The sequence below is a fragment of the Kitasatospora sp. NPDC036755 genome, from assembly GCF_040636595.1.
In the GTDB taxonomy this organism is placed as follows: Bacteria; Actinomycetota; Actinomycetes; order Streptomycetales; family Streptomycetaceae; genus Kitasatospora.
This window is the reverse complement of sequence record NZ_JBEZUT010000018.1, coordinates 1-49,297: the sequence shown is the minus strand read 5'-3', so window position 1 is coordinate 49,297 and position 49,297 is coordinate 1. Positions and strand designations below refer to the sequence as shown.

Sequence of the window (49,297 nt, the reverse complement as noted above, 5' to 3'; positions counted from 1 at the left end):
GGGGACCAGCGGACAGGCACTGCGGCGAACCACGCAGCCGCAGGACACTCGGCGGACGGCACGACGGACGGAACCACCACCGACGGCGGCGGGGCCCCGGGCCTCGGGGTGGCCCGGACCGCACCGGGCCTCACCGGGTCGCGCGACGATCCGGACCGCACCGGGCCGCACCACAGCGTTGCCGCCCTGCCGCGGCGGCTCAGCGCTCCATCACCCACACCAGCTGCCGTCCGGTCTCGCCCGGGGCGCGGACGGCGACGTCGGCGATCCGGTCCAGCCGGTACCCGAGCTTGCGCGGGACGGCAGCACTGGCCCCGTTCGCCCGGTCGCAGCGGATCTCCACCCGGGCGATCCCGGGCAGCGCCAGCGCGGCCTCGGTCAGCGCCCCGGCCGCGGCGGTGGCGATGCCGCGGCCGACGTGCCCGGCGGCGACCCAGTACCCGATCTCCAGCGCGCCCGGCCCGATCCGCCCGTGCAGGCCGAAGGCGCCGATCACGCCGCCGGGTTCGGCGTCCAGGCCGGCCAGGTAGATGAAGTCGGTGCCGGCCTCCCAGGCGGCCGCGCCGGCTCTGGTCAGCTCCGCGGTCTGGGCCCGGGAGGGGGCCTCGGCCGCCCACTCCATCCAGGGTCGCAGGTGGTCCAGGTTGGCGTGGACGGCCTGGTTCAGCGCCGCCGTGTGGGTGCTGCGGCGCCGGCGCAGCCAGAGGCCGCCGGGCAGCCGCAGCCGTTCCGGCGGCCGACCGGCGGTCACCTCCGTCACGGGGGCCGCGGCGGTCTCCGGCCCCCGTGACGCGGCTGCTTCCGGTACCCGGCCGACGGTCGCTTCCGGCACCGGGGACGCGGCCGCTTCCGCCGCCCGGGCGGCGGTCGCCCCCGCGGCCGGGGGCAGGCCGCAGGAGCGTGGCTGTGCTTGGCTCATGACGGCGATTATGTCCTTGGCCGGGACCTGTCACCATCGGTTATCCCCCCGGTGGCGGGCGCGCCCGGCCGCACCCCGGCGCGTCAGAGCCGGACCATCACCTCGTCGAGCTCCTTGCGCCGCAGATCCGGCACGCGCGCCCCCTCGGCCGGGTAGCCGACCGGGATCACGTACGCCGCCCGCTCCTCCGCCGGGCGGTCGCACACCTCGTTGAGGAACTTCATCGGGCTCGGGGTGTGGGTGAGCGTGGCCAGGCCGGCCTGGTGCAGCGTGGACAGCAGCAGTCCGACCGCGATCCCCACCGACTCCTTGGTGTAGTACGGGCGCGGCGACTCGGGGCCCTTGTGCACCTCGAACACCACGATCACGGCCGGCGCGTCCTCCAGGAACGGCTTGCGCCAGTCGGTGCCGATCGGGGCGAGCGCGGCCAGCCACTCCTCCGAGGCCCGGTGGTCGTAGAACTCGCGCTCCTCGGCCTCGGCCGCCTCGCGCAGCCGCCGCTTGCGCTCCGGATCGGTGATCACCACGAACCGCCAGGGCTGCACGTGCGCGCCGCTGGGCGCGGTGCTCGCGGTCCGGACCGCCCATTCGACCACCCCGTCCGGGATCGGGCGGGTGGAGTAGTCGCGGACGGTCCGGCGCTGGGCCATCACGTCGTGGAAGGACCTGCTGCGGGCCTCGGCCTCGTGGGCGGGCACCGTCATGGGGATGAGCGGGACGGTCGGGTGGGACGTCCCCGCCACGGCGCTGTCTGTGCTGTCAACCATGGCGGACAGCACAGCACATGACGGCCCCTCCGGGAAGAGGTCCAGACCGATAGGTAGAGACCAATCCGGAAAGACCGCCACCTCCGGAAAGACCGCCGCCTCCGGAAAGGCCGCCCCTTCCGGAAGGCCGCCGCTTCCGGAAGGCGCCCGGTGCTACAGCTCGTGCACCCGACCGTCCCGGACCTCGATCCGCCGGTTCACCGACACCGTGTCCAGCATCCGCCGGTCGTGGGTCACCAGCAGCAGGGTGCCGGTGTACGAGCCGAGCGCGGACTCCAGCTGCTCGATCGCGGGCAGGTCCAGGTGGTTGGTGGGCTCGTCCAGCACCAGCAGGTTGACCCCGCGGGCCTGCAGCAGCGCCAGCGCGGCCCGGGTGCGCTCGCCGGGGGAGAGGGTGCCGGCCGGACGCAGCACGTGCACCGCCTTGAGGCCGAACTTGGCCAGCAGGGTGCGCACGTCCTCCGGCGAGAGCTCCGGCACCGCGGCCGAGAAGGCCTCCAGCAGCGGCTCCCCGCCCAGGAACAGGCCGCGCGCCTGGTCGACCTCGCCGACCACCACGCCGGAGCCCAGCGAGGCGCTGCCGCCGTCGAGTTCGAGCCGGCCGAGCAGGGCGGCCAGCAGCGTGGACTTGCCCGCGCCGTTGGCGCCGGTGATGGCGACCCGGTCCGCCCAGTCGATCTGCAGGTCCACCGGCCCGAAGGCGAAGTCGCCGCGCCGGGCGACGGCCGCGCGCAGGGTGGCGACCACCGAGCCGGAACGCGGCGCGGTGGCGATCTCCATCCGCAGCTCCCACTCCTTGCGGGGCTCCTCGACCACGTCCAGCCGCTCGATCATCCGCTGGGTCTGCCGAGCCTTGGAGGCCTGCTTCTCGGTGGACTCCGCGCGGGTGGCGCGGGCCTTCTTGTCGTTGTCGCCGCCCTTGCGGCGGGCGTTGCGGACGCCGTGCTCCATCCAGTTGCGCTGCATCTGCGCCCGGGACTCCAGCGAGGCCTTGGTGTCTGCGTACTCCTCGTACTCCTCGCGGGCGTGCCGGCGGGCCACCGCCCGCTCCTCCAGGTACGCCTCGTAACCGCCGCCGTACAGGTTGACCTGCTGCTGGTGCAGGTCCAGCTCCAGCACCTTGGTCACGGTGCGGGCCAGGAACTCGCGGTCGTGGCTGATCAGCACGGTGCCGGCGCGCAGGCCCTTGACGAAGGCCTCCAGCCGCTCCAGGCCGTCCAGGTCGAGGTCGTTGGTGGGCTCGTCCAGCAGGAACACGTCGTAGCGGGAGAGCAACAGCGAGGCCAGGCCCGCGCGGGCGGCCTGGCCGCCGGAGAGCGCGGTCATCGGCAGGTCGAGGGAGACCTTCAGCCCGAGCGAGTCGGCGACCTCCTCGGCGCGCTCCTCCAGGTCGGCGCCGCCGAGGTCCAGCCAGCGGTCCAGGCTCGCCGCGTACGCGTCGTCGGCGCCCGGCCGGCCCTCCACCAGGCCCTCGGTGGCCTCGTCCAGCGCGGTCTGCGCGGCCGCCACGCCGGTGCGGCGGGCCAGGAAGTCGCGCACCGACTCGCCCTCGCGCCGCTCGGGCTCCTGCGGCAGGTGGCCGATGTTGGCGCTCGCCGGGCTCAGCCGCAGCGAGCCGCCCTCGGGGGCGTCCAGTCCGGCCAGCAGCCGCAGCAGGGTCGACTTGCCGGCGCCGTTCACGCCGACCAGGCCGATCACGTCGCCGGGGGCGATGACCAGGTCCAGGCCGGAGAAGAGGGTGCGTTCGCCGTGGCCGGCGCTGAGGTCCTTGACTACGAGTGTCGCGCTCATGATGGGGCCGATTGTAGGAGGATCCGGGCGCGCAGCAGAAAAAGGCGGGGGCCGCGGCCGGCTCGGCCACGACCCCCGGATCACCGGGCCCTGATCACCAGGCGCTGATCACTTGGCCCGGATCACTTGGCCCGGATCACCAGGCCTTGATCACTTGGCCTTCTTCGAGAAGTACTCGAACATGTGCTGGGCCACGTCCTCCAGGTACGGCCCGGCCTCGTAGGTGTTCGCGCCGTTGCCGATGGAGGTGTCGCTGACCAGGGCGGGCTTGCCGTCCTTGGTCGCGTACCAGCCGCCGCCGCTGCTGCCGCCGGTCATGTTGCAGCCGATCAGCAGCATCGCCGGGCGGCTCGGGTCGCCGGTCTTCGTGGACGGCTTGCCGCCGTCGCAGTGCTCCAGCTCGACGCCGTCGAAGGGCTTGCCCTCCGGGAAGCCGTAGTTGCTGACGGCACCGACCTGGTCACGCGGGGCGTTGAACCAGAGCGGGACGGACCCGCCGACGGTCTCCTCCAGCGACTTGCCGCCCGGGTTCGGGTTGGCGACCTTGACGATGCCGAAGTCGTACTGGCTCCACGGGCCGCCCTTCTCCGGGTCGGCCTCGGCGGCCCACTGCGGCGAGACCATGCCGGAGGTGGCGGTCCACTCGCCGTACGGCTCGGCGTCCTCCAGTTTGGCCTGCTTGTTGCCGTTGCTCAGCACGCCGTTGCTGTTGAAGGCCGGGGCGAAGGTGGTGTCGGTGTAGTACTTGTTGCCCTTGCCGCCGTGCAGGCAGTGGCTGGCGGTCCACACCAGGTTGCTCTTGCCCGGGTTGGCAGGGTCGGAGACGACGGTGCCGGAGCACACGTAGTCCTCGTTGCCGTCCTTGAAGAAGATCTTGCCGTTGACGTGCATGTTCTTCGGGAACGGGTGCGCCACCGGCTTGGCCGGGACCATCGCGGGCAGCTGGTCCGCGCCGCCGCCGGGCTGGGCCGCGGTGGGCTTGGCGCTCGGCGCGGCGCTGGTGGGCGCGCTGGTGGCCGGCGCGGCGCCGGTGGGCTGTGCGGGCGGCTGGGTCGCGTCGGGCGCGGGCTGCGGCAGCGGCTTCGGCTTGGCCTCCAGCAGCTTCTGCAGCGTCCAGTAGCCCTTGACCGCCGGAGTGATGACGTTGGCCTGGGCCCACTTGTCCCAGTCCTCCAGCTTCCAGGTCTTCAGCTCGTCGAGCGTCGGAAGCTTGATCGGAGCCGCGCCCGGCGTACCGGAGGCGCCGGCCGTGGTGCCGGGAGCCGCGGTCACGGCCGGGTCGGCGTTGTCGGGCCCGCACGCGGTGGCGACCACCATGGTCAGCGCGGCGACGGAGGCGCCCAGGACGGCACGGCCCGGCCGGGATATCGGTGACATGAGTTCAAATCCCCCTGTTGACTACCGCCACGCGGCCCGTCCCCGGGTGCGGCCCCACTCGGCCGCAGGCATGGCAGGGGAGGAGTCTGCCATGCGGTCGGGGAACTCCCGAATTCCGTGCGGGGCCCGGGTGGGGCCGTCACCGGATCGGCACGCGACGGGCACCGGGCCTCCGCCCGGTAAATCGGTTGCACCCCTGTTTCGGGCTGCCTACCGTGGTCCGAGTCATCAGCCAGACAAGGAGAAGGCCGTTGCTCTACTGAGGTCCCGGGACACCGCCCCCGCCGCGCAGGCCCTGCTGCCGTCGCGCGGTGCGCGAGTGTGCGACCTCAGTCACGGCCCGTGGCGCCCCTCTGCGTGACGCCACCCCTTCCTCCTAGGCCGTCCCCGGTTCCGCACCCGCGGTGTCTCCCCGTGTTGCTCACCACCCCTTCGGCAACCACCCCGGGAGGCCTGTATGGCACACCAACCCACCACCACCGCCGTCCTCTGCACCGAGCTCTCGTTCGAGTGGCCCGACGGCAAGCCCGTCCTGGACGGCTTCCAGCTCGCCGTCGGCACCGGCCGCACCGGCCTGATCGGGCTCAACGGCGCGGGCAAGTCCACGCTCCTGCGGCTGATCGCGGGCGAGCTCACGCCCACCGCCGGCACCGTCCGGATCGACGGCGAACTCGGCTACCTGCCACAGGGCTTGACACTCGACACCACCCTCCGGGTGGACGAGGCGCTCGGCATCCGCGCCGCCCGCGAGGCCCTGCACGCCATCGAGTCCGGCGACACCGACCAGCGCCACTTCGACGCGATCGGCGACGACTGGGACGTCGAGGAGCGCGCCCGCGCCACCCTCGACCGGCTCGGCCTGCGCCGCCTCGGCCTCGACCGCACCACCGGCGAACTCTCCGGCGGCGAGGCGGTGCTGCTGCGGCTGGCCGCCCTGCTGATGGCCCGCCCCGACGTCCTGCTGCTCGACGAACCCACCAACAACCTCGACCGGGCCGCCCGCGAGCGGCTCTACGAGACGGTGGCAGGCTGGACGGGCGTCCTGCTGGTCGTCAGCCACGACCGCGAGCTGCTCCGGCACGTCGACCAGATCGCCGACCTCCGGGACGGCGAAGTCACCTGGTACGGCGGCAACTTCGAGGACTACGAACGCACCCTCGCGGCCCAGCAGGAGACGGCCGAGCGAATGCTGCGCAACGCCGAGGCCGACGTCCAGCGCCAGAAGCGGGACCTGGCCGAGGCCCGGGTCCGGCTGGACCGCAGCGCCGCGTACGGCAAGAAGCGCTCCGTCACCCGCAACGACCCGCACATCTTCGCGGGGATGCTCAAACGCAAGGGCCAGGAGACGGCCGGCCGTCTCCAGGGCATGCACACCGAGCGCCTGGAGGAGGCGAAGGCACGGCTCAGCGCGGCCGAGGAGGCGGTGCGCGACGACGCCGAGATCCGGATCGACCTGCCGCGCACCGCCGTGCCGGCCGGCCGCACCGTGCTCACCCTGGACAAGGTCCGGCTGCCCCACGGCACCACCGCCGACCTCGACCTGCGTGGGCCCGAGCGGATCGCCCTGGTCGGCCGCAACGGCGCCGGCAAGACCACCCTGCTGCGCACCATCGCGGGCGAACTGGCCCCGCTGGGAGGAGAGGTCATCACCCCGGTGCCGCTGCGGCACCTCCCGCAGCGGCTCGACCTGCTGGACGACGAGCGCTCCGTCGTGGAGAACGTCAAGCTGTTCGCCCCCGCCGCCGGGGACAACGCGGTCCGCGCCCGGCTCGCCCGCTTCCTGTTCCGCGGCGCCCGGGCCGACCAGCCCGCCGCCACCCTCTCCGGTGGCGAGCGGTTCCGGGCCACGCTGGCCGCCCTGCTGCTGGCCGACCCGCCGCCGCAGCTGCTGCTGCTCGACGAGCCGACCAACAACCTGGACCTCGCCAGCGTCCGCCAGCTTACCCAGGCACTGGCCGCCTACCGGGGCGCGCTGATCGTGGCCAGCCACGACCTGCCGTTCCTGCGCGGCCTGGGCCTCACCCGGTGGCTGGAGCTGGACGGTGACCTGCGGGCGGTGGAGCCGATGTGACGCCTACCGCTGCTGATCCTCGGCACTCTGGTCGCCCTGGTCGCCCTGGGTGTCCTGGGTGTCCTGATCACCTTGGCCGTCCTGGCCGTCCTGGCCGTCCCGGCCGCCCCGGGCGTCCTCGGTGAGCATCCGGCGGGCCGTGCTCAGGGCCGAGTCCCTGAGCGCGGCCAGCTCGTCGGGGGTGAACACCGAGGTGTGGACGTTCGGCGGGATGCCCGGTCCGTCGAAGGTGCCGCCGTCGCGCCTGAGGTACTTCTCGTTCGGCAGGACGACCAGGAAGTCCGGCGAGAGCGTCTTGACCAGGATGTCGGAGAAGACGCCCTGGGTGTTCTCGCCGACCCGGAGCACCCTGGGGGAGCGGCCCATCATGGCCTGGGTGAACGTCTCCGCCGCGCTGGCGGAGATCGAGGAGGTGAGCAACGCCACCGGGCCGTTGAACCGCGCGCCCGCCGAGGGCCGCACGGTCACCGGGTCGGGCCGGGTGAACTTCGTCGGGTCGGCCGGGTCGTTGCGCGCCACCTTCCGGTAGGCGACGTAGGGGCGGTCGGTCAGCCGGGCGGCGACGTGCAGCGCGAGCGCGTCCGAGCCGCCGCCGTTCAGCCGCACGTCGACGACCAGGCCGGTGGGCCGCCGGGGCCCGGCCAGCGCGGCGTCCAGCACCCGGTCCAGTTCGTCGACCTGGCTCTGGAAGTCGCCGTCGGTGAGGTCGTTGAAGCTGCTCACCCGGAGGTAGCCGAGGCCGCCGGGGAGCCGCCCCGCGCCGAGCCGGCCGCCGGCGAAGAGCTGCTCCGGGCCGGTGAGCTGGGCCTCCGAGGCCTGTCGGGCCCGCGCGATCAGCTCCTTGGTCGGAGTCGTCGACCCGGGCCGTTGCCCCTCGAAGACGTCCTCGAGCCGCCCGTCGACGACCCGGACCAGCCCGGTGTGCGCGTCGCCGAGCGGGCGGAGCATGTCCACGAGGACGGTCTGCAACTGGTCGGCGGTCGTCGTCGGGGTGATCGTGGGCCGCTTCTCGTCGCGGACGGCGTGCCAGTCGATGCCCTTGGCCGCGAAGAAGGGGTAGTGCTCCTCGAAGTTCTCCCAGAACCGGTCGAAGACCGCGAGCGGGTCGTTCGGCGCCGGCTGGGCGCACGACGGCGGAAGGGCGTTCAGCCGGGTGACCGTCTTGCTGCCGACCCCGCCCTCCTCGCGTTCGACGGCCCGGTCGCGGCCCTTGGGGGTGAGCGTCAGGCCGAGGTTCTCCACGGCGTAGCGCGTGGTGCCGTCCGGGCCGGGCGCCCCGCTCTGCGTCCCCGTGATCCACCCCGGTACGCAGCTGTGCGCCGTCACGTCGTACGTGGTGAGCCGGCCCCCGGAGACGGCGATCACCATGCCGTAGCCCTCCGTCCGCCAGATCCCCTCCAGTGGGTTCGCCCGTCCCCCCGCGGCGGCGGCCGCTCCCTCGGCCGCGGCCGCCCCCGGCGCCGCCAGCCCCACCGCCGTGGCGAGCGCGACGGCCGCGGCCGCCGCCCTGCCCGTGTTCCTGCGTGTCATCTCCGGCCTCCGCCGAATCCCCGGTCTCCCCCGCGGAACCCCTCCGCCACCGCTCCCTGCCGACGCTACGACCGGTCCCGCCCCGGCGCGTCAGCCCAGGCGGCGCACCCGGTTCCTCCCCCGGGCCGACCCGCGTCCTCCTCGGGGGCCATGCGAGCCGGGGTGGAACGGCCCCCGGCGGTCTCGACAAACACCGCTTTGACTGCGGGTGGGAATCCGCCGTCCGCGTCCCCAACTTCCCCTGGCTCCAGTACCATCGGCGGCATGCCTGCGCTCAACATCGAGTACACGGAGCACGAACTCGCGGCGATCCGTGAGGCCGCCGCGGCCGACGGCAAGACCGTGAAGGCGTACGTCCACGACCTGAGCGTGCGGGAGCAGCAGCGAAGGGTCTTCGTGGACCACGCGGTGGCGTTCTGGAAGGCGCACCGGGCCGAGTTCGACGCCGCGTTCCCCGAGGACGCCCCCGCCGCGTGAAGGACGGGGGAGCGGCACCGCTCCACGTCGACCTGCGCTGGCTGCTCGACGTCCAGGAGCTGGCCTCCCCGGAGGACCTCGGCGTGCGGGACTACTCGGCGCTCCAGGCCGCCGTCGCCCGCCACCGGGTGAACACCGCCCAGCTCGGCCACGACGCGGACCCGGCCTGGTGCGCGGCCACCCTGATGCACACCATCGTGCTGCTGCGCCCGCTGCCGGTGCGCAACAACCTCTACGCCTGCGTGACGACGGCCGCGTACATGCACGCGGCCGGTGAGGGGATCGATCCGCCCTACGGGGCGCTGGTGGAACTGGCCCGCGACATGACGGAGGCCCGGGCGGACGTGTACGCGGCGGCCGACCGGATCCGCGCCTGGCGGATCTGAGGCCGGCCGCCGCGAGTCGTCCGCCGCGGGCCGTGTACTGCGGGGCCCTGTACTGGGGGCCCTGTCCTGCGGGGCCCTGTACTGCGGGGCCGTGTGGTGCGGGGCCGGCCGCCGGCAGTCGTGCCTGCCGGGCGGTCGTGCCGCCGATTCGTCGCTACCGCGTCACGCCTGCCGCGCCGGTCGCAGCCTGTCGGCGATCCGCGTCCCGAGCCGGTCCAGTCCGACGACGAGTGCCGCGAGCACCACGAACTCGACGGTCAGCAGGGCGATCTGGCCCCAGACGTAGCCGTAGCCCTTGGTGGTCGGGTCGAAGAAGAAGTAGGGGTAGGGCATCGGGTAGTCGTCGAACAGGGCGTTGCGGGTGAGCACGATCGCCGCGTAGCCGAGCGGGAAGGCCAGCCAGAGCGGTACGTCCTTCCAGGCCGCGGCGTTGCGCGACTTGAGCACCAGCCAGTCGACGATCACCATCACCGGCGTCACGTAGTGCAGGAAGAACGACGACCAGTGCGCCAGCTTGTCCGGCCCGCTGACCAGCCCGGGCAGCGGGTTGGCACCGTGCTCGAGCAGGATGTGCGAGACCAGCCCGGTGATCAGGATGTACAGCGTGGCGGCGCCGCGCAGCCGGGGCGCGGGCGCGTCCACGGTGTCGCGCTTGAGCATCCAGTACACGGCGCCGACGAAGTAGCCGAACACGATCACGTTGCTCTGCACGGTGAAGTAGACCAGCGGCGCGGTCCCGAGGATCAGGCCGAGGCCCGCCGAGAGCACGATGCCCATGCGCCACCAGAGCGCGGGTCGGGTCCGGACTGTCATGCGGCCACCAGTTCGTTCCAGGCGATACCGGGAGGTATCGGGCGTTGAAGGGGAAACCCGCACTCTACTCGCTGGGGGCCGGTCGGACGGAATCCGTGTGCGCTGCCCCGGGCCGACGGTGGCGGTGCCTGCGCGTGGTCGGTGGCGGTGCCTGCGGCCCGTCGGTGGTGGCGCCCGCGGGGAGCTGTGCCGGTGTCAGCCTGGCAGGACGAAGCCCGACTCGTAGGCCGCGATGACCGCCTGGGTGCGGTCCCGCGCGCCCAACTTGGCCAGCACGCTGCCGACATGCGTCTTCACCGTCTCCTGGCTGACCACCAGCTGCCGGGCGATCTCGCCGTTGTTGAGTCCGGTCGCCATCAGCCGCAGCACCTGCCCCTCCCGCTCGGTCAGCCGCCCGATCGGCCCGCGGTCCGCCTCGGACTCCCGCCGCCGGTCCGCGCCGTGGCGCAGCGCCAGGTCGCGGACGGCCGCCGGGAACAGCAGCGAGTCGCCGCGCGCCACCAGCCGCACCGCCTGCACCATCTCCTCCGCCCGGGCCCGCTTCAGCAGGAACCCGGCGGCGCCCGCGCGCAGCGCGTCGTAGACGTGGTCGTCGTGCTCGAAGGTGGTGACCACCAGGATGCGCGGCGGCGGGGTCATGCCGTTGACCAGTTGCTCGGTGGCCCGGATGCCGTCGATGCCGGGCATCCGGACATCCATCAGCACCACGTCCGGGCGCAGTTCGCGCACCAGCGGGACGACCTCGGCGCCGTCGGCGGCCTCGCCGACCACGGTGAGGTCCGGTTCGCTGTCGATCACCACCCGCAGGCCCAGGCGGACCAGCCGTTCGTCGTCCGCGACCACCACCCGGATGCCGTCGCCGCCCCCGGTCCCGCCCCCGGTTCCGCCCCTGGTCCCGCTCTGTTCCACGCCCTGCTCCACGCTGTGCTCCACGCCCTGCTCCCCGCTTCGGCCCGTGCCCCGGTTCGTGCCCTCGTCCCGGGCTAGGCCCGCGTTCCGCCCCGTGCCCTGGTTCACGTCGTTCCTCCCGTCACCGGCAGCCAGACGGCCAGCCGCCACGTCGTTCCGTCCTCGCCCGGCCCCGCCGTGCTGCCGCCGCGCAGGGCCGCCACCCGCTCCCCGATCCCGCGCAGCCCGCGCCCGCCGCCGGGGCGGCTCGGCCGGGCGGCCCCGAGCGGGTTGGTCAGTTCGATCTCCAGTCGGCCGTCGGCCAGCCCGACCCGGAGCCCGGCCCGCGCGGGCCCGGCGTGGCGCAGCACATTGGTCAGCCCCTCCTGCACGATCCGGTACGCCTCCCGGGAGACCGCCGGGGGCAGGCCGGACAGCCCGGGCGCCAGCTCGGCATCCACCGCCACCCCGGCGCGCCCGAGCTGGCGCAGCAGGTCGTCCAGTCCGGAGAGGGTCGGTCCGGCCGGTCCCGCGGCCCCCGGGTCCTCCTCACGCAACAGCCCGAGCACGGCGTCGAGTTCGGCGACGGCCGACCGGGCGGTCTCCTCGATCGCGGCCAGCGCCTCGGCGGCGAAGTCCGGGTCCTTGCGCAGCACCCTGGCGGCGGCCGAAGCCTGGATGCCGACGGCGCTGAGCGCGTGCCCGACCGAGTCGTGCAACTCGCGGGCCAGCCGGTTGCGCTGGGCGAGCACGGTGGCCCGGCGCTCGGCGGCCGCCACCCGCTCCTCCGGGGTCGGGCCGAGCAGGGCGGGCGCCCAGCGGGCGAGCAGCGCGCCGCAGACCGCGTTGGTGCCCAGGATTAGCAGCAGCACGCCGAGGCCGAGGAGCGGGCCGGTGGCCAGCCAGCCGGGAAAGTGCCGCTGCCACATCCGGACGAACTCCTCGGTCCCGGAGAAGCCGCAGAGCAGCACCACCGCGAACGGGGTGCCGGCCAGGGTCATCCCGGCGACGACCCCGCCGAACAGCAGGTGCAGCACGTGCCAGAGCGCGGTGCGCCGGCGGGCCGCCCAGGAGCGGGCCGGCCCGGTGGCCAGGTCCTCCGGCCGGGCCGCCGAGCACAGCGCCCGCGCGGCCGAGCCCTCCAGCCCCCGCACCACCGGTACCAGCGCGGTGACGGCGGCCATCGGCAGCGAGACGAACAACGACAGGACGTACAGCAGCAGTTGGCGAGCGGGTGGCTGGTTCGGGTTGAGCGCCCCGAACAGCACCACCGACAGCATCCAGTACGGCATCAGCAGCGCGCCGCCCAGCACCAGGTGCACCCAGCGCAGCCGGGCCCGCCGCCCGACCACCGCCCCCGCCGCACGCCGCGACCGGCCGCCCGTCCGGGCCCGGTCGTTCACCCCCGTGATCACCCGCGCGACTCTACGGCAGCGGCGCCACGGCGGGCGCCCCACTCGGTCAGCGCCACCGCCCCGACCACCAGCACCAGCACCGCCGCCACCACCTGGGCGGCCTCCACCAGGGGCATCAGCCCGGGCACGGCCGTCCGCGGGTCGGTCACCCGGGTCGCCGTCGCCCCGAGGGCCACCAACTGCCAGCCACCCCAGCCGAACAGCGAGCCCGCCGCCGTCCAGGCCACCAGCAGCGGCCGGATCAGCCGGCGCTCCGGCCGGACCCGGAAGACGAGGAGGAGCAGCGCCGCCACCGCGGCCACCGCCATCACCGCGGCCACCCCGTCCATCACCGCCATGCCCCGGTTGCGCTCCTCCACCATGGCCTGCGGCAGTCCGGCGGTGCCGCCGAGCGCCCAGTGGGCCCGGGCCACCGCGACGCCCGCGGCGAGCAGCGCGGCGACGCAGGCGAGGGCGCGCTGCACCGTCAGCGTGGGGGAGCCGGGCAGGTCGCCGATCCGCTCCCGCAGCAGCCCGGCCCAGCGCCGGCGGGCGTACAGGGCGAAGGCGGTGAGCAGCGCGACGCCTTGAACGGCGAAGCCGCCGTACACGACGAGGAAGACCCAGTCGCCGGGGCCCTTGTCGTCCGGGCCGCCGTCCTCCGGCCCGAGCAGCAGCAGGCTTCCCAGGTACAGCGGCAGCGCGACCAGGATCGTGCCCAGCAGCCCGGTCGCCACCCACATCGGGAACGCCACCAGCCCGGCCGGCGCCCGCCGCCCCCACGGCCGGACGAACGCCAGCGCCAGCGCCACGGCGATCGCGTCCATGCCGACGGTCAGCAGGTTCAGCAGCCACAGCCGGTCCATCTCGCCGGCCTCCGCTCCCACCGGGTGCCCGGTCAGCCAGAGCAGTTTCAGCGTCAGGTACGGCCCGGTCGCCGCGACCGCCGTCCACGCCGCCCCGGTCCGCACCGCGTGCTCGTTGATCCTCATGCCCCCACGGTGCCGCCGGACCCCGCCCCGGGGCCTCCGCCCGCGGTGCGATCCCCCTCCCCCCGGCGGGGGATCTCCGGCCTCAGGCGGGTGTGGCTGCGGGGGTGGTGGCCGACGCGCCGGTCATGGCCATCCGGTGGATCAGCCGGTTCTCCTCGTCCGTGCGGCCGTCCGGGTCGGCGACCAGCCCGAGCCGCCCGGCGAGCCGCCGCGAGGGCAGGTTGTCGGCGTGGATCAGGGCGATCACCGGGACTCCGGGGTAGCGCGGCAGCGCCTCCGCCATCGCCGCCATCGCCGCCTCCGCCGCGTACCCGCGGCCCCAGGCGGACGGCCGGAACCGGTAGTAGAGGTTGAACACCCGCTCCCCGTCCAGGGTGTGCAGGTAGAGCCCGGCGAACCCGATGACCGTCCCCGGATCCTCCCGGGTGGCCACCGTGCAGTACCCCACGCCGTCCCGCACCCAGTCGGCGACGAACCCGTCCAGCATCTCCCGGCTCGCCGCCCGGTCCCGCTGCGGCCCGTACGGGTTGTACCGGTTGGTCTCCGGGTCCCCGTGGATCGCGAACACCGCCTCCACGTCTTCCTCTCGCGGCCGCGACAGCACGAGGCGCTCGGAGACGGCGACGGTCGTGCGGGAGGTGTGGTCGGTGGTGGTCATGGCGCGCCCCCGTGTCCTGAGTAATAGGTCCATCGCAAGATAGGCCATTACTCGCATGGCTGCCCGCCCATTTCCGACCACCCCCGGCCCTACAGGATCGGCTCGCAGCCGATCGCCTCGCCCCCGGCGGTGAGGAACTGCTTCCAGGCCTCGTCGCCGGTCGGGAACAGGCGCCCGAGTTGCCTGACGGTGCCGATCCGGAAGTAGGTGGGTCGACCGTGACAGGTCACCACGATCTCGTCCCGGGGCAGGGAACCCACCCAGCGGGCCCGGCCGAACGCCGGCGAGGTGTCCCTCTCGGCGGCGGGCGGCCGGAGCCGTGACTCGGTGGCGATGACCAGGACGGAGGTGTTCTCGTCCCTGCCCTCCGGCGTGATCGCGCAACTCCACAGCGGATCGGACCCGGCCGACACGACCTCCTTGTACCGCTTGCCCGGCGAGCGGCCGACGGTGACCCCCGGCAGCCCGCAGGCGGCGTCGGTGTCGAGCTCGCGCTCCCCGCCGGCCGGGGCCAGCTCGTGCGGCGCGGGCAGCGGAGCCCTGCCGCAGCCGCGCTGGTCCGCGACGCGGTTGGCCGTCGACACGGCGAGCCGGGCGAGACCCAGGGCATCGGGCGTGGGGCCGTCCGCACGGACCTCGACCCGCAGCCCGTCGGGGCAGTCCGCCGGGAGCAGCGCCCACGCCGACGACCCGTGGACGGCACCGACCGCGCCACCGTTCGCCGAGGCGGTGAACGGCCGCGCACCGGGGTCGACCGGAAAGTGGAAGACGTCCTTGCTCTCGGTGGCGTACACCGAGACGCTCCGGTCGTCGCCGAAGATCCCGCCGTTCACCGTGGCCCTGCACATCGCCGTACCGCGGCTCGCGCTCCCCTCGTACGACGCCGCGCTGACCTTGCCCGACCCGAGCGCGCCGTTCAGCGCGGCCGCGCTCACCATCTCGCCGCACACGCTGTCCGGCCCGAACCTGTTGGTCATGTCGTCCGCCAGCAGCGCCCACCCGCCGATCCCCAGCCCGACCGCCGCCACCCCCGCGACCACGGCCCGCACACGCCGGGTACCGGGCCGGTGATTGTCCTTGATCTCCACGGTGTCCTGTTCGCTGCTCGCTGATCGGTCGGATGGGGGCGCCCCTGCGGGGAGGTCAGAGGATCGGCTCGCAGCCGATCGCCGTGCCGCCGGCGGTGAGGAACTGCTTCCATGTCTCGGCGGTGCCGGGAAACGCTCCTTGGACGGTGATGTCGGAGTCCATCCGGAAGTAGGTCGGCTTGCCCTGGCAGGTAGCCATCACCTCCCGGTCCGTCGCGGGGGAACCTGCCCAACGCGCCCGGCCGAACGCCGGCGAGGCGTCCTTCTCGGACACCGGGCCGCGAACCCGCGGCTCGGTTCCGATGGAGAAGGTATGGGCGACGCGGTCCTGATCCGTGGTGATCCGGCAGACCCACAACGGGTCGAACGCGGAGTTCACAACCTCCTTGTAGCCCTTGCCCACGGCGGTCCCGGACGCGGCGAACCCGGGCAGGCCGCAGACCGATGCGGGGTTCAGCTCGTGGGCCTGCCCGGCCTGTGACAACGCGTGCGGAGCGGGAACCGATGACGTTCCGCAGCCCCTGTCCGCTGCCAGGCCGTTCGCCGCGGCCACGGCGAGCCGGGCGAGTTTCTCGGCGTCGGGGCCGTCGTGGCCGTCCGCGCCGACCTCGACCCGCAGCCCGTTGCCGCACCCCTCGGGAAGAAGCGCCCATGCCCGGCCGTCACGGGCTGCCCCGGACGCGCCGCCGTTCGCCGAGGCCGCGAACAGCCGGTCCTCCGAGTCGGCCAGGTAAGGGCCAAGGTCGTCAGCCTGACGGACTCCCAGGAATACGGACCGGCTGTCACCGAAGACTCCGTAGCTCACCGTCGCTGTGCAGAGCGCTCCGCCACTGGGCGACTGCCAGGCCCCGCCGGTCTTGCTGCCGACAGTGCCGGACCCGAGCGCGTCGGTCAGCGCGGCCGCGCTGACCGCTCCGTCGCACACGCTGTCCGGTCCGAACGCGTTGGTCAGGTTGTTCGCCAGGAACGCCCCGGCTCCGGCCGCGACGGCTGCCACCGCTGCCGCGGCGACCACCGCCCGCACCCGCAGCGGCCAGGTGGTGAACCCCCGCCGGTCGAGCGCCGCGTCGACCTTGACGACCGCCCCCTCGGAGGCTTCCCGCTGTCGTCCAGCCACGGGATCAGCCCTTCCCGAAGGCCGCAGTATGGGCCTGCGTGATCGACGTCTGGTAGCGAACGTTGGCAGCGTCCGCCAGCTGGACGAGGACGGGGTCGCGATCCGGCACGCCGTACTGGTGGGCCTTCTCCAGGAGCATGGCCTGCACCTGGGACTGGCCCATGGTGTAGAGCTTGCTCAAATCCCCCTGAGCCTTGGTGTCGATCTCCGAGTTGACCTTGGCCGCCCATTCGGACGTGGCGACGTCGACGTAGCGCTGGGCGATGTCCCCCACTGGCAGCCAGTTGGCACCCGGCAGCATGTTCGCCACCGTGCCGACGTAGTGGTAGTCCATCTTGGCTTTCCAGTTGACCTTGAACTGCTCGTCGGACTTGTGGTCGGTGATGGTGTCCGCCTGGACGGCGTCGAGGGCGCCGAGCGCCTTGCCGGCCTGGTCGACGAGAGTCTCGAACTGGGCGTCCGGCCGGCCGTTGACCCCCTTGAACGCCTCCGGGCCGAAGTCGGCCATCCGCCGGGCCACCTCCTGGGTCTCGGCCAGGTGGATCAGGGTGTACGACTCAGGGTCCTCGGCGGTGCCGCGGATCACCCGGAGCAACTGCTCGCGGGTGGTGTGCAGCCCACCGGGTTCGGACGGGCCGGGCAGGTCCTTGCTGAGGATGTCGTGGGTGTCGGCGATGTACTCGCTGACCATGTTGGCCATCGGGCGGCGGAGCCCGGCGTACATGGAGTTCTCGTTGCCCGCCTTGTCTCCGCCCAGGGTGGAGAGCGCGGTGTCCATGATTCGGGTCATCGTCGCGTCGTGGGGCCTCACCGGCGGCTGACCGGGGCCGTGGCCGGTCGCGGCGGACTCCAGCATCTCCGCGAACATCCGGTGGGAGGTGTCACGCAGGACACTCTCGGGGAGCTTGCCCTCGTCGAGCCAGACGCGGTCCTTGAGCAGGTACGTCAGGTTCTTGTTCCGGCTCGGGTCGAGGAACTCCTGGGAGGTCGCCGGGTCGTCCTTCATCATCTTCACCAGCGGCGTCAGCGGGTCGCCCCCGGGGACCTTGAAGGTGTAGTCCGGGCCCCAGAGCTCCTCGCCCTTGGTCTTGCTGTTCCGCTCGTAGTCGACTAGGTCGTTGCTCACCTTGAGCAGGAACGGCTTGTCGTACGTGCCGCCCGCGCCCATCAGCGAGGTCAGCGCCGGGTAGTTGTCGTTCCACCCCGCGGCCGAGCCGCCGGGGCGGCGGGCGGCCGCGAGCAGGCCGTCCTCCCAGGCCTTGCCCATCCCGCCGTCGCGGGTGGCGGCGGCCAGCGCGACGGACAGGTTCTTGTAGACGTCCTGGTAGCCCGCGGCGTTGTGGTTGCCGTGGGCCAGGCCGTCGTAGACCTTGCTGTACTCCAGCAGGGCCTCGGGGCCGGTCTTGCCACCGGCGTTGAGACCGTTGAGCAGGGTGGTGGAGAAGTCCTTGTTCTCCGCGTTGGCGGCCATGAGGGCCTGCAACTGCTTGAGCTGGTCGTCGGAGAGGCTGCCGGCCTTGGACATCAGGTCCGTGGCCCGCTTGGCGTCGGCGACCGGGCCGGCGCCGAGCGGGGCGGCGTTGAAGGCGGTGGTGCTGGTGCCGATGTCGCTCTGGAGGCCGATGGTGGCCCGCTGGTCGGCGAGGGTGGCCTTCGCGACGGCCTTGCCGAGCCGGTCGGACAGTGCCTGGGCGTTGGCCCGTATCGTGCGCTCGGCGTCGGGGTCGTTCCGCTCCTCCTTCGGCACGGTCCAGTTGACCGCGCCGTCGGCGGTGACGCTGAGGGTGGTGTCGCCCTGCGCGTCGTGGAGTGCCGTGTCGAGGTCGCGGCGGGCGGCGGCGAAGTCCTCGGCGGCGGTCTTCATGATCGCGGCGAGGGCGGTGGCGACGGCCGAGGCCTGCTTGAAGTCGCCGTCGATGCCCTGCATGGCCGTGGTGGCCGCGTCGGCGGCGTCGCCCTTCCAACCGGCCCGCTGCGCGGTGCTGGTGAGGTCCTTGGAGACCCGGCCGTCCATGGCGGTGAGGGCCTTGGCCACGCCGGCCCAGGCTTCGGCTGCTTCGCTGACCGCGGAGAAGTCGGCCTCGTGGAGTTCCTTGAAGGACACCATCTGTCTGTTCCTCCCTGCCCTCTACCGGCCCGCGCGGAAGTCGGTGGCGATGTTGGTCTCGTTGGCGTTGTAGAACTGCCGCGTCCGGTCGAGGCTGGTGGCGGCGTTGCCGAGCTTGCCGTGCAGGGTCTTGCACTGCTGCAGCCAGCGCTCGGTGCTGCCGGTGAGGGCGCCGCCGAAGGAGAAGCCGCGGATCTTGGTCGACGCGGTGCTCGCGTACTCGGTGAGGCTGTGTGCGCCCGGCCCCGCCTTGCCGTTGGCGTCGTCGAGGTCGGTGGCTGTCTGGCGGGCTATCGCGGCCGAGGCGGTGAGCTCGTACGGGGTGTCCAGCTGGGTGGTGGCCTTGCCGGGCGGCATGAGGGGAAGCGGTGGCACGGAGGCGTCGCCGGGCTGCGCCGGGTTGGCGTACGGCGATTTCACGGGATACGTGGGCAGCGGGCCCGGCACTGGGCCCGGCATCGGGTCCTTGGCCGGTGCGACCGGTCCCGTGGTGAAGTACGGACTGCCCATGCGTGGAATCCTCCCCGTTCGGCGGAACGCCGCTCCCCTGCGGCATGACGACCGTACAGGGAGCCTCCGTCAGTGCACGGACCCACCCTCCGTGGTTCCGGGTGCGCGCGGAGTGGCGGTGTCCACCGAGGCGTGGGCGTGGGGGAATTGACGGCCCGGCGCGGGGGCGGAGGTCTTGTTACCGGCGGGTCGCTTGCCTATCATCCCGAGTGTGACAGCTTTACTGTCAAACCCATCGGGAAGGGTCGGCGGCCAGTGGGTGACGTGAGCAGGGGGCCGGCGGCCGGGGGGCCGTTGGCAGGTGTGCGGGTGGTGGAGCTCGCCGGGATCGGGCCGGGGCCGTTCGCGGCGATGCTGCTGGGGGACCTCGGGGCGGACGTGGTGCGGGTGGACCGGCCGGAGCCCTCGCCGCTCGGCACCGACCCGGCGTACGACCTCAGCAACCGCAACAAGCGCTCGGTGCTGATCGACCTGAAGTCCCCCGCGGGCCCCGGCCGGGTGCTGGACCTGGTCGAGCGGGCGGACCTGCTGATCGAGGGCTACCGGCCGGGCGTCGCGGAGCGGCTCGGGGTCGGGCCCGAGGCGTGCCTGGCGCGCAACCCGGCGCTGGTGTACGGGCGGATGACCGGCTGGGGGCAGCACGGCCCCCGGGCGGCGACCGCCGGGCACGACCTCGGGTACGCGGCGGTCGCCGGGGTGCTCGGGATGGTGGCGGCGCCGGGCGGCGCCGACGAGGCCCCCGGCATCCCCGCCAACCTGCTCGGCGACTACGCGGGCGGCTCGCTCTACCTGGTCGTCGGCCTGCTCGCCGGGCTGCACCACGCCCGGGCCACCGGTGCCGGCCAGGTGGTCGACGCCGCGATCGTGGACGGCGCGGCCCACCTCGGCAGCATGCTGTGGGGCCTGCTCGCGGCCGGACACTGGCAGGACCGCCGGGGCGCCAACCTGCTGGACGGCGGAGCGCCGTTCTACGCGATCTACCGGGCGGCCGACGGAGGGCACCTGGCCGTGGGCGCGCTGGAGCCGCGCTTCTACACGGAGTTCGCCCGACTGCTGGGGCTGGGCCCGGACACCCCCGGCCAGTACGACCTCGACCGCTGGCCCGAGCTGCGCTCCCTGATCGCGGCCCGCTTCGCCACCCGGACCAGGGCCGAGTGGGAGGCCGTCTTCGCGGGCTCCGACGCTTGCGTGGAACCGGTGCTGACGATGCGTCAGGCCGCCGCCGACGGCCACCTGTCGGCGCGCGGGACGTACGTCGAGGCGGGCGGCGTCACCCAGCCGGCCCCGGCCCCGCGCTTCTCCGCCACCCCGGGGGCCCTGTGCCGCCCGCCGGCCCGGCCGGGCGCGGACACCGCCGAGGTCGCCCGGGACTGGAGCGTTCCCTCCCTCGGCCCCGGCGCCCCGTCCGTCGATCCCGGAGGCACCCGCGAGTCCGGGAGTCCTGGCGCCCCCACCACCAACCCTTCGGCAGAGCAGGGAGAGTAGCGTTGCAGCGCGAGATCTTCACCGAGCAGCACGACGACTTCCGGGCCACCGTGCGGGCCTTCCTGGCCAAGGAGGTGCTGCCGCACTACGACCGCTGGGAGAAGGCCGGCATCGTCGACCGTTCCGCCTGGCTCGCGGCCGGCCGGCAGGGCCTGCTCGGCCTCGCCGTCCCCGAGGAGTACGGCGGCGGCGGGACTCCGGACTTCCGCTACGCCGCCGTGCTGGCCGAGGAGTTCGCCCGGGCCGGTGCCTCCGGCCTGGCGATCGGGCTGCACAACGACATCATCGGCCCGTACCTCACCTCGCTCGCCACCGAGGAGCAGAAGCGCCGCTGGCTGCCCGGCTTCTGCTCGGGCGAGCTGATCACCGCGATCGCGATGACCGAGCCCGGCACCGGCTCCGACCTCCAGGGCATCCGCACCCAGGCGGTCGACCGGGGCGACCACTACCTGCTCAACGGCGCCAAGACCTTCATCTCCAACGGCATCCTCGCCGACCTGGTGATCGTGGTCGCCCGCACCACCCCCGAGGGCGGCGCCCACGGGCTGAGCCTGCTGGCCGTCGAGCGCGGCACGCCCGGCTTCGAGCGCGGCCGCAACCTCGACAAGATCGGCCAGAAGGCCCAGGACACCGCCGAGTTGTTCTTCGAGGACGTCCGGGTGCCGAAGGAGAACCTGATCGGCGAGCTCAACGGCGGCTTCGTCCACCTGATGCAGAACCTCGCCCAGGAGCGGCTCACCATCGCCGCCGCGGCGATCGCCGGCGCCGAGTACCTGGTCGAGATCACCACCGACTACGTCAAGCAGCGCGAGGCCTTCGGCCGCCCGCTCGCCAAGCTCCAGCACGTCCGCTTCGAGATCGCCGAGCTGGCCACCGAGTGCGCCGTCACCCGCGCCTTCGTGGACCGCTGCATCACCGAGCACAACCGCTGGGCGCTCACCCCGGCGGACGCCTCGATGGCCAAGTGGTGGGCCACCGAGCTGCAGAAGCGCACCGCTGACCGTTGCCTCCAACTGCACGGCGGCTACGGCTACATGAGCGAGTTCCCGGTCGCCCGGGCGTTCACCGACGGCCGCATCCAGACCATCTACGGCGGCACCACCGAGATCATGAAGGAGATCGTCGGCCGCTCCATCCTCGGCTGAGCGCTCCTTCCTCACGTCCCCCTGCCCTGAAAGGCGTTCCACCGTGACCACCGAAGCGTACGTCTACGACGCGATCCGCACCCCGCGCGGCCGGGGCAAGGCCTCCGGCTCGCTGCACGGCACCAAGCCGATCGACCTGGTCGTCGGCCTGATCCACGAACTGCGCAGCCGCTACCCCGGGTTGGACCCGGCCGCGATCGACGACATCGTGCTCGGCGTGGTCAGCCCGGTGGGCGACCAGGGCTCCGACATCGCCCGGATCGCGGCCGTCGCGGCCGGCCTGCCCGACACCGTCGCCGGCGTCCAGGAGAACCGCTTCTGCGCCTCCGGCCTGGAAGCCGTCAACATGGCCGCCGCCAAGGTCCGTTCCGGCTGGGAGGACCTGGTCCTGGCCGGCGGCGTGGAGTCGATGTCCCGGGTCAAGATGGCCTCCGACGGCGGCGCCTGGTTCGCCGACCCGATGACCGCGTACGAGACCAACTTCGCCCCGCAGGGCATCGGCGCCGACCTCATCGCCACCATCGAGGGCTTCTCCCGCACCGACGTGGACGCCTTCGCCGCCGAGTCCCAGGCCCGCGCCGCCAAGGCCCAGGCGGACGGCCTGTTCGACCGCTCGGTCGTCCCGGTGCGCGACCGCAACGGCCTGGTCGTCCTGGAGCGCGACGAGTTCATCCGCCCCGGCACCACCGTCGAGACCCTGGCGGGCCTCAAGCCCTCCTTCGCCGCCATCGGCGAGGCCGGCGGCTTCGACGCCGTCGCCCTCCAGAAGTACCACTGGGTCGAGGCCATCGACCACGTCCACCACGCGGGCAACTCCTCCGGCATCGTGGACGGCGCCGCGCTGGTGGCCATCGGCAACCGGGAGGTCGGCGAGCGGTACGGGCTGCGCCCGCGCGCCCGGATCGTCTCCGCCGCGGTCTCCGGCTCCGAGCCGACCATCATGCTCACCGGCCCCGCCCCGGCCACCCACAAGGCGCTCGCCAAGGCCGGGCTCACCGCCGCCGACATCGACCTGGTCGAGATCAACGAGGCCTTCGCCGCCGTCGCGCTCCGCTTCATCCGCGAACTCGGCTTCCGCCACGACCAGGTGAACGTCAACGGCGGCGCGATCGCGCTCGGCCACCCGCTCGGCGCCACCGGCGCGATGCTGCTCGGCACCGTGATCGACGAACTGGAACGGCGCGACCTGCGCTACGGCCTGATCACCCTCTGCGTGGGCGGCGGCATGGGCATCGCCACCATCGTCGAGCGCATCTGACCTCCCCCAGCAGACCGGTAGACCTGGAGACCGTGAACCCATGAGCGACACCACCACCATCCGCTGGGAGCAGGACCAGGACGGCGTGGTCACCCTCGTCCTCGACGACCCCACCCAGTCCGTCAACACCATGAACGAGGCCTTCACCGCCGACTTCGAGACCGTCGTCGAGCGGCTGGCGGCCATGGCCTCCCCGGGCGCCGCCGCGGACGCCCCTGCAGGCGCCGCCGCGGACGCCCCTGCGGACGCGCTGCGCGGCGTGGTGATCACCTCCGCCAAGAAGACCTTCTTCGCCGGGGGAGACCTGCGGATGCTCTCCGCCGCCCGCCCCGAGGACGCCGAGGCCGTCTTCGACAAGTCGATGCGGATCAAGCGCGCGCTGCGCAGGCTGGAGACCCTCGGCAAGCCGGTCGTCGCCGCCGTCAACGGCAGCGCGCTCGGCGGCGGCCTGGAGATCGCCCTCGCCTGCCACCACCGGATCGCGCTCGACACCCCGGCCTCCCGGATCGGCCTGCCCGAGGTCACCCTCGGCCTGCTGCCGGGCGGCGGCGGAGTGGTCCGTACGGTGCGGCTGTTCGGCATCACCGACGCCCTGCTGAAGTTCCTGCTCCAGGGGCGCCAGTACCGCCCCGCGCAGGCGCTGGAGCACGGCCTGGTGCACGAACTCGTCGACACCCCCGAGGAGCTGACCGCCCGCGCGAAGGCCTGGATCGAGGCCAACCCGACTGCCGTCCAGCCCTGGGACGTCAAGGGGTACAAGATCCCCGGCGGCACCCCGGCCACCCCGGCGTTCGCCGCCAACCTGCCCGCCTTCCCGGCCAACCTGCGCAAGCAGCTCAACGGCGCGCCCTACCCGGCCCCGCGCAACGTGCTGGCCGCCGCCGTGGAGAGCGCCCAGGTGGACGTCGACACCGCGATGGCGATCGAGGCCCGCTACTTCACCGAGCTGGCCTGCGGGCAGACCAGCAAGAACATGATCCAGGCGCTGTTCTTCGACATGCAGGCGGTCAACTCCGGCGCCGGGCGTCCGAAGGAGATCGAGAAGCGGCAGGTCCGCAGGGTCGCGGTGCTCGGCGCCGGGATGATGGGCGCGGGCATCGCCTACGCCTGCGCCAAGGCCGGCATCGAGGTCGTGCTCAAGGACGTGAGCCCGGAAGCCGCCGAACGCGGAAAGGCCTACTCCGAGGGCCTGTTGAACAAGGCCATCGCCCGCGGCCGCTCCACCGAGGCCAAGCGCGACGAACTGCTGGCCCGGATCACCCCCACCGCGGAGGCCGCCGACCTGGCCGGCTGCGACGCGGTGATCGAGGCGGTCTTCGAGAACACCGAGCTCAAGCACAAGGTGTTCCAGGAGATCGAGGGCGTCGTCGGCCCCGACGCACTGCTCTGCTCCAACACCTCCACCCTGCCGATCGGCCTGCTCGCCGAAGGCGTCGAGCGCCAGGACGACTTCATCGGCCTGCACTTCTTCTCGCCCGTCGACAAGATGCGCCTGGTGGAGATCATCCGCGGCCCGCGGACCGGCGACGAGGCGCTCGCCCGCGCCTTCGACCTGGTCCGGCAGATCGACCGGACCCCGATCGTGGTCAACGACTCCCGCGGCTTCTTCACCTCGCGGGTCATCGGCCAGTTCCTCAACGAGGGCGTCGCCATGGTCGGCGAGGGCATCCACCCGTCCAGCATCGAGCAGGCCGCCGCCCAGGCCGGCTACCCCGCCAAGGTGCTCTCCCTGATGGACGAGCTCACCCTCACCCTGCCGCGCAAGATCCGCGACGAGTACCGGCGCTCGGTGGAGGCCGCCGGCGGCACCTGGACTCCCCACCCGGCCGACGCGGTGGTCGACCGGATGGTCGACGAGTTCGGCCGCCCCGGGCGCAGCGGCGGCGCCGGCTTCTACGAGTACGGCGAGGACGGCAAGCGCGGGCGGCTCTGGCCGGGGCTGCAGGAGCACTTCGGCGGTGGCGCTGCGGGGGACCCCGCCGACATCCCCTTCGAGGACCTCAAGGAGCGGATGCTGTTCAGCGAGGCGCTGGACTCGGTGCGCTGCCTGGAGGAGGGCGTGCTGACCTCGGTCGCCGACGCCAACGTGGGCTCGATCCTCGGCATCGGCTTCCCGGCCTGGACGGGCGGCGTGTTCCAGTACATCAACGGGTACGAGGGCGGACCGGCAGGCTTCGCGGCCCGCGCCCGCGAACTCGCCGCGGCGTACGGCGAGCGGTTCGCGCCGCCGGCGCTGCTGGAGCGGATCGCGGCCGAGGGCGGGACCTTCACGGACTGACGGGCGGAGCCGCCCGGGTCCGGGTCCGGGTTCGGACTCCGGTTCCCACCCGGTTCCCACCCGGTTCCGGTTCCGGACCGGAACCGGGTGGGGCCGCGGCTGCTGCGGCCCCACCCGGGTTCCCGGTCCGGCGGCGTCACCCGGGCTCCCCGTCCGGTCCCCGGTCCGGTTCCTGGCTCAGCTCCTCGCCCAGTTCCTCCCGCAGGTACCGCTGGAAGGCCGTGACCAGGGCCTGCGCCACCATCGGCTGGATGTGGTCCGTCAGCGCCCGCATCCGGGTCAGCTCCGCCGGCGCGGGCCCGCTCTCCCGGTACGGCTTCCACACCGTCTCGCGGAACAGCCGCTGCAACTCCCGTGCCGTCGCCCGGCTGTGCTCCAGCACGACCGCCCGGGCGGCCAGCAGCGTCTCCAGCGGGATCGGTACGTCCAGGATCCGCACGCCCAGCGGCAGTAGTCCGGGATCCACCCGGAACACGTCCGGGTCCCGCGTCCGCTCCAGGGCTCCCATCGCGGCGAGCCGTTCGACCTGCTCCTCCGTCAGCCCCCGGCCGGCCCGGCGCTCCAGTTGCGCCCGGCTGGCCTCCTCCGGGGTCTCCGGCGTCCAGGACGCCACCAACGCGCGGTGGATCGCCAGGTCCAGCGGGGTGCTGTCCTCGGGCAACCGGGCCAGGTACCGCTCGATCGCGGCCAGGGTCAGCCCCTGTCGCTGCAGTTCCTCGATCAGCCCCAGCCGGTCCAGGTGGGCCTCCCCGTACAGCCCCACCCGTCGGGGCCCCAGCTCTGGTGGCGGCAGCAGCCCCTTGGTGCCGTAGAACCGCACCGTCCGCACCGTCACCCCGGCCCGCGCCGCCAGTTCGTCCACCGTCAGCCGCAGCCCGCCCCCGACCCCGGCCCCGTCGTGCTCCCCCATCCGCCGCCTCCCGCGCTGGCACACTCCTGCTGTGACACCAGCAGTGTGACAGTGCCGTCCCGGACCGGTCCACCGATGGCGGAGGGGAGGGGAGGGGAGGGGAGCGCGGGGGCACGGGGGCACGGGGAGCACGGGGACGCCGAAGCCCCTGCCGTCGGCCGGGGCGGCGTCGGGCAGGGGCTTCGGCGGTAGCGGTGGGGGTGGTATGGCCGCGGCTGTGGTCGTGGTCCGAGCTCGGGGCCGAGCTCGGGGTTGAGGCCGGGGCTGGGGCTGGGGCTGGGGCCGGGGCCGGGGCTGGGGTCAGGCGAGGGCGGCGTGGTGGCGGCGGGTGACTTCGGGGTGGGCCCTGGTGTAGCCCTTCCACTCGTTGAGGCCGAAGTCGGCGAAGAGCGGGTTGTCCGGGTCCTCGGTGGCGCCGGGGGCGTGGTGGGCGAGCGGGAAGTCCAGCGGTTCGACGTGGGCGTCGAGGCGGGGGTTGTAGAAGAACGGCACCGAGAAGCGCTCGCGGGCGCCGGGCGGGCTCACCACGCGGTGGTTGGTGGCCTTGAGGTAGCCGTCCGTGGCCACCTCCAGCAGCTCGCCGAGGTTGACGACGAAGGCGCCGGGGAGCGGCGGGATGTCCAGGAAGGTGCCGTCGGCGCGCTCGACCTGGAGGCCGCCGACGGTGTCCTGCAGCAGCAGGGTGATGAAGCCGTAGTCCTTGTGGGCGCCGACCCCCTGGCCGGCGCCGTCCGGGGCGGTGCCCGGGTAGCGGACCAGCTTGAGCCGCAGGTGGGGGTGGTCCGCGAAGGCCTCGTCGTAGAAGTCGGGGCGGGCGCCGATCGCGGCGAGGAGTTCGTGCAGCAGCCGGTGAGCGACCCCGTCGAGGTGGTCGATCCAGCCGAGCGCGGCGGTGCGCAGCTCGGGGAGGGCCTCGGGCCACTGGTTGGGACCCTCCAGCCACCAGTACGGGGGCTCGCCGCTGCCGGGGACGTGCGGGGGCAGCTCGGCGCCGATGTCCAGCTGGTCGCGCCAGTCCTGGTTGCCGCCGGTGAGCTCGTCGCCGGTGCGGGTGTAGCCCCGGTAGTGGGGGGAGTTGAGGTTGCTCACGGCGAGCCGGTCGGCCTCGGGCAGCGCGAAGAAGGCACGCATGGCCCGGGTGAGCGCGGCCGTCTCCTCCGGGGTGACACCGTGGCCGACCAATTGGAAGAACCCGACACCGGTGGCCGCGGCACGGAGCTCGTCGTGCAGGCGGCGGCGGTCGTCCGGGCTGCCGTCGGCGAGCGAGAGGTCGATCACCGGGAGGGCGTCCACCGGGAGGGCGTCCACCGGGGTGGAGCCGGTGCCGGTCTCGGATTCGCCGGTCTCGGATATGGGCGTGTACTGCTGCGTCATGTGTGACATCCGCTGGGTCTCGTCCCGGCTGGTCCCGGTGGTCGACCGGGGACGCCGGAGCAGCCGCCTGGTGCGGCGGGTGGTCCGGGAGCCGGGAAAGGGGTGGCGGCCGGCAGGGGCCGCCGTTGAGGGTGGGTGGCGCGAGGTTCAGCCGGAGCGTCGACAGGACATGGTCGTCACGCGGAGCAGGTCCACGTGGCGGCGGCGAACAAGGATGAGCACCCCACCAGCCTAATTGACCCGTTCTGCGGCGGTCGAGCCCGGGCAGCCGAGGGCCGTTCCCGCTGGTCGGGGCGCTGACCGGGGGGCGGCCGTGGTGGCTGTGGGGTTGTGGTGGGCGGCGTGATGGGCGGTGGTGGGTGGGGGTGGGTGGGGGTGGCGCCGGGCTGCGGGCGATGGCGGCTCCCTTCAGGAGTTGTTGAGGTAGGCCAGGACGGCCAGGACCCGGCGGTTGTCGTCGTCGGAGGGCTGGAGGTCGAGCCGGACGAAGATCGACGCGGTGTGCTTGGCGACGGCCCGCTCGGTGATCACCAGTTGCTGGGCGATCGCCGCGTTGGACCGGCCCTCCGCCATCAGCGCCAGCACCTGCCGCTCGCGCGGGGAGAGGGTGGAGACCGGGCCCGCCGAGGAGTTGTGGGTGAGCAGCCGGGTGATCACCTCCGGATCCATCACGGTGCCGCCCTGGGCGACCCGCCGTACGGCGTCGATGAACTGGGTGCCGTCCATCACCCGGTCTTTGAGCAGGTAGCCGATCCCGCCGGTGCTGCCGGCCAGCAGCTCGCGCGCGTACAGCTGCTCCACGAACTGCGACAGCACGAGGACGGGCAGCCCGGGGTGGGCCTGACGGGCCGCCAGCGCGGCCCGCAGCCCCTCGTCGGTGAAGCCCGGCGGCAGCCGGACGTCCACCACGGCGATGTCGGGCCGGTCCGCGGCCACCGCGGCGAGCAGTTGCTCGCCGTCCTCCACCGCCGCGGTGACCTTCATGCCGTTGGCCTCCAGCAGCCGGGTCAGACCGTCCCGGAGGAGGAAGAGGTCTTCGGCGATGACGACGCGCACGGGAGCTCCAGGTTCACGATGGTCGGCCCGCCGGGCGGGCTGCTGATCGCGAGCACCCCGTCGAAGGCGGCCAGTCGGCGTTCGGTTCCGCTGAGGCCGGTTCCCCGGGACGGGTCGGCGCCTCCGCGCCCGTCGTCGGTGACCGATATCCGCAGCAGCCCGTCACTGTGCCCTATGTCGATCCACACGCGCGAGGCCCCGGCGTGCTTCACCACGTTGGCCAGCAGCTCCGTCACCGCGAAGTAGGCGGCCGACTCCACCGGGGCGGGCACCCGGCCGGGCAGTCCGCCGCTGAAGTCGACGGGCAGCGGCAGGTCCAGTGCCGTCGCCCGCACCGCGTCGGCCAGGCCGCGGTCGGCGAGCACCGGGGGGTGGATGCCGCGGACCAAGTCCCGCAGCTCGCTCAGCGCCTTCACCGAGGACAGCCGGGCCTCGGCGAGCAGCGGCCCGAGGGCGTCCGGGTCGTCCTTCAGCTGTTCGGCCACGGTCAGCAGCATGCCCAGAGCCACCAGCCGGGCCTGTGCCCCGTCGTGCAGGTCCCGCTCGATCCGGCGCAGTTCGGCCGCTCCGGCGTCGATGGTGTCCGCCCTGGTCCGTGCCAGGTGGCTGACCTGACGGGCGAGCTCGGCCTGCCGGGAGGGACCGAGCAGGGCCCGGGCGGCCTTCTCGTGGAGCCGCAGGACCGGTGGCGCGGCCCACAGGGCGGCCAGTGGGGCGACGGTCAGGCCCAGCGAGTAGACGACGCCCAGGTGGAAGAACTGCCCGTCGCGGCCGAAGACCTCCAGGGCGACCGGGGCCAGCAGGACGATCGCGGCGGTGACCAGCACGACGGTGCCGGTGGACAGCGTCCAGACGAAGTCCCGCCAGGTCGCCGGGTCGGTGAGCCAGCCGCCGGCCCGCAGCCGCCGCCAGGGACCGGCGGCGGCCGGCCCGCGGTACGGCACCGGGATCGGCCGCCCGCTCCACTTCCCCACGGTGCGCCTGCTCTCCGTCGCGATCCAGCGGGCGCCGAACAGCCCCAGCACCAGCAGCGAGGGTGCCAGCCAGAGCGAGCCGGCCCGGCCGCCGGGCGCGGCACCGCCGTAGAGGTGCGTCGCCATCAGTGCCATCGCCCCCGGGGCGAACAGCGCGGCGCCGACCGCCCGGCCGCCGCCCCCGGTGGCCCAGCAGAGCGCCCAGAGGGCGACCGGCGCCATCGGCACGGCCAGGACCAGCGGCCCGCCCGGGTGGAGGTCCAGGGGATCGTCCGGACCGAACAGCGCGGCGGCCAGCAGGACCGGCCCCGCCAGCAGCGCCAGCAGGCCCGTCACGGCCAGCGTCACCGCGTACCAGGCCCGCACCCCGTCCGCGCAGGCCCGTCCGACCCGCAGGGCCGGCCCGCTCAGCACTCCCGCGTCCATGACGCGCCCCTTCTCCTCCCGCGGCCCCCGTCCGGAGGCCTCGGAGCCGCGGCCCGGAGCTCGGCCGAAGCCGCGGTTCCGAGCCGAGTCGCGGAGCCCCGCGGGCCCCGGTCCCGATCTTTCGCTGGTCAGTCTGCCCGGCCGGGGCGTTCGGCGATCTAGGCCTGAACACCCAGTTCGGGGTGTATCTGGATACACCTCGCAGAGGCCGTCCAGACGGCTGTCGGCACCCCGCCGCGGATTCGTAGCGTCATGTTCCGTCAGCCGGACCGGGGTTCCCGGTGCCGGACCTCGAACAGTGGAGGGCCCGTGAACGCGCCGATCATCCGGATCCGCGGCGTCAGCAGGACGTACGACCGATCCGACGCCGCCCGGCCCGCCCTGGCCGGGCTCGACCTGGAGGTCGGGGCCGGCGAGGCGCTGGCCGTGGTCGGCCGGTCGGGCAGCGGCAAGTCCACCCTGCTGAACCTGATCGCGGGCCTCGACCGCCCGAGCGAGGGCGAGGTGGAGGTGGACGGTATCGCCGTGCACCGGCTCGGCGAGGCCGCGCTGGCCGAGTACCGGCGGGCGCGGATCGGCATGGTGTTCCAGTTCTTCAACCTGCTGGACGACCTGAGCGCGGAGGACAACGTGCTGCTCCCGGCCCAGCTGGCCGGGATGCGGCGGGAGCAGGCCCGGGCCCGGGCCGCGGAGCTGCTGGAACGGCTGGGAGTGGCCCGGCACGCCAAGGCCTTCCCGGGCAGGCTCTCCGGCGGCGAGCGCCAACGGGTGGCGGTGGCCCGGGCGCTGATGAACCGTCCGCCGCTGCTGCTGGCCGACGAGCCCACCGGGGCGCTGGACACCGCCTCGGCCGCCGACGTCCGCGACCTGCTGCGCGGGCTCAACGCGGAGGGCCAGACGATCCTGCTGGTCACCCATGACACCGCGCTCGCCGAGGCCTGCGCAGACCGGACGATCGAGCTCCTCGACGGCCGGCTGGTCCGGGACACGGCGGCCGTGCCGGCACCGGGCGGTGGCCGGTGAGCGCGCTCGGCAAGGTGGTGCGCGCCGGGGTCGGCCGCCGGCGGGTGCAGACCCTGGTCATGGTGCTCACCACGACGATGGCCGTGACGGCGTGCATCCTCGCGCTCGGGCTGCTGGTCGCCGCCCAGGGCCCGTACCAGCGCTCCTTCGCCGACCAGCACGGCGCCCACCTCAACGTGCTGTACGACCGGGCCGGGGCGAGCGCCGACCAACTCGCCTCGACGGCCCGGGCGCCGGGCGTGACGGCCTCGGCCGGCCCCTACCAGGCGGTCGCCGTCCAGCCGCGCTCCGGCCCCGGCAACCGGATCCCCCCGGAGGGGAGCCCGCTGCCGCCGATGACGCTGGTCGGCCGCGCCCAAGGCGGCCAGCTGGACGGTCTGCGGATCACCAACGGCCGCTGGGTCGCGGGCCCCGGCGAGGTGGTGTTCCTGGACGGGCACTCCCCGCTGGCGGTCGGCGAGAGCATGGAGTTCCCGGACCTCCCGGGGCGCCCGGTGCTCAAGGTCGTCGGCCTGGCGGCCTCGGTCTCCTGGAGCGCGGACGGCTGGGTCGCCCCCGAGCAGGTGGCCGGGCTGACGGCGCCCGGCACGGTGCCCGCCGCCCAGTACCTCTACCGCTTCGCCCGGGCCGGCAGCGACGCCGAGGTGGAGGCCGACCGCGCCGCGCTGGCCGCCGCGGTCCCGGACGGAGCGCTCGTCCGCGCCACCTCCTACCGGCCCGCCCGGGAGGAGGCGAACCGGACGGCCTCGACTTTCGTCCCGTTCGTCACGGCCTTCGGGGTGCTCGGTCTGGCCATGTCGGTGCTGATCATCGGCGTCGTGGTCAGCGGCGCGGTCAGCGCCGCTACCAGGCGGATCGGGATCCTCAAGTCCCTGGGCTTCACTCCGGCCCAGGTGGCGCGCGCCTACGTCGGCCAGGCGCTGATCCCCGCCGGGGCCGGTACGGCGCTCGGCGTGCTCCTCGGCAACCTGCTGTCCGTGCCGGTCCTCGGGCTGGCGCACAAGGCCCTGCGCGGCGGGTTGCTCGGCATCCCGGTCTGGGTGGACGCCGTGGTCGCGGCGGCGGCCCTGGGAGCCGTGGCGGCCACGGCGCTGGTGCCGGCGCTGCGGGCCGGGCGGCTGCGGACGGTGGAGGCGCTGGCCGTCGGCCGGACGGCGCCGGGTGCCAAGCGGGCGGTCGCTCGCGGCGCGGCCGCCGGGGCCGGGGGCGCGGGCCCGCTCTCCTGGGCGAGGGACCAGATCGGCCGGCTGCCGGTGCCGCGGGCGCTCAGCCTCGGGCTGGCCTCCCCGCTCAACCGGCCGGGCCGCTCGGCGACCACGGGCGCCGCCGTGGTGCTCGGTACGGTCGGGGTCACCCTCTGCATCGGCCTGACGCTCTCGCTGGGCTCCCTCCAGGACGGACTGGGGGCCGACCGCGCCGGCAAGGTGGTGGTCCAGGCCCCGATCGAGGGCCCCGCCCGGTCCGTCGACCACGTGGACGAGGCGGCCGTCGCCAAGGCCATCGACTCCCGTCCGGGCACCCGGGCCTGGTACAGCAGCGTTCCGACCCCGGTCACCGTGGCCGGCAGCACCGGGCGCTCCCAGGTGGTCGCGTTCAGCGGCGACGCCTCCTGGAGCGGATTCCAACTGGTCTCCGGCCGCTGGTTCCACGGCCCCGGCGAGATCGTGGTGACCGCCGCCCACCTGCGGGCCGGGCGGGCGAAGGTCGGTGACACCGTCACCCTCACCGACCACGGGCGCAGCACCCCGGCGAGGATCACCGGCGAGGTTTTGGCCGTCCACGACCTGGTGTTCACCGACCGCTCCACGCTGGCGCCGCTCGGCGGAGCGATCCAGGCCGAGGCGCTCGCCTTCCGCATCGACCTCGCCCCGGGCACCGATGCACAGGCCTACGCCGACGGCCTGGACGAGGCGGTGAAGCCGTTGGGCCTGGCCGCCGACCCGGGTGAGGCCCCCCTCAACATCGTGGTGCTGGCGATGAACACCCTGGCGGGCACGCTCACGCTGCTGCTCTCCGTGGTGGCGGGGCTCGGGGTGCTCAACACCGTGCTGTTGGACACCCGGGAGCGGGTGCACGACCTCGGGGTGCTCAAGGCGCTCGGGATGTCACCCCGGCAGACCATCGGCATGGTGCTCACCTCGGTCTGCGGCACCGGGCTGGTCGCCGGGCTGATCGGGGTCCCGATCGGCATCCTGGTGCACCACCGGGTGATGCCCGCGATGGCCCGGGCCGCCGGGATAGGCGTTCCGCACTCCGACCTCGCAGTCTTCGCCCCGTCGGTGGTGGGGCCGCTGATACTCGGCGGCCTGGCGTTGGCCCTGCTCGGCGCCGCCCTCCCGGCCACCTGGGCGGCCCGCACCCGGACGGTCACGGCCCTGCGGACGGAGTGACGGCGGGGGAGGGCCGCCCGGCCCGGGGCGGCTGAGGACCACCCCGGGCCGGGGCGCCCCCTCCGCGAGGGCGCCCCGGGCTCAGGACAGCCGCGCCGCCGCGTAGGCCTCCATGGCGGCCCGCTGGTACGCGGCCAGGCCCGGGGCGATGGCCTCGTACGCGGCGCTCCACTGCTCGTTCTCGGTGCAGGAACGGGCGATCGCCAGGTACTCCTCGGCCGGGACCGAGCGGATGGTTCCGAGCAGCCGGTACTCCTCGTCGATCGTGCTCTGCACGGCCTCGGCGTCGGCCGGGTGGTCGGCCGCCATCAGCTCCGCCAGCCGGATCATGCGGGTGGTCCGCTCGCGCTGTCCGGCCTCGACCTCGGCCGGGGTCATCGCGGCGGTCGCGCGCCGGGCCGCCTCGGCGTGCTCGGGGAAGTCGCGCAGACTCGCGTCGACGTCATCGGGCTGGATGCCCTCGAACAGGTTCTCGGGGCGGTTGATGGTCATGGGCGTGCCGTCCTTCCAGGAGCCTTCCAGGTCGGCGATCGTGCGGGAAACGGTGGCGGCCAGGGCGTCGAGCCGATCGCGCTCGGCGAGCAGCCGCCGGTGGTGGCCCCGCAGGGCCTCCAGCTCGTCCACCTGATCGCCCAGGATCCGGGCGATCTCGGTCAGCCCCACGCCCAGCGCCCGCAGTACCAGGATCTGCTGCAGCTGGAGCAACTGCCGTTCCTCGTAGTAGCGGTGGCCGTTGGAGCCGATCCGGGCCGGGGGCAGCAGCCCGATCTCGTCGTAGTGCCGCAGCGTTCTGGCGGTCACGCCGGACATCCGGGCCACTTCGGCGATGGGCCAGGCCATGGCTGCCTCCCTCGTTTCCACGTCCCCACGTTCGCGTGGACCGGGGCCGGTTCTCCGGCCCTGACCACGACGGTAGGAGCTGCCGCTGCGGCAGCTTCAAGCCCAGGACGTCCCGCCGGGCGTCGCCCCCACCCGCAAGCCTCCTCCTACGCCTCGTGCGCCTTCCACGCCTCCTCGAACCAGTCCAGAGACTGCCCGTGCGGCCCGGTGAAGGCCACCGGCCGTTCGTCCAGGGCGAGTGCGAACAGCCCGGAGCCGGCCGGGGCCGGGCGGGGGAGGCGCCGGGCGACCGCCGGCAGTACCGAGACCGCCTCGTTGGAGATCCAGTGGCCGGGCAGCTCGCGCATCGTCGCCGCGAACTCCTCCCGTGCCTCCGGTGGCAGGTAGGCGAGGACCGCGCTGTGGAACACCACCGGCGTCGCCCCCGCCGGTGCCTGCGCGACCAACTCCCTGACCGTCGCGTTGAGATCGCCGCGCACCAGCAGCGGCGGTTCGGCCCGGGCGACCCGGACGGCACCGCGCAGCCGCTCCAGCCGGTGGGCCTGCTCGGGCCAGACCAGCGACTCCAGCCAGCGCATGTCCTCCTCGGCCCGTACGTCCAGCGGGTTGAGGTCGATCCCGGCCCGCCACACGACCTCGGGCAGCCGCTCCCGGAGGGAGTCGGTGAGCGGTACCGGCCCGCTCATCGCGCAGTCCAGCGTCACCGGGCTCGCAGTGGCGCCGAACTCGACGGCCGGGGCACCGGCACCGCCGCCCCTCCCGGTTCCCTCCTCGGCCGAGTGCCCCTCCTCGGTCACGTGCCGGTACCGGTAGCGATACCGGTCCGGGTACAGGCAGAGCCCGGCGGAGGCACCCACCTCGATCAGGGCGAGCGGCTGCGGCAGCATGGCCAGCAGCGGCAGCAGGGTGGCACAGCGGCCCGCCTCGTTGGTCTGCGTCCGCCGCTCCAGCATCGTCGCCGAGACCTCGGACCAGTGCTCCGCCACCCAGTCGCGGAAGGCTGGCCACCCCTCCGTCACCGGCCCGCCCAGGTGCCGGACCGCGCCGAACAGCAGGTTCGGCTGCCGCTTCGCCACCGGAAGCCCATCCAGCAGCCCACCCAACTGCCTGTCCCCGGCAGTGCGCTCGGCCAGCTCCCGGTAGATCGGCGAGTTGCCGCGCGCCTCCCGCTCCGCGAACGCCCGGTAGAGCTCTCCCGTGTCGCTGCGCATTCCCCGTTGATCCCTTCGACGCCGTCCCGAGTGATCGAATCGGCCCAGCGTACGCCCGGTCCGAATCCGCTCCCGCCGTCACCGTGTGCCCACCGTGCGTCCCGCGCCGGCTGGCGCAGAGCCCCGGTCCCAGCGCACTCCGGGGCGATGCCGCGGGCGTCGCCCCGACTCGGCCCCGGTCGCACGGAACGGGCCCGGACCCCACCGGCGCCGCCCGCTGGGACGCGGCGGCTTGCCCCGGGACGCCCGGTGTTGCCCCCTCGGCCCCTTCGGGGACGCCCCGGCCCGTGCGGGGACCCCGGCCCTTGAACCGTCCCCGGCCGGACTCCGACCTGCGTCCGTCCGGACCTCGACCTGCGTCCGTCCGGACCCCGAGCGCCGCCCGGCCCGGCCGAGGCTCCCCGGACCGCCGGAGCCGCTCAGCCGAGCAGGCCGCCCATGTGGCCGTCCTCGGCGAGCAGGCGCCAGGAGCAGCCGGGCGAGGCGAAGGCCTCCGGGTCGACGGCCTCCACCAGCCGGTCCACCACCGCGCTCAGCAGGGCCTGCGGGTCGAACACCGCCCATGTCTCCCGGGCCCGGCCGTAGTCCCAGCGGTCCCACTCGGCGCGCAGCCGCTCGTACGTCCAGAGGGCGTAGAGCAGGGCGGACAGGTCACGGTTGAGGTAGGCCTCGGGGTGGCCGTCGTCGTACCAGTCCGGCAGCTCCAGCCGGCCGGTGGCGCCGTCCAGGGCGATCGTGAGATCGGTCGGCCAGTCCCCGAGGGCGAGGAAGTCCCGCTGGTAGGGGCGTTCCTCCTCGCCGTCGAAGTACTCCGGGTACGCCTCGCCCATGGTGACCAGCGGCTCCTCGCACACCCCGAACATCGCCCCGCCCAGCGGCAGGCCGACCTCGGTCAGCAGCCGCCGGGTCGGCTCGTGCGCCAGGGCGGCGGGCAGGTCCTCGGCCCGGAAGCGGTGCACCCGGCCGGGGCCGCCGTCCTGGTCCGTCAGCGCGGCCAGCTCCGCCACCAGTTCCGGGGTCGTCTCGTACGCGGGCCCGTCCGGGCCGCCGGGTTGCGCGCCCCAGCCCAGTGAGCGCACGAGCAGCGCGGTGCCCCAGTGCGGCGGCGGCACGGCGGCGTCGCCGAACAGCGCGGGATCGACCTCCCGCATCCGCAGCTCGGCCCCCGCCAGCACCTCGGCCAGTGCGGCCGGTCCGCGCCGCCCGTCCAGGGCCTCCGGCCGCCGGGCCTCCTCGGCCACCGCGTCCACCGCGCGCACCAGGCCCGCCAGTTCGGCCACGCCGGAGGCCAGCAGATCGCGCCGCGGGCCGCCGTTGTCCAGGAACACCTCGCCGGTCACGCCGTCCAGCAGCACCAGGCTGCCGCCGGCGGCGAACGGCGTGCAGTACTCCGTCTCCCCGAGGAGGAACAGCCGCTCCGCCTCCGCCGGGACGGCCGTCAGCGCCCCGTCCCCGAGCACCCCGAAGTCCAGGAACGCCCCGGCCGCCGGCAGCCCCTCCCGCGCCAGGAACTCCCGACTGCCCGCGTGCACGACCCCGCACGGCAGCTCCGCCGCCTGCCCGAACCCCACGTGCCCCACCCCTCCCGGCCTACCCCGTGACCCACAGACCCTAGCGGCCCGCCCCGACATCCCCGGCGTGCCCGCGCCGCGGTTCACGGCGGAGCGTCGGCCGCCCGTGCCCACTCGCCCGTGCCCGTGCCCGTGCCCGCTCGCCCGTGCCCGCTCAGGGCAGCGCGACCTGGTCGACGTTCCAGTGCCGGGGCAGGTCCGCGTCGTAGAAGACGCGGGCGTAGTGCTCCTCGGGGACGAGGTGGCAGCGGGCGCACCGCGGGCGGCGGCGGACGACCACCGGGTGCGTGAAGACCGCCGGGTGCGTGAAGGCCTCGGGGTGCGGCGACCCGAGGCGGGCGAGGGCGGCGGTGACGGCAGGCCAGGAGGCGGTGTCGGGGCAGCAGCCGGTGGAGTGGTTGCCGACCGTCCCGACCTTCCCTCCGTCCCCGGACCGCCGGAACCCGATCTCCCCGGCGCCCGGTGCCGGCTCCCCGCCCGCGCAGGCCACGTGCCCGCTACGGCGCGGGGCGAGTCGCAGCGCGCGGCCGGGGGAGACCACGAAAGTGAACGGTTCCGCGAGTTCCTCCGCCGAGCGGTCCGCCGTCCAGCCGGCGAACTCACCCGCCGTCCGGAACCGTCGACCGCCACCGCTCCCCACCCACAGCTCCGGCGGCCCCCGTACCGGTACGCCCGCCCGAAGCCGTCCGTCACCTCCGTGGCGATCCCGCGCCCGGCCGGCCGCGCCCGCCGGTAGGCCATCTCGACGGCCGTCCCGCTGAGGCCGAAGTCCCGTAGCCGGTCGAGGAGTTCGCAAACGGACCGGAATAGAGGGTCCGATCCCCCGTGGAACGGGACGGGCGCGCTCTCGCGGATCGCCCGCAGCGCGGCCACCGGGTCGGTGAGCGGCCCGGCGAGCCGGAGCCGGGCCGGTCCGTGGGTGGTCGGCAGCGCCTCGCGGACGTCCCGCGGTGCGGCCCCGGGGCCCGAGTCCTCGCAGCACAAGGTGCCGCACCGCGGGCAGAAGCGTTCGGCGTCCCACCACAACTCCCCCTCGCGGTGCGGGAACTGTCCGAGGCTGCGGACGGCGGTGCCCCCGCAGTCCGCAGCCTCGGACGGCTGTCCCCGCACCCTGCTCCGCCCCCGCCGTGCCGGATCTCCCCATGCCCGACACCCTGCGGCGGCGCTCCGCGGGCCGTTCGGCCCGTAGGGTGCGGGGATGAGGCGCTATGTGCTGACGGGTACTCCGGGGGCCGGGAAGACGGCGATCCTGCGATGGCTGGAGTGCGCGGGACACCCGGTGGTCGAGGAGGCCGCCACGGACGTCATCGCGTTGCGGCAGGCCCAGGGCGAGCCGGAGCCGTGGACGGACCCGTCGTTCGTGGACGCGGTGGTGGCGCTGCAGCGGCGGAGGCAGGAGGGGGCCGCCGGCGGGCCGGGGGAGGTGTGGTTCTTCGACCGCTCGCCGGTGTGCGCGTACGCCCTGGCGGTGTACCTCGGCCATCCGGTGTCCCCGGCCCTCGCCAGGGAGCTCGACCGCGTCCGGGAGGAGGGGGTCTACGAGCGCCGGGTATTCTTCGTGGAGAGCCCGGGTTTCGTCACCCCGTCCGGGGCGCGGCGCATCTCGTACGAGGAGTCGCTGCGGTTCGAGCGGATCCACCGGGAGGCCTACGCCGGGTTCGGGTACGTGTGCGTGCCGATCGCCCCGGGGCCGCTCGCGGACCGGGCGGCGGCCGTCGTGCGGCACGTCGACGGGGCCGTCGCGTCGGTGTGCCGGGCCGCCGACCGGCGCCGGGGCTGACGGTTCAGGCCTGGCCGCCGGCTTCCCGGGCCGCCCGTTCCACGCGGTCGTGGTGGGCCCGCCACCAGTCGGCGTCGCCGGGGGCGGTGTTGGCGCCGTCGGGGCGCTGGCCGGTGGCGCCGTCCACGAGTTCGCGGACCAGGTCGGCGTGGCCGACGTGGCGGTGGGTCTCGGCGATCATGTGGACGAGTACCCGGTGCAGGGTCTGTTCGTGGCGGGCGCCGAACGGCACCGTGCCGACGGCGTCCAGCGGCAGGGCGTCGATGGTGGCGTCGGAGTGGGCCCAGACCCGCCGGTAGCGCCCGACGATCTCCTCGGTGCTCTCGTCCGCGCGTGCCCACAGGTCGCCGTTGGGCTCGGTCCCGCCGGTGATCCACACCGGGGAGGGCTCGGGGAAGGGGCGGCCGAAGGTGTCGCCGAAGTACAGCGCCTCGGCGCCGGTGACGTGTTTGACCAGGCCCAGCAGGTTGGTGCCGGTGGGGGTGAGCGGGCGGCGCAGGTCGTACTCGGAGAGGCCTTCGAGCTTCCAGAGCAGGGCGTCGCGGGCGTCCTGGATGTAGATCCGGAGATCGTTCTTGTCATCTGCAGAAGTCATGTGATCAGTCTGTTGATCATGGGATTTCTGTCCATCGAATTCCGATCCCACCCGATTCTGACCTCACGTCAGATCGTGCCATGATCAAGCCTGTTCACCCGACGCCGAAGCCCCGGAGGAGCGGCCATGGCCGACGACACCTGGTCCTGGGACGAGACGCTGTTCGCCGGAACGGCGGCCCACTACACCCGCGGCAGGCTCCCCTACGCCCCCGGACTGGCCGGGGAACTGGGACTCGACGGACGGGGACGGCTGCTCGACCTGGGGTGCGGCCCGGGAACGCTGACACTGGGCCTGGCGCACCTGTTCCGCGAGGTCGTCGGAGTGGACCCGGACGCCGGGATGATCGGCGAGGCACGCCGCGCCGGCGCCACGGAGCCCAAGGTCACCTGGGTCCGGGCCCGGGCCGAGGAACTGCCGCCGGGCCTCGGCACCTTCACCCTGGCCGTCTTCGGCCAGTCCTTCCACTGGATGGACCGCGACCCGGTGGCGGCGACGGTACGGCGCCTGCTGCGGCCCGGCGGCGCGCTGGCCCACATCTCGGACCTGAAGGGCGAACCGCGCCCCACCGAGGGACTGCCGCACCCACCGGTCCCGTACGCCGCGATCGGCGAGCTGGTCCGGCACTACCTCGGCCCGGTCCGCCGCGCCGGGCAGGGGCTGCTGCCGCACGGCACGCCGGACGGCGAGGCCGCCGTCCTCGCCCGGGCGGGATTCGCGGGCCCGCGGCGGATCGTCGTCCCGGGCGGGCAGCCGCTGGAACGCACGGCCGACGACACGGTCGCGGGCGTCTTCGCGCTCTCCTCCTCCGCCCCGCACCTGTTCGCCGAGCACCGCCCGGCCTTCGAGTCGGACCTCCGCCGCCTCCTCGCCCGGACCTCGCCGTCGGGGCTCTTCTCGGAGCGGCAGCCGAGCAGCGAGGTGTTCGTCTGGCGCACCGCGGCGGCGCGTTGACCGCCCGGCCGGCCCTGCCCCGGCCCGCCCTGACCCGGCCCGCCCTGACCCAGACCGCCCTGACCCCGCCCCGACCCCGCCCTGACCCGACCCGGTCCGGGCGGCGGAAGCCGGTCAGCGGACCACGTCGAAGACCTGCTTCTGGAGGCCGTTCCCGTACACCTCGTGCTCGACCAGCTTCAGCTTCTGGGTGTCCTTGTCCGTCGTGCTGAACAGGCGCTTGCCGGCGCCGAGCAGCAGCGGGAAGACGAGCAGGTGGTAGCGGTCGATCAGGCCGGCGTCCGAGAGGGCGTGGTTCAGGGCGGCGCTGCCGTGGACGATGATCGGGCCGCCCTCGGTCTCCTTCAGCGCGGCGACCTCGTCGAGCGAACGCAGGATGGTGGTCTCGCCCCAGTTCGACACCAGGTCGTCCTCGGTGAGGGTGGTGGAGACGACGTACTTCGGCAGCGCCTTGTAGCGGGCGAACTCCGGCATGTCCGGCCACACCGGGCTGAACGCCTGGTAGCTGACCCGCCCGAGCAGCATGGCGGTGGCCTCCTCCTGCTCCCGGCCCTTGATCTCGAAGGCCTCGGGGAGGAACTCGATGTCCTTGAAGGTCCAGCCGGCGTTGCGGTAGCCGGGTTCGCCGCCGGGGCCTTCGACGACGCCGTCGAGGGAGACGAAGGCGGTGCTGATCAGGGTGCGCATGGGGTTCCTCGGTTTCTCGTGCGGATCCGGTTCCGTCGGGTCCGGCTGATCCGGCTGATTCGGTCGGTGCGGAAGGCCCGGAAGGCCCGGAAGGCCCGGAAGGGGTGCGGTAACGGGTGCGGCAAGGGCGGAAGTGCTCAGGGGCCGCGAAGGCCGCCAAGGCGCGGCTCAGGCAAGCACCCCGGCCAGCCACCGCTGCCAATCGGCCTCGGCCCCCTCCGGAGCCGGGCCGAAGAGGTGGTGGAACATCAGCACCAGGCCGGAGCCGTGGTGGAAGGTGTACAGCCCGTCGGCGGTGCGGACCTCGAAGCGTTCGTCGTCCGCCCAGACCACCTCGCCGTCCAGCGGCGGCAGTCCCGCCGGCTCGCCGTGGAACAGGGTTCCGGCGGCGACCGGGAGCGGCAGCGACAGGGCGCGGGCGAGCAGGGCCCGGACCTCCGGTTCCGGGCGGCCGGCCGACGGCGCGGCGGCGAACACGGGGACGGCGGTGCGTCCGGGGAAGTGGGCGAGGTACTCGCGGAGCGTGTGGAGGTGGAAGGGCCAGCCGCGGCGCAGCGCGTCGTACTCGTCCTGCCAGTCGTCGCCGAGCAGGCCGCTGTGGACGACGCGGAGCACGGTGGCGCCGCCGTCGCGGCCCTCGATCAGGTACTCGAAGGCCATGAAGCGGCCGTCCTCGCCGGTGGCCGTACGGGTGGCCAGGCGCTTGCCGGGTTCGTAGGCGGTGACGACGGCCTCCGTGCGGTGGCCTCCGGTCTCCATGGCGGCGGTGCCGCCCTCGCGCGGGTCCAGCTCGTTGCGGCCCATGAACCAGGAGTCGATGCCCGGTCCGGTGGCGATCGCCTCCCAGACCTGCTCCGGGTCGGCCGGCAGGGAGGTCTCCAGCTCGATCTCGAAGGGGTGGGTCATCGTGGGTCCTCCTGGTTCGGTGCGGTCCTGGTCGGCTCTTCCGCCGGGGTGCCGTCGGGGCCCGGCTCCGCGCCGGCTCCGGTCCGCGCCCCGGCTCCGTTCTCGGTGGCGGGGATCTGGTGGAGTCCGACGATCACCCGGTGGCTGCGGCCCCCGGGGGCGGACTCGTCGTGGTACCGGCTGACGAGGGTGGCCACGGACTGGGCCAGCTCCTCGGCGAAGGCGGCCCGGTCGGTCGCGGAGGCGAACCGCACCTGCGCGTCGATGCCGAAACTGGCGACCCGCCGGCGGGCCCGGGAGGCGCCGGTCAGCAGGGCCCCGACCTCCTGCACCAGCCGGGAGCCGAGTGCCAGCAGCCAGCGGGCGGAGAGCTGGTCCGGGGAGCGGGCGGGGTCCGGGCTCACGGCGGCCAGGACGCTGGGGGAGATCACGAAGGAGGCCGCGGTGGCGCGGTAGAGCCGTTCGGTGACGTTGCCCTTGCGGCGTTCCTCGGCGAGTTCGACGAGGCCGTGCCGCTCCAGCTCCTTCAGGTGGTAGTTGACCTTCTGCCGGGGCAGCCCCAGCCGGGCGGCCAGCATGGCGGCCGAGGCGGGCTCGGTCAGGGCGGCGAGGAGGCGGGACCGCATCGGGTCCAGCGAGGCCTCGGCCGCGGCGGGTTCTTCGATCACGGCGACTTCCAGCACCGTTCCAGCATTCAACCGACAAAAAAATTTGTCAAGGAAAAAACGCTTGTCGGTAGCCCGGTCGGGCGAACCCCGTCCCCCGTCCGGCTCGCTCGCGCTTCAGGGCGAACGCGCAGGTGCGGAGCGGCCCCAGGGCGACGGCGATGCCGAATCCCATGATCATCACTGTTTCCGGATCCCGTGCCCGACGCTCGTCGGCACATCCACAAGAGGCGCGGACCGCCCCGAAGGACCCGGTTCCCGGGGGGGCCGGCTCCCGAAGGAGGGGGAAGTGGATCCGATGAGGCGGTGTCGCATATCCGATTTTCGCTACCGGAGTTCGGTGCGGGGGCGGCATGCTTCGCGGCATGACGGCATTCGGTGGGAGTGGCCGGTCGACGGTCGTTCTGTGGGCGGTCCTGACGGCGTTGTGCGTGGTGGCGGTCGGCGTCGCCGTGCTCCTCGGCCTGGCCCGGGTGGCGCCATGGGGACCGGTGGAGCGCGTGGTGGTGTCGACGTGCGAAACCAGGCACGCCGGACGCAATGACTACGTGCAGTGCGACGGCGTCCTTCCCGACGGCGCCCCGGTCTCGCTGCGCCACGACGGCCGTCCCGGGGAGGGGGTGGATGCGGTGCGGGCGCCCTGGGGCTCGTACGTCGTTCCCCGGACGGGCTTCGCCGCCTGGGCCGAGGCCCTGGCGGCTCCGCTGGTGCTGTCCCTGGCGACGGTGGCGTGCGTGGTCGCCCTGCGGAAGTCGGCCCGCCGGACCCGGTACCGCCCTGGGGGCGGGCTGCGATGAGTTCGATCGCGATGTGTCCTGTCCCGGCATCTGCTGGGGGCGGCTCCGGAAGAGGTAGTTTGATCGTTCTGCGGCGAGGGCGAGGGCGGAAAGGCGGTGCGGATGTCCGAGCGGGCGGTGAGGCCGAGCGAGGTTCTGGCCGAAGGCGAGGTGAGGCTGCTGCAACGGGCTCTCCTCGAATGGGGCGGGCCGGCGCGGTGCAGCGACCAACTCGCCTTCGGCATGGGGTTCGCGGACGCCGGTGATCTGCTCGATCAGTGCCGCACCCTGCGCCGCGCTCTGGGAAACGACGAGCCCGTCAAGCCCGTCGAGTGGGCGCGGACCCTCCTGGCCGCGGAGATCGTCTTCGTCAGCGACCTCGCCGGCTCGGGCGTCGAGTGGCGAACGACCACGGGGCTCAGCGACGAGGCCACCCTCCCGATCCTCCGATCGATCCAGCGAAAGCTGTCCAGGACCGTGAGCGCCTACTACGGAAGACGTCCGGCCGCACAGCCCCGAGGCGATGGGGGCGGCTGGGCTTGATGCGGTCGGCCAGGGCGAGGCGGAGGACGGGCCCCGGTCATCGCGCGTACAGCCGGTCCAGGGCCGTGCGGCTCTCCTCGTCCGCGGCGCGGTAGACGAGAAGGCGCAGTCCCGGATCCTGGAGCGGTAGCAGGACTTCGAATTCGACGGTGATCGCACCCGCGACCGGATGCCGCAGCACCTTCCGGCCGCGTCCGTTGACGCTGACCTCCCGCTCCGACCACAAGCGGGCGAAGTCCTCGTCCTGCGTGACGAACTCGGCGATGAGATCGGACAGTTCCCGGTCTTCCGGGTGAGCGGCCCAGGCCGCGCGCAGGTGGGCGATCCCGTCCCGCAGCGCCTGCTCCCGGTCGGCGTAGAAGTCGCGCATCGCCGGGTGCAGCAGGCACAGCCGCATCGCGTTGCGCCGTGACGGCGGTACGGCCTCGAAGCCCGGCAGCAGCCGGGCCATTTCGGGGGTCCAGGCGAGGACGTCGTAACGGTGGTTCAGCAGCATGGCCGGCAGCGGCGAGAGGTCGCCGACCAGGCGGGCCAGCGACGGCGCCGCACCGGCGGCGGGCCCACCGGTGGTGTCGGGGCGGCGGCGTCCGGCCAGGTCGAACAGGTAGTCCCGTTCGCTCGCGTCCAGGCGCAGTGCCCGGGCCAGCGCCGCCAGGACCTCCGCGGAGGGCCGCAGCCCCCGGCCCTGTTCCAGCCGGACCACGTAGTCGGTGCTCACCCCGGCCAGCTCGGCGACCTCCTCGCGGCGCAGCCCCGGTGTCCGCCGGGCCCGCCGATGCGACGGCAGACCCAGCCGGTCCGGGTCGAGGCCTTCGCGCCTGTTCCGCAGGAACGCGGCCAACTCCTGGGCGGGGTCCATGGTTCGGCTCGTCATGACCGGTCCAACCGCCGGGGTGGGACCGCTCTTCCCAGGAAGTTCCCTCCCTTATCCCGGGCCGGCGGCCGCCGCAGACTCGGTCCCGGCGACGGAACACGAGCACACGCGAGCACAGGAGAACCTGATGGCACTGGCCCTGGACGACTACCGGCTGCTGGGCCGCTCGGGACTGCGGGTGTCACCGCTGGCCCTGGGCACCGCGACCTTCGGCACCGAATGGGGGTGGGGCGCCGAACGGGCCGAGGCCCGCAAGCTGTTCGACCGCTACGTCGGGCTCGGCGGCAACCTCCTCGACACCGCCGACACCTACACCGAGGGCAGCTCCGAGCGCCTCCTCGGCGAGTTCGCCCACGAGGAGCGCGAACGCCTGGTGCTGGCGACCAAGTACTCGACGCTGCGCCGCCCCGGCGACCCGAACTCCGGGGGCGGGCACCGCAAGGCGCTGTTCGGCTCGGTGGAGAGCAGCCTTCGGCGGTTGGGCACCGACTACCTCGACCTGCTGTACCTGCACGTCTGGGACTTCCGGACGCCGGTGGAGGAGGTGCTGCGCGGGCTGGACGACCTGGTCCGGCAGGGCAAGGTGCTGTACGTGGCGATCTCCAACACCCCGGCCTGGCAGGTGTCCCGGATGCAGGCGATCGCCGACCTGCGCGGCTGGTCGCCGCTGGTCGCGCTGCAGGTCGAGTACAGCCTGATCGAACGCACCGCGGAGCGCGACCTGATCCCGATGGCCCGGGAGCTGGGCCTGGGCGTGGTCCCGTACTCGCCGCTCGGCGGCGGGGTGCTCAGCGGCAAGTACGGCCGGGAGGACGTGGGCGCGACGGGCGCAGGCCCCGACGGGAGCACCCGTCGGAGCCACAACCTCGCCCTGGGCACCCTCACCGAACGCAGCCTCGGCGTGGCCGGGGTGGTCCGGGAGCTGGCCGTCGAGCTGGGGCACACCCCGGCCCAGGTGGCGCTGGCCTGGACGCTGCGGAAGCCGGGCGTGACGAGCACGCTGCTCGGCGCCCGTACCCCGGCCCAGTTGGAGGACAACCTGGGCGCCCTGGCGGTCGAGCTGACGGACGCCCAACTGGCCCGGCTCGACGCGGCGGGCGCGATCGCCCTCGGCCGGCCGCACGACCTGCTGGCGAGCGAGCCGATTCGCCAGGTGACCACGGGCGGCCTGCGGATCGAGACCCGGCGCTGACGGCCGCCGTCAGCGCCGGGCGCCGGGAGCCGGGAGCCGGGAGCCGGGAGCCGTGGGCCCGGGGCCGGGAGCCCGGAGCCGGGGGTCGGTTCACCGTCCGGGCGGACCCGTTCGGATCGCTTCCGCCGTCGGACTCGCCGTCCTCACCGTCGGACCCACGGTCCTCACGCCCTCACGCCCTCAGGGCGGGGGTGAGCCTCGTGGCGCCGGTCGAACGGGTGCTTCGGCTCACCGAGAGTGACAGGTGGGGCGGACGAGTCGGACTTGAATCTTTGCGAACGAATGTTCGATCCTGGGGGTGTGCCCGTTTTCGAATCTGTTTTCGAATCCACCGCCGAGCAGCCCGCACACCCCGTGCTCCGCCCGGTGGCGTCCCCGGCTGCCGTGGCGGGGGAGCGGGGGGAACACGAGGGGCCGCGGGCGGCGGAGCCCCGGGGGCTGCTGCCGGTGCCGTCCGCGCTGCGGGAGGTGCTGCCCGAGGCCGGGTTGCGCAGGGGGACGGCGGTGTCGGTGGCGGGCGGGGACACCGGGCTGCTGCTGGCGCTCGCCGCCGGGGTGAGGGAGACCGAGGGCGGCTGGGCCGCGGCGGTCGGACTGCCGGACCTGGGGCTGGCCGCCGCCGAGGGGTACGGCCTGGACCTGCGACGGCTGCTGGTCGCGGACGACCCGGGGCCGCACTGGGCCGAGGTGGTCTCGGTGCTGGCCGGCGCGGTCGAGCTGATCATGCTGCGCCCGGACGGGCCGGTGCCGCCGAAGCTGGCCGCCCGGCTGGCGGCGGTGCTGCGGCGCAGCGGCTGCGTGCTGCTGGTCGCCGGACCGTGGCCGGGCGCGGTACTGCGGCTGGGGGTTCGCTCCGGGCGCTGGTTCGGGCTGGGCGACGGCCACGGGCAGCTCGTCGGGCGACAGGTGGAGGTGGTGGCCGAGGGGCGCGGTTCGGCGGTCCGCGGCCGGACGGCCCGGCTCTGGCTGCCGGACGAGTACGGCGCGGTGCGCCCGCTCCGGGAACAGTCGCAGCCGGTGGCGGAACCGACGGCGGTGCCGGCAGTGCCGGTGGTACCAGCGGTACCGGCCATATCAGCAGTACCGGCAGTACCGGCAGTACCGGCCATACCGATGATGCCGGGCATGCCGGTGGCGGAGCCCGTGGCACCCCGCGTGGCGGCGGTGGTCTGAGATGGCGGACGACAGGACACCCCGGGTGCTGGTGGTCTGGTGCCCGGACTGGCCGGTGGCGGCCGTCACCGGCGACGACCCGGTCGCGGTGACCGAGGGCGGGCGGATCCTCGCCTGCTCGGCGGGCGCCCGGGCGGCCGGGGTGAGGCAGGGGCAGCGGCTCAAGCTGGCCCAGCGGCTCTGCCCGGAGCTGGAGCTGCGCGACCGCGACCCGGAGGCGGAGGCCCGCCGCTTCGAGCCGGTGGTCGCGGCGGTGGAGGCGTTCACGCCCCGGGTGGAGGTGATCCGCCCGGGCCTGTGCGCGATTCCGGTGAAGGGCCCGGGCCGCTACTTCGGCGGCGAGGAGACGCTGGTCGGCAAGGTCGGCAGGGCGGTGGCGGACGCCCTCGGGCAGCCGCTCGTCCCGGACGCCGTCCCGGGCGCGATGGCCGTCGAACCCCGCCCGGAATCCGGTGCCCGTCCGGAACCCGGTGCCCGTCCGGAACCCGATGCCCGTCCGGAATCCGGTGCCCGCCCGGAATCCTCCCCACAGCCGGAGCCCGCCTCCCGGCCGGACCCCACGCCCCCGCCGGCCGCCACTCCCCGGGCCCGGGTCGGTGTCGCCGACGGCCTGTTCGCCGCCGTGCTCGCCGCCCGGGCCGGGGTGCTGGTCCCGGCCGGCCGGACGCCGGAGTTCCTCGCCCCGTACCCGGTGAGCGCGCTGGGTGACGAGGCCCTGGCCGAACTGCTCGGGCGGCTCGGCCTGCCCACCGTCGGGTCCTTCGCCGCGCTGCCTGCCGAGTCGGTCGCGGACCGCTTCGGCCCGTCCGGGACGGTCGCGCACCGGCTGGCCCGCGGCTTGCAGCCGCGCCCGCTGGTGCCGCGCGACGAGGAGCCGGACCTCGCCGTCGAGCAGCGCTTCGATCCGCCGGAGCCGCTGGCCGAACCGCTGGTGTTCGTCGCCCGCACGCTGGCCGAGCAGCTGCACCGGCGGTTGGCCGGGGCCGGGCTGACCTGCCGCCGGGTGGCCGTCGAGGTGGCCTGCGCGGACGGCCGGACGGCCTCCCGGCTGTGGCGGCACGAGGGCCGGCTGTCCGCGACGGCGCTGGCCGAGCGGGTCCGCTGGCAGCTCCAGGCCTGGCAGGGCGCGGGTACCTTCACCGACGCCGGGGGAGACGGCGCGGACACCGGCTTCATCCTGCTCCGGCTGGCCCCCGACGGCCTCTCCCCGGACCAGGGCCGTCAGCTCGCACTGTGGGGCCAGGCCGTCGCGGACGACCGGGTGGAGCGTGCCGTCGCCCGGGTGCAGGCGGTGCTCGGGCACGCCGGGCTGCGCCGGATCGAGCCGGCCGGCGGGCGCGGCCCGGGCGAGCAGGCGGTCAGGGTGCCGTGGGGTGAGCCGTACGAGGCGGCGGTGCCGGCCGACGCGCCCTGGCCGGGGCGGCTGCCGGAGGTGTGGCCCGCCGTGGTGCTCCGGGAGCCGGCGCCGGTGCGGGTGCTGGACGGGGCCGGGCAGCCGGTCACGGTGGACGGCCGGGCCGGGGTGTCGGCCCGGCCGGCCCTGGTCGTGGTCCGGGGCCGGGAGGAGCCGGTGGACGGTTGGACCGGCCCCTGGCCGGCGGTCGAGTACTGGTGGGACCAGTCGCTGGCCCGGCGCCGCGCGCGGTTCCAGGTCGTGGTGGGCGGCGGCCGGGCGCTGCTGCTCACCGTGGAGGGGGGTGCCTGGTACCTGGAAGCCGGCTACGACTGACGGTCCCGGGCCCGCACAGGAGGGGGCAAGGAGGGGGCAAGGAGGGGGGCAGGACGAGCACGAGAACGACGAAGGCAACCCCCGATGGGCTTCACCAGCCACCCCACCGTCCCCTGGACCGAACTGCACCGCCGGCTGACCGGCGCGGCACCGGACCGCACGGTCGTCCCGCTGCGCCGTCCCGTTCCCGAGGAGCCCCCGGGTTCCGGGGCCGAGTCCCCGGGTTCCGGGGCCGAGCCCCCGGCCCCGGGCTCCTGCAAGCCCGCCGAGCCCTGGGCCGAGCTGCACGTCCACTCCGCCTTCAGCTTCCTGGACGGCGCCAGTGACCCGGAGGACCTGGTCGCCGAGGCGGTCCGGCTGGGCGTGGAGACCCTCGCGATCACCGACCACGACGGCCTGTACGGCGCCGTCCGGCTCGCCGAGGCGGCCCGGGGCACGGGCCTGGCCACCGTGTTCGGCGCCGAGCTGACGATCCGCCACGACGGCGCGACCGAGCACCTGCTGGTCCTCGCCCGCGACCCGGCCGGCTACCGCCGCCTCTCCGTCGAGAAGGTCTGGGAGTGGAAGAAGAGCTACGGCGGCCGCATCCTCGGCCAG

The 49,297-nt window shown here is 74.2% G+C and carries 44 protein-coding genes; 17 read left to right on the top strand and 27 right to left on the bottom strand.

Going from position 1 to position 49,297, the window contains the following annotated elements; translation table 11 throughout:
- Nucleotides 1-199 precede the first annotated feature (199 nt).
- From AB0E96_RS04825 to AB0E96_RS04810, 4 genes are all read right to left on the bottom strand, one after another.
- Nucleotides 200-919, bottom strand: a complete 720-nt coding sequence (locus tag AB0E96_RS04825; protein WP_359818515.1) for a GNAT family protein — start codon at nucleotides 917-919, stop codon at nucleotides 200-202.
- 83 nt (nucleotides 920-1,002) lie between these two features.
- On the bottom strand, nucleotides 1,003-1,686 hold the full coding sequence (locus AB0E96_RS04820; RefSeq protein ID WP_359818512.1) for a nitroreductase family protein: 684 nt from the start codon (nucleotides 1,684-1,686) through the stop codon (nucleotides 1,003-1,005).
- Between the two features lie 153 nt (nucleotides 1,687-1,839).
- Nucleotides 1,840-3,477, bottom strand: a complete 1,638-nt coding sequence (locus AB0E96_RS04815) for an ABC-F family ATP-binding cassette domain-containing protein (RefSeq protein WP_359818509.1) — start codon at nucleotides 3,475-3,477, stop codon at nucleotides 1,840-1,842.
- Nucleotides 3,478-3,627: 150 nt separating this feature from the next.
- A complete protein-coding gene (locus AB0E96_RS04810) occupies nucleotides 3,628-4,854 on the bottom strand; it encodes a hypothetical protein (RefSeq protein WP_359818507.1) in 1,227 nt (408 codons plus the stop codon).
- Nucleotides 4,855-5,311: 457 nt separating this feature from the next.
- Here AB0E96_RS04810 and AB0E96_RS04805 point away from each other — a divergent pair, with 457 nt between their 5' ends.
- Nucleotides 5,312-6,925: an ABC-F family ATP-binding cassette domain-containing protein gene (locus tag AB0E96_RS04805; protein WP_359818504.1), complete on the top strand. Its 1,614-nt coding sequence runs from the start codon at nucleotides 5,312-5,314 to the stop codon at nucleotides 6,923-6,925.
- Between the two features lie 3 nt (nucleotides 6,926-6,928).
- Here AB0E96_RS04805 and AB0E96_RS04800 read toward each other — a convergent pair whose 3' ends face one another.
- Nucleotides 6,929-8,455 (bottom strand): S41 family peptidase, encoded by a 1,527-nt coding sequence (locus AB0E96_RS04800; protein ID WP_359818501.1) that lies wholly within the window; start codon nucleotides 8,453-8,455, stop codon nucleotides 6,929-6,931.
- Between the two features lie 264 nt (nucleotides 8,456-8,719).
- Between AB0E96_RS04800 and AB0E96_RS04795 the strand changes: the two genes are divergently transcribed.
- Both AB0E96_RS04795 and AB0E96_RS04790 read left to right on the top strand, forming a co-directional pair.
- Nucleotides 8,720-8,932: a hypothetical protein gene (locus AB0E96_RS04795; RefSeq protein WP_224280451.1), complete on the top strand. Its 213-nt coding sequence runs from the start codon at nucleotides 8,720-8,722 to the stop codon at nucleotides 8,930-8,932.
- Complete coding sequence (locus AB0E96_RS04790) at nucleotides 8,929-9,318, top strand: toxin Doc (RefSeq protein WP_359818498.1); 390 nt, start codon at nucleotides 8,929-8,931, stop codon at nucleotides 9,316-9,318. The genes AB0E96_RS04795 and AB0E96_RS04790 overlap by 4 nt, the downstream gene beginning before the upstream one ends.
- A 162-nt stretch (nucleotides 9,319-9,480) precedes the next feature.
- Here the strand turns inward: AB0E96_RS04790 and AB0E96_RS04785 are convergent, their stop codons facing one another.
- The 9 genes from AB0E96_RS04785 to AB0E96_RS04745 form a co-directional block, all read right to left on the bottom strand.
- Complete coding sequence (locus AB0E96_RS04785; protein ID WP_359818495.1) at nucleotides 9,481-10,131, bottom strand: Pr6Pr family membrane protein; 651 nt, start codon at nucleotides 10,129-10,131, stop codon at nucleotides 9,481-9,483.
- Nucleotides 10,132-10,326: 195 nt separating this feature from the next.
- Nucleotides 10,327-10,983: a response regulator transcription factor gene (locus AB0E96_RS04780; protein WP_359818520.1), complete on the bottom strand. Its 657-nt coding sequence runs from the start codon at nucleotides 10,981-10,983 to the stop codon at nucleotides 10,327-10,329.
- Between the two features lie 161 nt (nucleotides 10,984-11,144).
- Nucleotides 11,145-12,434: a histidine kinase gene (locus tag AB0E96_RS04775; protein WP_359818492.1), complete on the bottom strand. Its 1,290-nt coding sequence runs from the start codon at nucleotides 12,432-12,434 to the stop codon at nucleotides 11,145-11,147.
- Entirely contained in the window at nucleotides 12,431-13,405 is a 975-nt protein-coding gene (locus tag AB0E96_RS04770) for a hypothetical protein (protein ID WP_359818490.1), read from the bottom strand. Before AB0E96_RS04770 ends, AB0E96_RS04775 begins: the two co-directional genes overlap by 4 nt.
- An 82-nt stretch (nucleotides 13,406-13,487) precedes the next feature.
- Entirely contained in the window at nucleotides 13,488-14,063 is a 576-nt protein-coding gene (locus tag AB0E96_RS04765) for a GNAT family N-acetyltransferase (protein WP_359818487.1), read from the bottom strand.
- Nucleotides 14,064-14,152: 89 nt separating this feature from the next.
- Nucleotides 14,153-15,151 carry a hypothetical protein gene (locus tag AB0E96_RS04760; protein ID WP_359818484.1) on the bottom strand — a complete coding sequence of 333 codons (999 nt, stop codon included), beginning with the start codon at nucleotides 15,149-15,151 and terminating at the stop codon, nucleotides 14,153-14,155.
- A gap of 55 nt (nucleotides 15,152-15,206) precedes the next feature.
- Nucleotides 15,207-16,166 carry a hypothetical protein gene (locus AB0E96_RS04755; RefSeq protein ID WP_359818481.1) on the bottom strand — a complete coding sequence of 320 codons (960 nt, stop codon included), beginning with the start codon at nucleotides 16,164-16,166 and terminating at the stop codon, nucleotides 15,207-15,209.
- A gap of 106 nt (nucleotides 16,167-16,272) precedes the next feature.
- Nucleotides 16,273-18,375 carry a hypothetical protein gene (locus tag AB0E96_RS04750; RefSeq protein ID WP_359818478.1) on the bottom strand — a complete coding sequence of 701 codons (2,103 nt, stop codon included), beginning with the start codon at nucleotides 18,373-18,375 and terminating at the stop codon, nucleotides 16,273-16,275.
- A 21-nt stretch (nucleotides 18,376-18,396) separates the two neighbouring features.
- Nucleotides 18,397-18,885, bottom strand: a complete 489-nt coding sequence (locus AB0E96_RS04745) for a hypothetical protein (protein WP_359818476.1) — start codon at nucleotides 18,883-18,885, stop codon at nucleotides 18,397-18,399.
- A gap of 303 nt (nucleotides 18,886-19,188) precedes the next feature.
- Here AB0E96_RS04745 and AB0E96_RS04740 point away from each other — a divergent pair, with 303 nt between their 5' ends.
- Genes AB0E96_RS04740 through AB0E96_RS04725 form a run of 4 tightly spaced genes read left to right on the top strand, consistent with a single transcriptional unit; the run spans nucleotide 19,189 to nucleotide 25,051 of the window.
- Nucleotides 19,189-20,370: a CaiB/BaiF CoA-transferase family protein gene (locus tag AB0E96_RS04740; protein WP_359818518.1), complete on the top strand. Its 1,182-nt coding sequence runs from the start codon at nucleotides 19,189-19,191 to the stop codon at nucleotides 20,368-20,370.
- Nucleotides 20,371-20,372: 2 nt separating this feature from the next.
- Nucleotides 20,373-21,515: an acyl-CoA dehydrogenase family protein gene (locus AB0E96_RS04735; RefSeq protein ID WP_359818473.1), complete on the top strand. Its 1,143-nt coding sequence runs from the start codon at nucleotides 20,373-20,375 to the stop codon at nucleotides 21,513-21,515.
- 43 nt (nucleotides 21,516-21,558) lie between these two features.
- Entirely contained in the window at nucleotides 21,559-22,773 is a 1,215-nt protein-coding gene (locus tag AB0E96_RS04730) for an acetyl-CoA C-acetyltransferase (protein ID WP_359818471.1), read from the top strand.
- A 40-nt stretch (nucleotides 22,774-22,813) separates the two neighbouring features.
- The gene (locus AB0E96_RS04725; RefSeq protein WP_359818469.1) at nucleotides 22,814-25,051 is read left to right on the top strand and encodes a 3-hydroxyacyl-CoA dehydrogenase NAD-binding domain-containing protein; all 2,238 of its coding nucleotides are present in this window, start codon (nucleotides 22,814-22,816) and stop codon (nucleotides 25,049-25,051) included.
- 136 nt (nucleotides 25,052-25,187) lie between these two features.
- Here the strand turns inward: AB0E96_RS04725 and AB0E96_RS04720 are convergent, their stop codons facing one another.
- The 4 genes from AB0E96_RS04720 to AB0E96_RS04705 all read right to left on the bottom strand — a co-directional run bounded on the left by AB0E96_RS04720 (nucleotide 25,188) and on the right by AB0E96_RS04705 (nucleotide 29,791).
- On the bottom strand, nucleotides 25,188-25,961 hold the full coding sequence (locus tag AB0E96_RS04720; RefSeq protein ID WP_359818467.1) for a MerR family transcriptional regulator: 774 nt from the start codon (nucleotides 25,959-25,961) through the stop codon (nucleotides 25,188-25,190).
- Nucleotides 25,962-26,261: 300 nt separating this feature from the next.
- Nucleotides 26,262-27,335 (bottom strand): 2-oxoglutarate and iron-dependent oxygenase domain-containing protein, encoded by a 1,074-nt coding sequence (locus AB0E96_RS04715; protein WP_359818464.1) that lies wholly within the window; start codon nucleotides 27,333-27,335, stop codon nucleotides 26,262-26,264.
- A 408-nt stretch (nucleotides 27,336-27,743) separates the two neighbouring features.
- On the bottom strand, nucleotides 27,744-28,391 hold the full coding sequence (locus tag AB0E96_RS04710; protein ID WP_359818462.1) for a response regulator transcription factor: 648 nt from the start codon (nucleotides 28,389-28,391) through the stop codon (nucleotides 27,744-27,746).
- Nucleotides 28,343-29,791 (bottom strand): histidine kinase, encoded by a 1,449-nt coding sequence (locus tag AB0E96_RS04705; RefSeq protein WP_359818460.1) that lies wholly within the window; start codon nucleotides 29,789-29,791, stop codon nucleotides 28,343-28,345. The genes AB0E96_RS04710 and AB0E96_RS04705 overlap by 49 nt, the downstream gene beginning before the upstream one ends.
- A gap of 309 nt (nucleotides 29,792-30,100) precedes the next feature.
- On the opposite strand from AB0E96_RS04705, the gene AB0E96_RS04700 reads away from it, so the two are divergent.
- Nucleotides 30,101-30,814, top strand: a complete 714-nt coding sequence (locus AB0E96_RS04700) for an ABC transporter ATP-binding protein (protein WP_359818457.1) — start codon at nucleotides 30,101-30,103, stop codon at nucleotides 30,812-30,814.
- Nucleotides 30,811-33,204, top strand: a complete 2,394-nt coding sequence (locus AB0E96_RS04695; protein ID WP_359818454.1) for an FtsX-like permease family protein — start codon at nucleotides 30,811-30,813, stop codon at nucleotides 33,202-33,204. The genes AB0E96_RS04700 and AB0E96_RS04695 overlap by 4 nt, the downstream gene beginning before the upstream one ends.
- Before the next feature lie 81 nt (nucleotides 33,205-33,285).
- Here AB0E96_RS04695 and AB0E96_RS04690 read toward each other — a convergent pair whose 3' ends face one another.
- The 4 genes from AB0E96_RS04690 to AB0E96_RS04675 form a co-directional block, all read right to left on the bottom strand.
- A complete protein-coding gene (locus AB0E96_RS04690; protein WP_359818452.1) occupies nucleotides 33,286-34,044 on the bottom strand; it encodes a MerR family transcriptional regulator in 759 nt (252 codons plus the stop codon).
- 146 nt (nucleotides 34,045-34,190) lie between these two features.
- Nucleotides 34,191-35,255, bottom strand: a complete 1,065-nt coding sequence (locus AB0E96_RS04685; RefSeq protein ID WP_359818450.1) for a DUF2332 domain-containing protein — start codon at nucleotides 35,253-35,255, stop codon at nucleotides 34,191-34,193.
- Nucleotides 35,256-35,674: 419 nt separating this feature from the next.
- A complete protein-coding gene (locus AB0E96_RS04680) occupies nucleotides 35,675-36,826 on the bottom strand; it encodes an SUKH-4 family immunity protein (RefSeq protein WP_359818448.1) in 1,152 nt (383 codons plus the stop codon).
- A gap of 154 nt (nucleotides 36,827-36,980) precedes the next feature.
- The gene (locus tag AB0E96_RS04675) at nucleotides 36,981-37,367 is read right to left on the bottom strand and encodes a hypothetical protein (protein WP_359818446.1); all 387 of its coding nucleotides are present in this window, start codon (nucleotides 37,365-37,367) and stop codon (nucleotides 36,981-36,983) included.
- 657 nt (nucleotides 37,368-38,024) lie between these two features.
- Here AB0E96_RS04675 and AB0E96_RS04670 point away from each other — a divergent pair.
- Complete coding sequence (locus AB0E96_RS04670; protein WP_359818444.1) at nucleotides 38,025-38,606, top strand: AAA family ATPase; 582 nt, start codon at nucleotides 38,025-38,027, stop codon at nucleotides 38,604-38,606.
- Nucleotides 38,607-38,610: 4 nt separating this feature from the next.
- Here AB0E96_RS04670 and AB0E96_RS04665 read toward each other — a convergent pair whose 3' ends face one another.
- Entirely contained in the window at nucleotides 38,611-39,201 is a 591-nt protein-coding gene (locus AB0E96_RS04665) for a DinB family protein (protein ID WP_359818442.1), read from the bottom strand.
- Between the two features lie 126 nt (nucleotides 39,202-39,327).
- Between AB0E96_RS04665 and AB0E96_RS04660 the strand changes: the two genes are divergently transcribed.
- On the top strand, nucleotides 39,328-40,155 hold the full coding sequence (locus AB0E96_RS04660) for a class I SAM-dependent methyltransferase (protein WP_359818439.1): 828 nt from the start codon (nucleotides 39,328-39,330) through the stop codon (nucleotides 40,153-40,155).
- 114 nt (nucleotides 40,156-40,269) lie between these two features.
- On the opposite strand, the gene AB0E96_RS04655 is transcribed toward AB0E96_RS04660, so the two are convergent.
- The 3 genes from AB0E96_RS04655 to AB0E96_RS04645 form a co-directional block, all read right to left on the bottom strand.
- A complete protein-coding gene (locus AB0E96_RS04655) occupies nucleotides 40,270-40,842 on the bottom strand; it encodes a dihydrofolate reductase family protein (RefSeq protein ID WP_359818436.1) in 573 nt (190 codons plus the stop codon).
- Between the two features lie 168 nt (nucleotides 40,843-41,010).
- Nucleotides 41,011-41,748, bottom strand: a complete 738-nt coding sequence (locus tag AB0E96_RS04650; protein WP_359818434.1) for an SRPBCC domain-containing protein — start codon at nucleotides 41,746-41,748, stop codon at nucleotides 41,011-41,013.
- Complete coding sequence (locus AB0E96_RS04645; protein ID WP_359818432.1) at nucleotides 41,745-42,431, bottom strand: helix-turn-helix domain-containing protein; 687 nt, start codon at nucleotides 42,429-42,431, stop codon at nucleotides 41,745-41,747. The genes AB0E96_RS04650 and AB0E96_RS04645 overlap by 4 nt, the downstream gene beginning before the upstream one ends.
- A gap of 347 nt (nucleotides 42,432-42,778) precedes the next feature.
- Here AB0E96_RS04645 and AB0E96_RS04640 point away from each other — a divergent pair, with 347 nt between their 5' ends.
- Nucleotides 42,779-43,210, top strand: coding sequence for a hypothetical protein (locus AB0E96_RS04640; RefSeq protein WP_359818429.1), 432 nt, complete (start codon nucleotides 42,779-42,781; stop codon nucleotides 43,208-43,210).
- 102 nt (nucleotides 43,211-43,312) lie between these two features.
- Nucleotides 43,313-43,732: a hypothetical protein gene (locus AB0E96_RS04635; protein ID WP_359818427.1), complete on the top strand. Its 420-nt coding sequence runs from the start codon at nucleotides 43,313-43,315 to the stop codon at nucleotides 43,730-43,732.
- Between the two features lie 37 nt (nucleotides 43,733-43,769).
- Here the strand turns inward: AB0E96_RS04635 and AB0E96_RS04630 are convergent, their stop codons facing one another.
- Nucleotides 43,770-44,606, bottom strand: a complete 837-nt coding sequence (locus tag AB0E96_RS04630; RefSeq protein WP_359818424.1) for a helix-turn-helix transcriptional regulator — start codon at nucleotides 44,604-44,606, stop codon at nucleotides 43,770-43,772.
- Between the two features lie 127 nt (nucleotides 44,607-44,733).
- On the opposite strand from AB0E96_RS04630, the gene AB0E96_RS04625 reads away from it, so the two are divergent.
- From AB0E96_RS04625 to AB0E96_RS04610, 4 genes are all read left to right on the top strand, one after another.
- Complete coding sequence (locus tag AB0E96_RS04625; RefSeq protein ID WP_359818422.1) at nucleotides 44,734-45,798, top strand: aldo/keto reductase; 1,065 nt, start codon at nucleotides 44,734-44,736, stop codon at nucleotides 45,796-45,798.
- A gap of 300 nt (nucleotides 45,799-46,098) precedes the next feature.
- Nucleotides 46,099-46,971: a hypothetical protein gene (locus tag AB0E96_RS04620; RefSeq protein ID WP_359818419.1), complete on the top strand. Its 873-nt coding sequence runs from the start codon at nucleotides 46,099-46,101 to the stop codon at nucleotides 46,969-46,971.
- A 1-nt stretch (nucleotide 46,972) separates the two neighbouring features.
- Nucleotides 46,973-48,700, top strand: a complete 1,728-nt coding sequence (locus AB0E96_RS04615; protein WP_359818417.1) for a DNA polymerase Y family protein — start codon at nucleotides 46,973-46,975, stop codon at nucleotides 48,698-48,700.
- A gap of 84 nt (nucleotides 48,701-48,784) precedes the next feature.
- Nucleotides 48,785-49,297 (top strand): PHP domain-containing protein (locus AB0E96_RS04610; RefSeq protein WP_359818414.1); only part of this gene is annotated, 513 nt, incomplete at its 3' end.

Bases quoted from the DNA above. Each gene is read 5' to 3' on its own strand.
- AB0E96_RS04650 (WP_359818434.1), bottom strand. From the start codon at position 41,748: ATGACCCACCCCTTCGAGATCGAGCTGGAGACCTCCCTGCCGGCCGAC.
- AB0E96_RS04800 (WP_359818501.1), bottom strand. From the start codon at position 8,455: ATGACACGCAGGAACACGGGCAGGGCGGCGGCCGCGGCCGTCGCGCTC.
- AB0E96_RS04810 (WP_359818507.1), bottom strand. From the start codon at position 4,854: ATGTCACCGATATCCCGGCCGGGCCGTGCCGTCCTGGGCGCCTCCGTC.
- AB0E96_RS04770 (WP_359818490.1), bottom strand. From the start codon at position 13,405: ATGAGGATCAACGAGCACGCGGTGCGGACCGGGGCGGCGTGGACGGCG.
- AB0E96_RS04665 (WP_359818442.1), bottom strand. From the start codon at position 39,201: ATGACTTCTGCAGATGACAAGAACGATCTCCGGATCTACATCCAGGAC.
- AB0E96_RS04725 (WP_359818469.1), top strand. From the start codon at position 22,814: ATGAGCGACACCACCACCATCCGCTGGGAGCAGGACCAGGACGGCGTG.
- AB0E96_RS04615 (WP_359818417.1), top strand. From the start codon at position 46,973: ATGGCGGACGACAGGACACCCCGGGTGCTGGTGGTCTGGTGCCCGGAC.
- AB0E96_RS04765 (WP_359818487.1), bottom strand. From the start codon at position 14,063: ATGACCACCACCGACCACACCTCCCGCACGACCGTCGCCGTCTCCGAG.
- AB0E96_RS04745 (WP_359818476.1), bottom strand. From the start codon at position 18,885: ATGGGCAGTCCGTACTTCACCACGGGACCGGTCGCACCGGCCAAGGAC.
- AB0E96_RS04655 (WP_359818436.1), bottom strand. From the start codon at position 40,842: ATGCGCACCCTGATCAGCACCGCCTTCGTCTCCCTCGACGGCGTCGTC.
- AB0E96_RS04660 (WP_359818439.1), top strand. From the start codon at position 39,328: ATGGCCGACGACACCTGGTCCTGGGACGAGACGCTGTTCGCCGGAACG.
- AB0E96_RS04825 (WP_359818515.1), bottom strand. From the start codon at position 919: ATGAGCCAAGCACAGCCACGCTCCTGCGGCCTGCCCCCGGCCGCGGGG.
- AB0E96_RS04785 (WP_359818495.1), bottom strand. From the start codon at position 10,131: ATGACAGTCCGGACCCGACCCGCGCTCTGGTGGCGCATGGGCATCGTG.
- AB0E96_RS04815 (WP_359818509.1), bottom strand. From the start codon at position 3,477: ATGAGCGCGACACTCGTAGTCAAGGACCTCAGCGCCGGCCACGGCGAA.
- AB0E96_RS04670 (WP_359818444.1), top strand. From the start codon at position 38,025: ATGAGGCGCTATGTGCTGACGGGTACTCCGGGGGCCGGGAAGACGGCG.
- AB0E96_RS04820 (WP_359818512.1), bottom strand. From the start codon at position 1,686: ATGGTTGACAGCACAGACAGCGCCGTGGCGGGGACGTCCCACCCGACC.
- AB0E96_RS04715 (WP_359818464.1), bottom strand. From the start codon at position 27,335: ATGACGCAGCAGTACACGCCCATATCCGAGACCGGCGAATCCGAGACC.
- AB0E96_RS04705 (WP_359818460.1), bottom strand. From the start codon at position 29,791: ATGGACGCGGGAGTGCTGAGCGGGCCGGCCCTGCGGGTCGGACGGGCC.
- AB0E96_RS04640 (WP_359818429.1), top strand. From the start codon at position 42,779: ATGACGGCATTCGGTGGGAGTGGCCGGTCGACGGTCGTTCTGTGGGCG.
- AB0E96_RS04720 (WP_359818467.1), bottom strand. From the start codon at position 25,961: ATGGGGGAGCACGACGGGGCCGGGGTCGGGGGCGGGCTGCGGCTGACG.
- AB0E96_RS04630 (WP_359818424.1), bottom strand. From the start codon at position 44,606: ATGACGAGCCGAACCATGGACCCCGCCCAGGAGTTGGCCGCGTTCCTG.
- AB0E96_RS04635 (WP_359818427.1), top strand. From the start codon at position 43,313: ATGTCCGAGCGGGCGGTGAGGCCGAGCGAGGTTCTGGCCGAAGGCGAG.
- AB0E96_RS04805 (WP_359818504.1), top strand. From the start codon at position 5,312: ATGGCACACCAACCCACCACCACCGCCGTCCTCTGCACCGAGCTCTCG.
- AB0E96_RS04795 (WP_224280451.1), top strand. From the start codon at position 8,720: ATGCCTGCGCTCAACATCGAGTACACGGAGCACGAACTCGCGGCGATC.
- AB0E96_RS04690 (WP_359818452.1), bottom strand. From the start codon at position 34,044: ATGGCCTGGCCCATCGCCGAAGTGGCCCGGATGTCCGGCGTGACCGCC.
- AB0E96_RS04750 (WP_359818478.1), bottom strand. From the start codon at position 18,375: ATGGTGTCCTTCAAGGAACTCCACGAGGCCGACTTCTCCGCGGTCAGC.
- AB0E96_RS04625 (WP_359818422.1), top strand. From the start codon at position 44,734: ATGGCACTGGCCCTGGACGACTACCGGCTGCTGGGCCGCTCGGGACTG.
- AB0E96_RS04685 (WP_359818450.1), bottom strand. From the start codon at position 35,255: ATGCGCAGCGACACGGGAGAGCTCTACCGGGCGTTCGCGGAGCGGGAG.